53 protein-coding genes (1 of these 53 running past the window's edge) are annotated in these 56,423 nt (G+C 67.3%); 38 read left to right on the forward strand and 15 right to left on the reverse strand.

Features of this window, described 5'->3' with window-relative positions; genetic code table 11:
* Nucleotides 1–263: 263 nt before the first annotated feature.
* Nucleotides 264–557, forward strand: coding sequence for a hypothetical protein (locus SNE35_RS25020; RefSeq protein WP_320425762.1), 294 nt, complete (start codon nt 264–266; stop codon nt 555–557).
* A 202-nt stretch (nt 558–759) separates the two neighbouring features.
* A complete protein-coding gene (locus tag SNE35_RS25025) occupies nt 760–1,236 on the forward strand; it encodes a hypothetical protein (protein ID WP_320425763.1) in 477 nt (158 codons plus the stop codon).
* An 859-nt stretch (nt 1,237–2,095) separates the two neighbouring features.
* Here SNE35_RS25025 and SNE35_RS25030 read toward each other — a convergent pair.
* Both SNE35_RS25030 and SNE35_RS25035 read right to left on the reverse strand, forming a co-directional pair.
* Nucleotides 2,096–2,656, reverse strand: a complete 561-nt coding sequence (locus SNE35_RS25030; protein ID WP_320425764.1) for a hypothetical protein — start codon at nt 2,654–2,656, stop codon at nt 2,096–2,098.
* A gap of 34 nt (nt 2,657–2,690) precedes the next feature.
* Nucleotides 2,691–3,554, reverse strand: a complete 864-nt coding sequence (locus SNE35_RS25035) for an HDOD domain-containing protein (RefSeq protein WP_320425765.1) — start codon at nt 3,552–3,554, stop codon at nt 2,691–2,693.
* Between the two features lie 139 nt (nt 3,555–3,693).
* On the opposite strand from SNE35_RS25035, the gene SNE35_RS25040 reads away from it, so the two are divergent.
* On the forward strand, nt 3,694–4,356 hold the full coding sequence (locus SNE35_RS25040) for a transglutaminase-like cysteine peptidase (RefSeq protein ID WP_320425766.1): 663 nt from the start codon (nt 3,694–3,696) through the stop codon (nt 4,354–4,356).
* Nucleotides 4,357–4,398: 42 nt separating this feature from the next.
* Nucleotides 4,399–6,324: an EAL domain-containing protein gene (locus SNE35_RS25045; RefSeq protein WP_320425767.1), complete on the forward strand. Its 1,926-nt coding sequence runs from the start codon at nt 4,399–4,401 to the stop codon at nt 6,322–6,324.
* Between the two features lie 3 nt (nt 6,325–6,327).
* Here SNE35_RS25045 and SNE35_RS25050 read toward each other — a convergent pair whose 3' ends face one another.
* Both SNE35_RS25050 and SNE35_RS25055 read right to left on the reverse strand, forming a co-directional pair.
* Complete coding sequence (locus tag SNE35_RS25050) at nt 6,328–7,122, reverse strand: TspO/MBR family protein (RefSeq protein WP_320425768.1); 795 nt, start codon at nt 7,120–7,122, stop codon at nt 6,328–6,330.
* Between the two features lie 69 nt (nt 7,123–7,191).
* On the reverse strand, nt 7,192–7,767 hold the full coding sequence (locus SNE35_RS25055; protein ID WP_320425769.1) for an NUDIX hydrolase: 576 nt from the start codon (nt 7,765–7,767) through the stop codon (nt 7,192–7,194).
* 79 nt (nt 7,768–7,846) lie between these two features.
* On the opposite strand from SNE35_RS25055, the gene SNE35_RS25060 reads away from it, so the two are divergent.
* The 3 genes from SNE35_RS25060 to pgeF are packed head-to-tail and all read left to right on the forward strand — an operon-like array spanning nt 7,847 to nt 10,141.
* On the forward strand, nt 7,847–8,695 hold the full coding sequence (locus tag SNE35_RS25060) for an intradiol ring-cleavage dioxygenase (RefSeq protein ID WP_320425770.1): 849 nt from the start codon (nt 7,847–7,849) through the stop codon (nt 8,693–8,695).
* A gap of 41 nt (nt 8,696–8,736) precedes the next feature.
* Nucleotides 8,737–9,372, forward strand: a complete 636-nt coding sequence (maiA, locus tag SNE35_RS25065; RefSeq protein WP_320425771.1) for a maleylacetoacetate isomerase — start codon at nt 8,737–8,739, stop codon at nt 9,370–9,372.
* A complete protein-coding gene (gene pgeF / locus SNE35_RS25070) occupies nt 9,362–10,141 on the forward strand; it encodes a peptidoglycan editing factor PgeF (protein ID WP_320425772.1) in 780 nt (259 codons plus the stop codon). The genes maiA and pgeF overlap by 11 nt, the downstream gene beginning before the upstream one ends.
* Here pgeF and SNE35_RS25075 read toward each other — a convergent pair.
* Complete coding sequence (locus SNE35_RS25075; RefSeq protein ID WP_320425773.1) at nt 10,073–10,330, reverse strand: hypothetical protein; 258 nt, start codon at nt 10,328–10,330, stop codon at nt 10,073–10,075. The two genes, pgeF and SNE35_RS25075, sit on opposite strands and share 69 nt — an antisense overlap.
* Before the next feature lie 146 nt (nt 10,331–10,476).
* Between SNE35_RS25075 and phaC the strand changes: the two genes are divergently transcribed.
* The 16 genes from phaC (at nt 10,477) to SNE35_RS25155 (ending at nt 27,890) form a co-directional block, all read left to right on the forward strand.
* Complete coding sequence (gene phaC, locus SNE35_RS25080; protein WP_320425774.1) at nt 10,477–12,120, forward strand: class I poly(R)-hydroxyalkanoic acid synthase; 1,644 nt, start codon at nt 10,477–10,479, stop codon at nt 12,118–12,120.
* A gap of 191 nt (nt 12,121–12,311) precedes the next feature.
* Nucleotides 12,312–13,493, forward strand: coding sequence for an acetyl-CoA C-acetyltransferase (locus SNE35_RS25085; RefSeq protein WP_320425775.1), 1,182 nt, complete (start codon nt 12,312–12,314; stop codon nt 13,491–13,493).
* Nucleotides 13,494–13,661: 168 nt separating this feature from the next.
* Entirely contained in the window at nt 13,662–14,399 is a 738-nt protein-coding gene (gene phbB / locus SNE35_RS25090; RefSeq protein WP_320425776.1) for an acetoacetyl-CoA reductase, read from the forward strand.
* Between the two features lie 272 nt (nt 14,400–14,671).
* Nucleotides 14,672–15,388 carry a substrate-binding periplasmic protein gene (locus SNE35_RS25095; RefSeq protein WP_320425777.1) on the forward strand — a complete coding sequence of 239 codons (717 nt, stop codon included), beginning with the start codon at nt 14,672–14,674 and terminating at the stop codon, nt 15,386–15,388.
* 76 nt (nt 15,389–15,464) lie between these two features.
* Nucleotides 15,465–17,012, forward strand: a complete 1,548-nt coding sequence (locus tag SNE35_RS25100; protein ID WP_320425778.1) for a methyl-accepting chemotaxis protein — start codon at nt 15,465–15,467, stop codon at nt 17,010–17,012.
* Nucleotides 17,013–17,072: 60 nt separating this feature from the next.
* Nucleotides 17,073–17,885, forward strand: a complete 813-nt coding sequence (locus tag SNE35_RS25105; RefSeq protein WP_320425779.1) for a TIGR00266 family protein — start codon at nt 17,073–17,075, stop codon at nt 17,883–17,885.
* A 75-nt stretch (nt 17,886–17,960) separates the two neighbouring features.
* Nucleotides 17,961–18,953: a YncE family protein gene (locus SNE35_RS25110; protein WP_431312791.1), complete on the forward strand. Its 993-nt coding sequence runs from the start codon at nt 17,961–17,963 to the stop codon at nt 18,951–18,953.
* Nucleotides 18,953–19,816 carry a polysaccharide deacetylase family protein gene (locus tag SNE35_RS25115; RefSeq protein WP_320425780.1) on the forward strand — a complete coding sequence of 288 codons (864 nt, stop codon included), beginning with the start codon at nt 18,953–18,955 and terminating at the stop codon, nt 19,814–19,816. Before SNE35_RS25110 ends, SNE35_RS25115 begins: the two co-directional genes overlap by 1 nt.
* Complete coding sequence (locus SNE35_RS25120; RefSeq protein WP_320425781.1) at nt 19,813–20,781, forward strand: sterol desaturase family protein; 969 nt, start codon at nt 19,813–19,815, stop codon at nt 20,779–20,781. Before SNE35_RS25115 ends, SNE35_RS25120 begins: the two co-directional genes overlap by 4 nt.
* The gene (locus SNE35_RS25125; protein ID WP_320425782.1) at nt 20,781–21,698 is read left to right on the forward strand and encodes an EI24 domain-containing protein; all 918 of its coding nucleotides are present in this window, start codon (nt 20,781–20,783) and stop codon (nt 21,696–21,698) included. Before SNE35_RS25120 ends, SNE35_RS25125 begins: the two co-directional genes overlap by 1 nt.
* Complete coding sequence (locus SNE35_RS25130; protein ID WP_320425783.1) at nt 21,695–22,489, forward strand: competence/damage-inducible protein A; 795 nt, start codon at nt 21,695–21,697, stop codon at nt 22,487–22,489. The genes SNE35_RS25125 and SNE35_RS25130 overlap by 4 nt, the downstream gene beginning before the upstream one ends.
* Before the next feature lie 170 nt (nt 22,490–22,659).
* Nucleotides 22,660–24,075 (forward strand): type I glutamate--ammonia ligase, encoded by a 1,416-nt coding sequence (gene glnA, locus SNE35_RS25135; RefSeq protein ID WP_320425784.1) that lies wholly within the window; start codon nt 22,660–22,662, stop codon nt 24,073–24,075.
* Nucleotides 24,076–24,228: 153 nt separating this feature from the next.
* Entirely contained in the window at nt 24,229–24,732 is a 504-nt protein-coding gene (locus tag SNE35_RS25140) for a hypothetical protein (RefSeq protein WP_320425785.1), read from the forward strand.
* A gap of 39 nt (nt 24,733–24,771) precedes the next feature.
* Nucleotides 24,772–25,869: a nitrogen regulation protein NR(II) gene (gene glnL / locus SNE35_RS25145; RefSeq protein WP_320425786.1), complete on the forward strand. Its 1,098-nt coding sequence runs from the start codon at nt 24,772–24,774 to the stop codon at nt 25,867–25,869.
* Between the two features lie 52 nt (nt 25,870–25,921).
* On the forward strand, nt 25,922–27,412 hold the full coding sequence (gene ntrC, locus SNE35_RS25150) for a nitrogen regulation protein NR(I) (RefSeq protein WP_320425787.1): 1,491 nt from the start codon (nt 25,922–25,924) through the stop codon (nt 27,410–27,412).
* A 7-nt stretch (nt 27,413–27,419) separates the two neighbouring features.
* Nucleotides 27,420–27,890 carry a GNAT family N-acetyltransferase gene (locus SNE35_RS25155; protein ID WP_320425788.1) on the forward strand — a complete coding sequence of 157 codons (471 nt, stop codon included), beginning with the start codon at nt 27,420–27,422 and terminating at the stop codon, nt 27,888–27,890.
* On the opposite strand, the gene SNE35_RS25160 is transcribed toward SNE35_RS25155, so the two are convergent.
* Nucleotides 27,868–28,863 carry an MBL fold metallo-hydrolase gene (locus tag SNE35_RS25160; RefSeq protein WP_320425789.1) on the reverse strand — a complete coding sequence of 332 codons (996 nt, stop codon included), beginning with the start codon at nt 28,861–28,863 and terminating at the stop codon, nt 27,868–27,870. The genes SNE35_RS25155 and SNE35_RS25160 overlap by 23 nt on opposite strands.
* Here SNE35_RS25160 and def point away from each other — a divergent pair.
* The gene (gene def / locus SNE35_RS25165; protein WP_320425790.1) at nt 28,852–29,448 is read left to right on the forward strand and encodes a peptide deformylase; all 597 of its coding nucleotides are present in this window, start codon (nt 28,852–28,854) and stop codon (nt 29,446–29,448) included. The genes SNE35_RS25160 and def overlap by 12 nt on opposite strands.
* 92 nt (nt 29,449–29,540) lie before the next feature.
* Nucleotides 29,541–31,685, forward strand: coding sequence for a DUF6600 domain-containing protein (locus SNE35_RS25170; protein ID WP_320425791.1), 2,145 nt, complete (start codon nt 29,541–29,543; stop codon nt 31,683–31,685).
* Between the two features lie 3 nt (nt 31,686–31,688).
* Here SNE35_RS25170 and SNE35_RS25175 read toward each other — a convergent pair whose 3' ends face one another.
* A complete protein-coding gene (locus SNE35_RS25175; RefSeq protein WP_320425792.1) occupies nt 31,689–32,378 on the reverse strand; it encodes an arylesterase in 690 nt (229 codons plus the stop codon).
* A gap of 13 nt (nt 32,379–32,391) precedes the next feature.
* Between SNE35_RS25175 and SNE35_RS25180 the strand changes: the two genes are divergently transcribed.
* Nucleotides 32,392–33,081 (forward strand): ABC transporter ATP-binding protein, encoded by a 690-nt coding sequence (locus SNE35_RS25180; protein WP_320425793.1) that lies wholly within the window; start codon nt 32,392–32,394, stop codon nt 33,079–33,081.
* 81 nt (nt 33,082–33,162) lie between these two features.
* Complete coding sequence (locus tag SNE35_RS25185; RefSeq protein ID WP_320425794.1) at nt 33,163–34,440, forward strand: solute carrier family 23 protein; 1,278 nt, start codon at nt 33,163–33,165, stop codon at nt 34,438–34,440.
* An 81-nt stretch (nt 34,441–34,521) separates the two neighbouring features.
* Here the strand turns inward: SNE35_RS25185 and SNE35_RS25190 are convergent, their stop codons facing one another.
* The 5 genes from SNE35_RS25190 to SNE35_RS25210 form a co-directional block, all read right to left on the reverse strand.
* Nucleotides 34,522–35,310 (reverse strand): peptidylprolyl isomerase, encoded by a 789-nt coding sequence (locus SNE35_RS25190; RefSeq protein ID WP_320425795.1) that lies wholly within the window; start codon nt 35,308–35,310, stop codon nt 34,522–34,524.
* A gap of 83 nt (nt 35,311–35,393) precedes the next feature.
* The gene (locus SNE35_RS25195; RefSeq protein WP_320425796.1) at nt 35,394–35,657 is read right to left on the reverse strand and encodes a BolA family protein; all 264 of its coding nucleotides are present in this window, start codon (nt 35,655–35,657) and stop codon (nt 35,394–35,396) included.
* A complete protein-coding gene (locus SNE35_RS25200; protein ID WP_320425797.1) occupies nt 35,654–36,292 on the reverse strand; it encodes a septation protein A in 639 nt (212 codons plus the stop codon). Before SNE35_RS25200 ends, SNE35_RS25195 begins: the two co-directional genes overlap by 4 nt.
* Before the next feature lie 73 nt (nt 36,293–36,365).
* Complete coding sequence (locus SNE35_RS25205; RefSeq protein ID WP_320425798.1) at nt 36,366–37,832, reverse strand: protein adenylyltransferase SelO; 1,467 nt, start codon at nt 37,830–37,832, stop codon at nt 36,366–36,368.
* 49 nt (nt 37,833–37,881) lie between these two features.
* A complete protein-coding gene (locus SNE35_RS25210) occupies nt 37,882–39,423 on the reverse strand; it encodes a methyl-accepting chemotaxis protein (protein WP_320425799.1) in 1,542 nt (513 codons plus the stop codon).
* A 190-nt stretch (nt 39,424–39,613) separates the two neighbouring features.
* On the opposite strand from SNE35_RS25210, the gene SNE35_RS25215 reads away from it, so the two are divergent.
* From SNE35_RS25215 to SNE35_RS25240, 6 genes are all read left to right on the forward strand, one after another.
* Nucleotides 39,614–41,266, forward strand: a complete 1,653-nt coding sequence (locus SNE35_RS25215) for a 3-(methylthio)propionyl-CoA ligase (protein ID WP_320425800.1) — start codon at nt 39,614–39,616, stop codon at nt 41,264–41,266.
* 143 nt (nt 41,267–41,409) lie between these two features.
* Nucleotides 41,410–42,627, forward strand: coding sequence for a branched-chain amino acid ABC transporter substrate-binding protein (locus SNE35_RS25220; protein WP_320426165.1), 1,218 nt, complete (start codon nt 41,410–41,412; stop codon nt 42,625–42,627).
* 169 nt (nt 42,628–42,796) lie between these two features.
* Entirely contained in the window at nt 42,797–43,741 is a 945-nt protein-coding gene (locus SNE35_RS25225; protein WP_431312795.1) for a branched-chain amino acid ABC transporter permease, read from the forward strand.
* Between the two features lies 1 nt (nt 43,742).
* Nucleotides 43,743–45,035, forward strand: coding sequence for a branched-chain amino acid ABC transporter permease (locus tag SNE35_RS25230; protein ID WP_320425801.1), 1,293 nt, complete (start codon nt 43,743–43,745; stop codon nt 45,033–45,035).
* Entirely contained in the window at nt 45,035–45,796 is a 762-nt protein-coding gene (locus SNE35_RS25235) for an ABC transporter ATP-binding protein (RefSeq protein ID WP_320425802.1), read from the forward strand. The genes SNE35_RS25230 and SNE35_RS25235 overlap by 1 nt, the downstream gene beginning before the upstream one ends.
* Nucleotides 45,796–46,512, forward strand: a complete 717-nt coding sequence (locus SNE35_RS25240; RefSeq protein WP_320425803.1) for an ABC transporter ATP-binding protein — start codon at nt 45,796–45,798, stop codon at nt 46,510–46,512. The genes SNE35_RS25235 and SNE35_RS25240 overlap by 1 nt, the downstream gene beginning before the upstream one ends.
* A gap of 3 nt (nt 46,513–46,515) precedes the next feature.
* On the opposite strand, the gene SNE35_RS25245 is transcribed toward SNE35_RS25240, so the two are convergent.
* Entirely contained in the window at nt 46,516–47,004 is a 489-nt protein-coding gene (locus SNE35_RS25245) for a PEP-CTERM sorting domain-containing protein (protein WP_320425804.1), read from the reverse strand.
* 17 nt (nt 47,005–47,021) lie between these two features.
* Nucleotides 47,022–50,102 carry an ExeM/NucH family extracellular endonuclease gene (locus tag SNE35_RS25250; RefSeq protein ID WP_320425805.1) on the reverse strand — a complete coding sequence of 1,027 codons (3,081 nt, stop codon included), beginning with the start codon at nt 50,100–50,102 and terminating at the stop codon, nt 47,022–47,024.
* A 125-nt stretch (nt 50,103–50,227) separates the two neighbouring features.
* Here SNE35_RS25250 and SNE35_RS25255 point away from each other — a divergent pair, with 125 nt between their 5' ends.
* Nucleotides 50,228–50,872, forward strand: coding sequence for an SRPBCC family protein (locus SNE35_RS25255; RefSeq protein ID WP_320425806.1), 645 nt, complete (start codon nt 50,228–50,230; stop codon nt 50,870–50,872).
* A 19-nt stretch (nt 50,873–50,891) separates the two neighbouring features.
* Here SNE35_RS25255 and SNE35_RS25260 read toward each other — a convergent pair whose 3' ends face one another.
* Nucleotides 50,892–51,581, reverse strand: a complete 690-nt coding sequence (locus SNE35_RS25260; protein ID WP_320425807.1) for a PEP-CTERM sorting domain-containing protein — start codon at nt 51,579–51,581, stop codon at nt 50,892–50,894.
* A 242-nt stretch (nt 51,582–51,823) separates the two neighbouring features.
* On the opposite strand from SNE35_RS25260, the gene SNE35_RS25265 reads away from it, so the two are divergent.
* The 4 genes from SNE35_RS25265 to SNE35_RS25280 form a co-directional block, all read left to right on the forward strand.
* A complete protein-coding gene (locus SNE35_RS25265) occupies nt 51,824–52,600 on the forward strand; it encodes a substrate-binding periplasmic protein (RefSeq protein WP_320425808.1) in 777 nt (258 codons plus the stop codon).
* A 106-nt stretch (nt 52,601–52,706) separates the two neighbouring features.
* Nucleotides 52,707–54,800 (forward strand): 3-hydroxyacyl-CoA dehydrogenase NAD-binding domain-containing protein, encoded by a 2,094-nt coding sequence (locus SNE35_RS25270; protein ID WP_320425809.1) that lies wholly within the window; start codon nt 52,707–52,709, stop codon nt 54,798–54,800.
* Nucleotides 54,801–54,825: 25 nt separating this feature from the next.
* Entirely contained in the window at nt 54,826–56,001 is a 1,176-nt protein-coding gene (locus SNE35_RS25275; protein ID WP_320425810.1) for an acetyl-CoA C-acyltransferase, read from the forward strand.
* A gap of 79 nt (nt 56,002–56,080) precedes the next feature.
* Nucleotides 56,081–56,423: the 5' end (the start) of an acyl-CoA dehydrogenase family protein gene (locus SNE35_RS25280; RefSeq protein ID WP_320425811.1), read on the forward strand. 1,445 nt of this gene lie beyond the right edge of the window; the window shows 343 of its 1,788 coding nt (coding positions 1–343); the start codon lies at nt 56,081–56,083; its stop codon lies beyond the right edge, outside the window.

Genomic DNA, 56,423 nt, shown 5'->3' on the forward strand with positions numbered 1-56,423 from the left:
GTGAGAATGCTCATGGACTTCCCCTTCCGGATGCGTTGATGAGATATCGCACTTCCCATCGTGGCATTCAGTTGCCGTTCGCCGCAACGCGGCCCATTCGGGACGGGGAAGTCCCTTTCATTCGTTAAGGCTGCACAAGGATTGGCAGGCTGTCGCGCGTCGTCGATCTTCCCAAAGACTGCAATGCTTTGTATCCTTTGCTGTCCAGACTCGCACTAAGCGAGCGGCAGACAGCGATTCAAGATCGCATAAGGGGAGATCTCATGGACCAGCTTCTCAAGACGGCCATTGCAAACAAGCAACTTGTCGAGTTCTCATACAGCGGGCATCAGCGCATAGCCGAGCCCCACGTGTTGGGAATCAATGGTGGGGCGTTGCAGTTCCTCGGCTACCAGGTCGGCGGATCAAGCAGTTCCGGTGGCATTCCTGAGTGGCGCAGGTTCGACTTAAACAAGATGTCGAACCTCTCGCTTCTTCAGCAGACCTTTCCTGGCAAGCGCCCATTCCCCTCCGGTAAGCACAGTTCTTGGGATCAGCAACTGGCCATCGTGGCGTAGCGCTGCCTGACCTGCAGTTACAGCGGACGCCCAACGACGCCGCTGAATTTTGACGTTAGCTGACTCAGGTCTACATATGTCGTGCTACCAGTGCTCAAACCGTGCGATGTACAGAGTTGGTCAGCAAGGCGTACCGCTTTGCCTAGATTGCTACTTTAAGTACTCGCAGATACAGCAGCAAGAGGTCGAGAACAACGAGCGGATGCTGAACTATCTCAGTGATCAGATTTCCGCCTCTGTGGGGTTGCCACCTATGGGTCCACGATTCCAGTCGCGGCCCAGGCCAGTCGTTGTCGCGGGGGCAAAGTTGAACAACATTAATGTCAGCAACAGCGTAGTAGGCACGATTAACACGGGATCTATTGGTACTGTCGATCAGTCGATCAGCGCGCTTGTTCAAATCGGCGAGCCTGTGCTAGCGGATGCATTGACGACACTGTCAGAGGCCGTTCTACAGAGCGGCGATCTCACGAGAAATCAGAGAAACGAGATCGTTGAATCGCTGAGCGTCATCGCGAAGGAAGCGGCGACCCCGAAAGAGTCGAGGCAGAACACCGTAGCGCTGTCCCTGATCGAGAAATCTATGCGCGTAACAGCGCTCGCCAATGACATCACAGACATCTGTCAAAAATGGTGGCCGGTTCTTCTCGCCGCATTCAGCGTGGGCGGTGCGAACTAGCCATTTATTCCAATGGACGCCTAACGGTGTCTATTTAGGTCAGACGTTGGTTTTTCCATGGACCAATTGATAGAAATACTTAAGCAAGTCGTCCTCGCTCTCGGCGTCATCGCCCCGGCGGCAAAAATTCTTCTAGGCTGGGCGCTCCCACCGAAGAACCTCGAGGAGCGATATACAAGAATCGATCGCTTCTTCAAAAACGCGCCCTTTGAGCTTCCTCCATTGCTCTTGGAGGCATCCTTTGGGGCCGCCATGGGGCATCTCAAGATGAGCGCACCGGAGATTCATCTGCTACTTCGACAAGCTGAGCCAACTCGCTTTTTCGAGCGCTACCTTCATGTCCAGCAATACGTTGCCCCAAACGTCGATAGCACCCGGTTTGTTCTGCGATCTGTTGCTGCTAGTCGTTTTTGGCGTAACGCTGTACGGTGGCTCCTTTTTGTTCTGTACTGTGTTTTTGCCAGCGCTTCGGGGTGGCTCGGTCTTTTCGGCATTCCTCCGCTCGTCACAAAGGCTAATTGGTCGGCAGTAGCCGGGGCGGGGGGGGCTATGCCTAATCTTTGGTTGGGCTGCTTGGTTCTTCCTTGTCGAGGGGCGGCGTATCTCGTGGGCAATTCAGCTAGAGGCCTCCCAGAATGCAATTTGAAGTCAACTTTGAAGTGACCTGCAACACTGCTAGGACCGAGCTGAGGGCTCACTCGGAGTTTTGAAGCTCAGTCGGCGCCGCTGAATCTAGTCGTTGAGCCTCATCAGAGCTGGATCAATGAGCGGCTGATTCCCCCAAATTTCGAAGAGGCTCCAACTTCGCCATCCGGCGAATCGCTTGCTGGGCGAGCGTGCCTCCTCACTAGCAACCACCTCACCTTACCGGCACACTCGCGCAATTCGCCGTGCTGAACCTGTCCACCATCAGCCGAAAGCTCTCGCCCTCCTGGAAGCGCTGCCACTGCTCCAGCGGCAGTTGGCAGTTCCAGTCCACACCGTTGCGCTCTGAGCGCAGCTGCAGCAGATAGCGCTGCGTGCGCTTGCCGGCGCGTTCGGCACCGATCTCCTCGGGTGGGAGGTCGGCGAGCTGTGGCGTCGGCCAGCGCGGCGGTTCGGTGGCCGGTCCACTGGCCTGGGCGACCCAGCGTTTGCGCCATTCCGCCACCGTGTATCGACAGTGTTCGGCAAGGCCGGATCGGACACCGCTCGGATCCGCAATCATTCGCCGCTCGACGCCGCCGGCGCCGGGCGGCAGTTCGTCGCACCAGCCGGAGCCGGTTTCCAGCACGCGCTTCTCGACTTCGATCTCGTACAGCCAGGTCTTGGCTTCGACCTTGACGCTGAAGCCGCGCGGGCCGAACAGGCGCCAGCTCAGGGCAAGCACCGGGATCAAAAGCAGGGCGAGGAAGGCGAGGCGGCGCGGCCGGGGTCTCATCCGCGCATTGTCGATCGACGGCGCGGGCGTCGGCTCAGGCTTCGTCCAGCAAGGGACGCAGCATTTCGTCCCAGGTCGCGAGGTCGTCGAAGCTGATGTGCAGCCAGTCCATCGCAATGCCGTGGTTGGTGGCCCAGTCGGCATCTTCGGGCAGGCTTTCGTGGCGGCGCATCAGGTGTTCGGCCACCAGGCCCATCGCGATCAGCGTGTGCACCTCGGCCTCGATGCCGGCGTCGCCGAGCGAGCTGAAGTCGTGGTGCAGCCGGATCGCGGCCATCAGCTCGGTGGGCATGTTCCAGGCGCGCGCGGTCAGCGCGCCGACGACGGCGTGGTCGGTCTTGTGGTTGACGTTTTCGGTAGCGATGAAGGGGCGGTCGATACGCGCATTGGCTTCGATGATCGTGCCGCCGTAGCCGCGCACGCTTTGCAGCAGCACCGGCATGCCCACGTGCAGGAACAGGCCGAAGGAATGGGCGAGCCCGGTGGAGACGCCGGGCAACTGCTCAGCGATGAAGGCGCAGGCGATCGCGCGCTTGGTGGAGCGCTCCCAGAAGCGCGCCAGGTGCGGGCTGTTGACGGGAATGGCGTTGCGCGCGAGGAAGCCGGTCATCACCGCGGCCGTCTCCTTCAGGCCGATGCGGTTCATCGCCTGGCCGACGGTGGTGCAGGGCAGGCCTTGCGGCCGGTGCAGCGGGCCGTTGGCGATGCGCAGCAGGGTGGCGGACATGGCCACGTCGGCGGCGGCGATGCGGGCCACGGCGTTCAGGTCAGGTTCGGCCTCGCGCATGGCTTCGCGCAGTTGGAGCAGCAGCTCCGGGCAGGGCGGGATGAGGATCTGCTTGAGCGCACCCTGCGCACGGGATCTGTCAATTTCTTGGCGGATTTGCTGGCTATTCATGGACTGCTGGTGTTGCGGCCCGGCGGCGGGCGGTGGGCACGGCCGGAGCACCGCTACGATAGCTGCGACCCGGCACGGCCTGCCGCAACTTCTCCACGGTTGGGCGCTTTTGTTGCGCATGCTTTTCACAGTCCGCCACTTGCTCCGCATCCGGCGCGCCCTTGCGCGCCGCGCCGGGGCCATGGTGCTGGGCGCGCTGCTGGCCACGGCGATGCCGGCCCAGGGGCTGGACAACGACAAGCTGACCGAGGCCGCGGCCAAGCTGGGCCCGCGCGCGGTGGCCGAGGTGCAGCCGCTGCTGCAGATGATCGGCCGCGCGGCGGCGCTGGATGAGGAAGCGCGCATCACGCTGGTCAACAACTACATGAACCAGCGCATCGCCTTCCGCGAGGACATCGATGTCTGGGGCGTGATCGACTACTGGGCCACGCCGCTGGAGGCCTTGAACAAGGGCGCCGGCGACTGCGAGGACTACGCGATCGCCAAGTATTTCAGCCTGCTGTCGGCCGGCATGCCGATCGCCAAGCTGCGCATGGTTTACGTCCGTGCCTCGCTGCGCGGGCAGTCGCTGGCCCACATGGTGCTGGCCTACTATGCGCAGCCGGGCGCCGATCCGCTGATCCTGGACAACCTGATCCCGGACGTGCGGCCCGCCTCGCAGCGGCCCGACCTGCGCCCCGTCTTCAGCTTCAACAGCGAAGGCCTGTGGCAAGGCACCGGCACCGTGACGCAGGGCGACCCGGTGGCCCGGCTCTCCTTGTGGCGCAACCTGTTGCAGAAGGCCAAGGCCGAAGGATTCTGAGATGGACGACCGAATGAAGACGATGAGAACAAAGGGAATGCCATGTCGCTGATGCGTCAAGTCTGGTTGCTGGTGCTGGGCGTGGTGCTGGCCTCGCTGGTGGGCAGCGTGACCGTGTCCACCGGCTCGGTGCGGCAGGTGCTGCAGACCCAGCTGCAGATCAAGAATGCCGACAACGCCGCGGCGCTGGCGCTGGCCCTGTCGCAGCAGGGCGGCGATGCGCAGCTGATGGAGCTGCTGATCTCCGCGCAGTTCGACACCGGCGCCTACCAGAGCGTGTTGTGGCGCCAGGCGGACGGCAAGCTGGCCTTCGAGCGCCACGCCGAGCCGCGGCCCAGCGGCGCGCCGGCCTGGTTCATCGGCCTGATGCCGATCGAGGTGCAGCCGGGCGTGGCCCAGGTGTCCAACGGCTGGAACGCGATCGGCTCGGTCGAGGTGCGCAGCCAGTCCTCCTACGCCTACGACGAGCTGTGGCGCAGCACCCTGCGCAGCGCGGCATTGCTGGCGGTGGTGGGCCTGATCGCCGGCGTGCTGGCGCTGTTCGTGCTGCGGCGCATCCGCCGTCCGCTGGACAGCGCGGTGAAGCAGGCGCAGTCCGTCGTGGATGGCAGTTATGCGATGGTCGAAGTCTCGCGCGTGCCGGAGCTGCAGCGCCTGACCGAGGCGATGAATGCGATGGTGCAGCGCGTGCGCGGCATGTTCGAGGCGCAGTCCGAGCAACTGCAGGTGCTGCGCCTGCAGGCGCATGCCGATCCGCTCACCGGCATGAGCACGCGCAAGCACTTCCTGGCCGAGCTCGATTCGGCGCTGACGCGCGACGAAGGCCCGGCTGAGGCCGGCCTGGTGCTGGTGCGCCTGCGCGACCTGGCGGGCCTCAACCAGCGCCTGGGCCGGGTGGCGGTGGACCAGGTGCTAGTGACGATCGCGCATGCGGTGAAGGTCTATCCGGAGCGCGTCAACGGCTGCCTCGGCGGCCGGCTGAACGGCGCCGACTTCGCGCTCTGGCTGCCTGCGCCCGATGTGGCGCGCGAGACCGCGCAGGCGCTGGCCGAGGCGCTGCGCTCCAGCCTGCCGGCTTTCGGCAGTGGCATCCAGGTGGCGCTGGGCGCGGTGGACCTGCCGCGCGAGCGGCCGCTGGGCGCCTGGCTCGGCATGGCCGACACGGCGCTGGCCCGCGCCGAGACGCAGCCGGGCTTCACCGTCGAGGCCATTGCCACCCGCGCCAATGTCGACCTGGAGAACCAGGGCGAGCGCGCCTGGCGCGTGCAGATCGTCGAGGCGATCAAGGAACGGCGCGGCCGCCTGGTCCCGTACCCGGTGCTGGACCGCGAGGGCCAGGTCTTGCATCTCGAATGCCCGCTGCAGCTGCAGCTTCAGCCACAAGGGCCCTACGAGCCCGCCGCGCGCTGGCTGCCGCTGGCGATCCGCAGCCGGCTGACGGCCGAGGTCGACGCACTGGCCGTTGGGCTGGCGCTGGAGGCGATCACCAAGGACGGCCAGGCACGCTGCATCAATATCGCGCCGGGTTCGCTGCTGGACGGTGGCTTCGTCGCTCGGCTGCGCGAGCTGGTCTTCCAGTCGCCGCCGGCGGCGCGCAAGCTGGGCCTGGAGCTGGCCGAAGGCGCGGCCGTCGAGCACTTCGAGCTGCTGCAGGAGATGGGTCGCCAACTGCGGCCGCTGGGCGTCAAGCTGGGCCTGGAGCATGCCGGCGCGGGCCTGGCGCAGGTCGAGCGCCTGTACCAGGCGGGGCTGGACTACGTGAAGCTGGACGCCTCGGTTGTCACCGGCATTTCCGGCGATGCTGCGCGCGCCGCCTTCGTGCGCGGCATGCTGATCATGCTGCGCAGCCTGGCGCTGAAGGTCTATGCGGAGGGCCTGTCCGACGCGATGGACGTGCAGGCCGTCTGGGATTGCGAGCTGGATGGCGTCACCGGCCCCTGGGCGACCGCACGCCGCCGGCCTCAGTAATCCTCAGTAGGGATCTGCGACCAGCGCGTGGTTCTCACCACGGATGCGGCGCTGCTCCTGCTGATGGGCCCGCCACAGCAGGAACACCGTCTGGGCCAGCAGCAGGCCGGCCAGCCCCAGCGCCACCGCGGCGGACACGTCCGCGCCGGCCAGCCGGCTGCGCGACTGCTCGACGTAGACGCCCACCAGGCCCCATAGCACGCCCATGCCGTAGGCTGGGTGGCCGTGCAGCTTCGCATTGGCCCAGAACAGCAGCAGCGCGGCCGCGGCCCACAGGATCAGGCTCCAGGGCAGCATGTCGCCGACCGGCAGCAGCTTGTAGGCCACCGCGACCTGCGCCGTGTTCAGGAACACCGCCAGCGACAGCCAGCCCGCGTGCAACCCCAGCGGCAGCAGCCCCAGCCACAGATGCCCGCGCGGATCCTCGGCGCGGGCCATCAGCAGGCAGCCGTACAGCACGCAGCCGAGCGCGGCCCAGATGATGATCAGCGCCAGCCAGAACAGCTGGGCCGAGAACACGATCATCCAGCTCGCCGTGAGCCCGAAGCCGACGATGGTGAGGATGCGCAGCGCCTTCTGCTCGCGCAGCGCGGGGCGGCGGCGCAGCGCCTGCCAGACCGAGAAGCCCAGGTCCAGCACGAAGATCACCGACCAGATCGCGAAGGCGTAGCCCGCGGCGACCAGCAGGGTCGGGTAGCGGTCCGACAGCGTCGCGCTATCGGGCCCGAACCATCCCAGCTGCGTGAACAGGGCGACCATCGGCATGGCCAGGGCGGCCAGCAGCAAGAGCACTTTCATCTCGACTCCCAAGCGGCGGTGTTGTAGCCGCCGACATGGCAATCGGTGTGCCGTGCGTCCTTTGGGCCCTCAGCCCACGGTGACGATGTCTCCGCCGTGCAGCGCGAAGGGCCGGCCCAGCCGCCGGTCCTCGAAGAAGTTCTGCAAGGTCTGCCGCACGGTGCGGAAAGCGATCTCGTCCCAGGGCACCTCATGCTCGTGGAACAGCCGCGCCTCCAGCGTCTCCGGGCCCGGATTGAACTCGGGCGACAGCAGCCGCGCGCGGTAGAACATGTGGATCTGCCCGACCGACACGACATTCAGCAAGGTGTACAGCGGCAGCAGCTCGATCTGCGCGCCGGCTTCCTCGTCGGTCTCGCGCTTCGCGCCCTCGGCGGCGGTCTCGCCCAGTTCGAGAAAGCCCGCCGGCAGGGTCCACAAGCCGTAGCGCGGCTCGATCGCGCGTTTGCACAGCAGCACCTGGCCGTCCGGCCCGTCGCCCCACACCGGCAATGTGCCGACGACGTTGATCGGGTTCTCGTAGTGGATCGTGCCGCAGGCCGTGCAGGTGGCCCGCTCGCGGTTGTCGTCCGGCGGGATCTGGTAGATGCACGGCGCGCCGCAGGCGGAACAGAACTTGAGGCGGTGGGCTTGGAGGAGCGGCATGGAGAGAGTTTACGGGGCCGCGCGTTACGATCCTGCGGCCATCGGCGGATGAGGGGCGGGGCGAAGCTGGACTGAAGCGATGAGAAACATCACCGAACACAACATCACCGAGGCCGTCATCGCACGCTTCGCCGGCTGCGACGACTCGCGCCTGAAGGAGATCATGAGCTCGCTCGTGACGCACCTGCACGCCTTTGTCCGCGAGACCCGGATCACCGAGGCCGAATGGGCGAAGGGCATCGAGTTCCTGACCGCCACGGGCCACATCACCGACGACAAGCGGCAGGAGTTCATCCTGCTGTCGGACACCCTGGGCGTGTCGATGCTGACGGTGGCGATGAACCATACGAAGCCGCCCGCGGCCACCGAGGCGACGGTGTTCGGCCCCTTCCACGTGGAAGGGGCGCCGGTGTTCGAGAACGGCGCCGACATCTCCGGCGGCGCGCCGGGCGAGCCGCTGTTCGTCAACTGCACGGTGCGCGGCCTGGACGGCGAGCCGATCGCCGGCGCGATCGTCGACACCTGGCAGGCCGACGACGACGGCTTCTACGACGTGCAGGTCGCCGGCCTGGAGCAGCACCGTGCGCGCGGCACCCTGCGCACGGACGAGGCGGGCCGCTTCTGGTTCCAGTCCGTGCTGCCAGTGGCCTATCCGATCCCGACGGACGGGCCGGTTGGCGCGATGCTGGTCGCCACCGGCAGGCACCCGTGGCGGCCGGCGCACGTGCACTTCCTGATCCGCGCGCCCGGCTACGAGACGCTGACGACGCATGTGTTCCGCGCCGGCGATCCCTACCTGGACTCCGACACCGTGTTCGGCGTGCGCGCCTCCTTGCTGGCCGAGTTCGTGCCGCACGCCGCCGAGGCGGGGCGGGGGCGCCATCACACGCTCGATTTCGGCTTCGTGCTGGCGCCGCAGAAGGGGTGAGAGCACCCTGAGGCCGTGGTGCCGCATGGCATCATGGCCTGATGGAACTGTTCAACTACTTTCGCTCGTCGGCCTCCTGGCGCGTGCGCATCGCGCTGGCGCTGAAGGGCCTGGACTACGACTACACGGCCATCCACCTGGTCAAGAAGGAGCAGCTCGCCGAGGACTTCGCGGCGATGCAGGCTTCCCGGCTGGTGCCGCTGCTGCGCGACGGCGATGAGCTGCTCGGCCAGTCGATGGCGATCATCGAATACCTGGACGAAACCCACCCCGAGCCGCCGCTGCTGCCGGCCGACGCGCTGGGCCGTGCCCGCGTGCGCGCGCTGGCGCAGGACATCGCCTGCGAGATCCATCCGCTGAACAACCTGCGCGTGCTGCGTTACCTGGTGCACGACATGGGCCTCTCCGACGACCAGAAAAACCGCTGGATCCGCCACTGGATCGAGGAGGGGCTCGCGGTCGTCGAGCGCAAGCTGGAGGCCGGCCCGGCGGGCCGCTTCTGCCATGGCGACGCGCCAGGCCTGGCGGACTGTGTGCTGGTGCCGCAGATCTTCAATGCACAGCGTTTCGAGGCGCGGCTGGACCACGTGCCGCGCGTGCTGCGCGTGCACGAGGCCTGCATGACGCTCCCGGCCTTCGACCAGACCCAACCTTCGAAGTGCCCCGATGCCGAGTGACGACTTGATCCACGAAGACTGGCTGCTCCCCGACTGGGACCTGCCGCATGTGCGCGCCTTCATGACGACGCGGGCCGGCGGCGTCAGCACCGGCATCCACACGAGCATGAACATCGGGCGCTCGGTCGAGGACGATCCGCAGGCGGTGGCCGCGAACCGCGCGCACGTCGACGCGGCGCTGGGCGCGCCGGCACTGTTCCTGTGGCAGGTGCACCGCCCGGACGTGCTGCATCTGCAAGCCGAGCACCTGCAGTTGGACGAAGCGCCCAAGTTCGATGCGGCGGTGAGCACCTCGCCCGGCCTCGGCGTGGCGATCCAGGCGGCGGATTGCCTGCCGGTGCTGTTCGCCGCGCCGCGCGGCGTGGCCGGCGCGCATGCGGGCTGGCGAGGCCTGGCCGGCGGCGTGCTGGAGAACACCGTGCGCGCGCTGTGCGAGGCGGCCAACTGTCGGCCGCAGGACATCCATGCGTGGATGGGCGCCTGCATCGGCCCGACGGTCTTCGAGGTCGGCGCCGACGTGCTGGAGGCCTTCGGCCATCCGCAGCCTTCGGCGGACGACAAGCGCTTCTTCGCCTACCGGCCCAATGCAGCCGGCGAGCCGCGCTGGCGGGCCGACCTGCCGGGCCTGGCGCGCGAGCGTCTGGAGGCCCTGGGCCTGGCCGCCGTCAGCGGCGGGCGCTGGTGCACCTACAGCGAAGACTCAAGGTTCTTCTCGTACCGGCGGGAGCGGCTGGGCGGGCGGATGGTCGCCGCCATCGCGCTGCGCTGAGGCAGGCGTGCGGCGGCTGCGGCCGCCGCGGTAGCGCGCACCCATCACGTAGAGCACGATGCTGATCGGCAGCAGGCCGTACAGGACGAAGGTGATGCAGGCGCCGAGCAGGCTGCCCTGGGTGCTGGTCGCCTCCGCCGCCGCCATCAGCAGCGCGACGTAAAACCAAGCGATCGCTACCAGGTACATGGGCTGGATTCCGCCACGGAAAGAGGGCTCAAAACGGGCAAGCGTACACCAGCGGCGCGCCGCCAAAAGTACGCACGACTGTGGCAAGCTTCTCGCCTCCGTCGCCATGCAGCGACGCAGCCGATCCCGGAAGTCCAAGGAAACCTATGTCGAGCAAGAAAGCGGCGGGCCTGCCGCAATTCCCGTCGCAATTCCCGTCGATTTCGCCGAGCGCCCTGTCCGCGCTGCAGTCCGACTACCTGGCCCAGGCCACCGCGCTGTGGAACGAGTCGCTGAAGGCCGGTGCCGCCGAAACCAAGCCGCTGCCCGATCGCCGCTTTGCCAACGCCGCCTGGAGCGGCAACCCGGCCAGCAGCTTCGTCGCCCAGATGTACCTGCTGAACTCGAAGATGCTGCAGCGCATGGCCGAGCAGGTGGAGGGCGACGACAAGCTGAAGCAGCGGGTGAAGTTCGGCGTGCAGCAGTGGATCGACGCGGCCTCGCCGAGCAACTACCTCGCGCTCAACCCCGAGGCGCAGGCGCTGGCGGTGAGCACGCAGGGCGAGAGCCTCAGCAAGGGCCTGCAGCAGCTGTGGGGCGACGTCCAGCGCGGCCATGTTTCGCAGACGGACGAGAGCGCTTTCGAGGTCGGCCGCAACGTCGCCACGACCGAAGGCAGCATCGTGTTCGAGAACGAGCTGTTCCAGCTGATCGAATACAAGCCGCTTACCAAGGAGGTCTACGAGCGGCCGCTCTTGATGATCCCGCCGTGCATCAACAAGTTCTACATCCTCGACCTGCAGCCGGATAATTCACTGATCCGTTACTCGGTCGAGCAGGGCCACCGCACCTTCGTCGTGAGCTGGCGCAACCCGGATGCGAGCTGCAAGGCCTGGACCTGGGACGACTACATCGAAAAGGCAGCGATCCGCGCGATCGAGGTCGTGCGCGAGATCGGCGGCACGAAGACGATCGACACCCTGGGCTTCTGCGTCGGCGGGACGATCCTCGCCACCGCGCTGGGCGTGCTGGCCTCGCGCGGTGAGCATCCGGCCGAGAGCGTCACCCTGCTGACGACCTTGCTGGACTTCTCCAGCAACGGCATCCTGGACATCTTCATCGACGAGCCCGCCGTGCAGCTGCGCGAGGTCACGCTGGGCGACAAGGCGCCCGGCGGCCCGGAGCTGCTGAAGGGCCAGGAGCTGGCCACCACCTTCAGCTTCCTGCGGCCCAACGACCTGGTGTGGAACTACGTCGTCGGCAACTACCTGAAGGGCGAGGCCCCGCCGCCCTTCGACCTGCTGTACTGGAACGGCGACGCGACCAACCTGCCCGGCCCGATGTACTGCTGGTACCTGCGCCACACCTACCTGCAGAACGAGTTGCGCGAGCCGGGCAAGCTGATTGTCTGCGGCGAGCAGCTCGACCTGTCGAAGATCAAGGCGCCGGTCTACATCTACGGCTCGCGCGAGGACCACATCGTGCCCTGGGACAGCGCCTACCGCTCCACGCAAGTGCTCAGCGGCAAGAAGCGCTTCGTGCTGGGCGCCTCGGGCCACATCGCCGGCGTGATCAACCCGCCGGCCAAGAAGAAGCGCAGTCACTGGATTGGCAAGGCGGCGGCGCTGCCGGCCGATCACCAGCAGTGGTTTGACGGCGCCGTGGAGCATCCGGGCAGTTGGTGGACCGACTGGTCCGCCTGGCTGGCCTCGCATGCCGGGGCGAAGAAGCCGGCACCGAAGTCACCGGGCAACCGGACGCACAAGGCCATCGAGCCCGCGCCCGGCCGCTACGTGAAGCAGAAAGCCTGAGCGATGAGCCCCTCGCCTGCGAGTACGCAGTCGGTCCCCCGAGGGGACGGCGATGCTTGCCGGATCGACCGGCAAGCACATCGCCAGGCGGGCCGGCTTGGGAGCGGCCCGGCGCGCGGCCCGTGAATACCCGGCGCCAAGAACCTAATGTTGTGTGTGAGCAATAGTTACCTGAACGGAGAGTGAAGACCATGAGTACAGACATCGTCATCGTTGCAGCGGCCCGCACTGCCATCGGCAAGTTCGGCGGTACCCTCGCCAAGACCCCGGCCGTGGACCTGGGCGCGGCCGTCGTGCAGGACCTGCTGCGCCGCTCGGGCCTGGAAGGCGGCCAGATCGGCGAGCTGATCTTCGGCCAGGTGCTGCAGGCCGGCTGCGGGCAGAACCCGGCGCGCCAGACGGTCATCAAGGCCGGCCTGCCGAACACGGTGCCGGCCATGACGATCAACAAGGTCTGCGGCTCGGGCCTGAAGGCCGTGATGCTGGCGGCGCAGGCCATCCGCGACGGCGACAGCGAGATCATCATCGCCGGCGGCCAGGAGAGCATGAGCATGAGCCCGCACGTCGTGCCCAACTCGCGCGAAGGCATGCGCATGGGCGACTGGAAGATGATCGACACGATGATCAACGACGGCCTGTGGGACGCCTACAACCACTACCACATGGGCATCACGGCCGAGAACGTGGCCAAGGAATACAGCGTCACCCGCGAGCAGCAGGACGCGCTCGCGCTGGCCTCGCAGCAGAAGGCCGCCGCGGCCCAGGAATCCGGCCGCTTCAAGGACGAGATCGTGCCGTTCTCGATCCCGCAGAAGAAGGGCGATCCGATTGTTTTCTCCGCCGACGAATTCATCAACCGCAAGACCAGCGCCGAGGGCCTTGCCGGCCTGCGTCCGGCTTTCGACAAGACCGGCAGCGTGACGGCGGGCAATGCCTCGGGCCTCAACGACGGCGCCGCCGGCCTGGTGCTGATGAGCGCGGCCAAGGCCGCCGCGCTGGGCCTGACGCCGCTGGGCCGCATCGCGTCCTACGCCAGCGCCGGCCTGGATCCGAAGATCATGGGCATGGGCCCGGTGCCCGCCGCCCGCAAGGCGCTGGAGCGCGCCGGCTGGAAGCCGCAGGACCTGGACCTGCTGGAGATCAACGAAGCCTTCGCCGCCCAGGCCTGCGCCGTCCACAAGGAGATGGGCTGGGATCTGTCCAAGGTCAACGTCAACGGCGGCGCCATCGCGCTGGGCCACCCGATCGGCGCTTCCGGCGCGCGCATCCTGGTGACCCTGCTGCACGAGATGCAGAAGCGCGACGCCAAGAAGGGCATCGCCTCGCTGTGCATCGGCGGCGGCATGGGCGTGGCGCTGACGGTGGAGCGTTGACACCACATTCGGCTGCAACCCCGGAGCAACCCGCTTGACCCTGCCTGTCACATGCGAGACTCTTACGTTCGACAGGCGAACGACGCGTCTTCTTCAAACGAGAGACAGATGAGCCGTCGGGGCGCGTAGGACGCGGCGCCCGGCGATGGCTCCAGGAAGGAGACTCAAATGAGCAAGAAAGTTGCATACGTCACCGGCGGCATGGGCGGCATCGGCACCGCGATGTGCCAGCGCCTGCACAAGGAAGGCTTCACGGTGATCGCCGGCTGCGGCCCGAGCCGCGACTACGACAAGTGGCTGACCGAGCAGGCCGCGCTGGGCTACCAGTTCCATGCCTCGGTCGGCAACGTCGGCGACTGGGATTCCACCGTGCAGGCCTTCGACAAGGTCAAGGCCGAACACGGCACGGTCGACGTGCTGGTAAACAACGCCGGCATCACGCGCGACGGCATGTTCCGCAAGATGAGCAAGTCCGACTGGGATGCGGTGATGAACACCAATCTCGACAGCATGTTCAACGTCACCAAGCAGGTGATCGAGGGCATGCTCGACAAGGGCTGGGGCCGCATCATCAACATCTCCTCGGTCAACGGCGAGAAGGGGCAGTTCGGCCAGACCAACTACTCCGCCGCCAAGGCCGGCATGCACGGCTTCACGATGGCGCTGGCGCAGGAAGTGGCGGCCAAGGGCGTGACGGTCAACACCGTGAGCCCCGGCTACATCGGCACCGACATGGTCCGCGCGATCAAGCCCGAGGTGCTGGAAAAGATCGTCGCCACGATCCCCATCAAGCGCCTGGGTACGCCGGAGGAAATCGCCTCCGTCGTGGCCTGGCTGGCGAGCGAGGATTCGGGCTTCACGACCGGCGCGGACTTCAGCTGCAACGGCGGCCTGCACATGGGCTGAGCTGAATTCAGCTCGCGGATGAAGCGGCCTGCGGGCCGCTTTTTTCTTGCCGTCCGCAGGGCGTGAATAGTCACTGCGGCGCGCAGACATAACGTGCAATTCGCACGGAGTCAAAAGCGCTTTGGAACATAGACTGCCGGGCTGCTTCCTCTTCGATCCATGCTGTGCCAATTGCTATCAGGACACTCGTCCTCGCCTTCGTCCTGTTGCTGAACCTGGGCTCCCCCGTTATTGCGAGGGCTACACCGTCTGTCGCCGCACCGCCGCCGCTGGTGTTCGCCTTCAGCGAGCTGGCGCCGTGGAAGCTCAGGGGAGAGGCGGGCACCGAGGAACACGGCGGCGTGTACACCGAGATCGTGCGAGAACTCGCGCGGCGCGTCGGCCGGCGCCTGGAGATCGTCGACTGCCCGTACAAGCGCTGTTTGCGCTTGATGGAAACGGGCCAGGCGGACCTGGCCATCGGCGTGATCGAAACGCGCGAGCGGGACGTCTACATGAAGTTCCTTCGCACGCCGCATCGCAGCCATAGCGCCGACCGGGTGTTCTACGTGCGCGCCGGCGATGCGTCGCGGATCCGGAGCTATTCGGACCTCTACGGTCTGACCATCGGTGTCGCGAATGGCGGCGTGTACTTCGAGCGCTTCGACAGCGATGCGCGGCTGACCAAAGAGGTGGCGGCCGACAACGCCACCAATTTCCAGAAGCTGATGCTGCATCGCGTGGACGCCGTCGCCATCGCCGAGGACCAGGCCGCGGCGCTGAGAAGCGAGATGCATCTGGAATCGCAACTGGAACCGGCGCAACTGCACATCCCTGACCTCTCCACCCGCTCCGTCGCGGTGTCGAAGCGATCGAAGGCCATGGCCATGCTGCCGGCGCTGGAGAAGGCGATGCACGACATGCGCAGCGACGGCACGCTCGCCGCGCTCTACGACCGGCATTACTACACGCGATATGGACTTAACAGACGGCAGGTCAAGGTCGACTGACGGCTTGTCATCCAGGCTGCGTATCCTGCGCCGCCATCAGAACCGGACAGATAGATAGACAACAACGAGGACTGCGATGACTTTGAACAAGCTGCGAGTCGGCACCCGCCTGGGTGCCGGTTTTGCTTTGATTCTTCTGCTGCTGGCATTGATGCTGCTGATCAGCGTGCTGCGGCTCAACAGCACGCTGGCGTCCGTGCAGCACATGATGGCCCTGCCGCTGGCCAAGGAGCGGCTGGTCGAGGAGCAGCTGCGCAATGTGTCCGTCGGTGTCACCCGTGGCAAGGCGATCGCGAAGAACGCCGACGGCAGCCTGGAAGCACTGTTCCGCGACGAAGCGAGCGCGGCGACGACGCGCGGCAACGAGATCGTCAAGGCACTGGCCGAGATGCCGCTGGCCGAAGACGAGAAGGCGCTGTTCGACAAGTTCGGTTCGTCGCGCGCGGCTTTCCTGGACAGCCGCAACCGCATCATGGCCGCCAAGCGCGCGGGCAATGCCGACGAGGCCAACCGCATCTATGACGCCGAATTCAGCCCGGTCTCCGCGGCCTACGTCGCCTCGCTGGCCGCCATCGTCGACTACGAGCACAAGGTCATCGACGACCTGAACGCCCAGATCGCGGCCGACGCCGCGCGCGGCAAGATGCAGCTGGTGCTGCTCGGCACCGTGGCGATCGCGCTGGGCGTGGTGCTGGCAGTGCTGCTGACGCGCTCGATCACGCGGCCGATGGCGAACGCGGTGCGGCTCGTCGATGCCGTCGCGCGGGGCGATCTGACGCAGCACCTCGAAGCCGATGGCCGCGACGAGATCTCGTCCCTCGTCGCTTCGCTCGGCCAGATGAACGCGGGCCTGACCCGGCTCGTGCGCCAGGTGCGGCAGTCGTCGGAAAGCATCCAGACGGCCAGCCAGGAGATGGAGCTGGGCAACAACGACCTCAGCGCCCGCACCGAGCAGCAGGCCAGCGCGCTGGAGGAGACGGCCTCGTCGATGGAGCAGCTCAATGCCGCCGTGCGGCAGAACGCCGACAGCGCGCAGCAGGCGAACCAGCTGGCCAAGAGCGCGTCCGAGGTGGCGATCGAGGGCGGCAAGGTCGTCGATTCCGCCGTGGAAATGATGAAGGGCATCAACGACGCCTCGCGCAAGATCGCCGACATCATCGGCGTCATCGACGGCATCGCGTTCCAGACCAACATCCTGGCGCTGAACGCCGCCGTGGAGGCCGCGCGTGCCGGCGAGCAGGGGCGTGGCTTCGCCGTCGTGGCCGCGGAAGTGCGCTCGCTGGCCGGCCGCTCGGCCGAGGCGGCCAAGGAAATCAAGCAACTGATCGGCGCCAGCGTCGAGCGCGTGGAGCAGGGCACGGCGATGGTCGACAAGGCCGGGGCGACGATGACCGAGGTGGTCGGCAGCATCCGCCGCGTCACCGACATCATTGGCGAGATCAGCGCGGCCAGTGGCGAGCAGTCCTCAGGCGTGTCGCAGGTCGGTGAGGCCGTGACGCACATCGATCAGGCCACGCAGCAGAACGCCGCACTGGTCGAGCAGATGGCCGCTGCGGCCAGCGGGCTGAAGTCGCAATCGGAGCAACTGGTGCAGGTGGTCTCGACCTTCAAACTGACGGCCTGACGGCGCCGATTCTTGTTTACCATGCGCCCGTTTTCCTTTCTGTAAACGGAGCAGCTGATCATGGCCATGGACGTCGTCGACTACGAGATCAAGGGTTCGGAAATGCAGTTCGTCGAGGTCGAGCTCGACCCCGGCGAGGCGGCGATCGGCGAGGCCGGCTCGATGATGTTCATGGAGTCGGGCATCGAGATGGACACGGTGTTCGGCGACGGCTCGGCCAACCAGGGCGGCCTGTTCGGCAAGCTGCTGGGCGCGGGCAAGCGGCTGATCACCGGCGAGTCGCTGTTCACGACGATCTACACGAATCAGGGCCAGGGCAAGCGGCGCGTGGCCTTTGCCGCGCCCTATGCCGGCAAGATCATCCCGATGGACCTGCGCCAGCTCGGCGGCACGCTGATCTGCCAGAAGGACGCCTTCCTGTGCGCGGCGCGCGGCGTGTCGCTGGGCATCGCCTTCCAGAAGCGCCTGGGCGCCGGCTTTTTCGGCGGTGAGGGTTTCATCATGGAGAAGCTGGACGGCGACGGACTGGCCTTCGTGCACGCGGGCGGCACGATCGAACGCCGCACCTTGGCGGCCGGCGAAACCCTCTACGTCGACACCGGCTGCGTCGTGGCCTACACGCCGGGCATCGATTTCGACATCCAGTACGTCGGCAAGATCAAGACGGCGCTGTTCGGCGGCGAGGGCCTGTTCCTGGCGCGCCTGAGCGGCCCCGGCGAGATCTGGCTGCAGAGCCTGCCGCTGTCGCGCCTGGCCTCGCGCATCTTCGCCGCCGCCCCGCAGCGTGGCGGCCACAAGGAAGAGGGCTCGGTGCTCGGCGGTTTCGCCGCGGGCGGCCTGCTCGGTGGCCTCATTGGAGGGGACGACGAATAAGCCTTGTCTCAGGGAACGGCCGGGCGGGCCGCCTACACTCCCGCCTTGCCTTTTTCCGATCCGAGGATTGCTTCGATGTTCCCCAAATCCTGGCTCGGCGCCGCGCTGGCGCTGATGCTGGCGGGCGCCGCCCACGCGGCCCCGCCGATCTTCGTGCTGAACTCGCTGGATGCCGACATAAGCATCGTCGACCCGGTCAGCTTCACCCAGGTCAGGCGCATCCCGACTGGCAAGGAGCCGCACCACCTGTACCTGACGCCGGACGAGAAGTCGCTGGTCGTCGCCAACGCGCTGGGCGATTCGCTGACTTTCCTCGATCCGAAGACGGCCGAGGTCCAGCATGTGCTGCGCGGCATCTCCGACCCGTACCACCTGCGCTTCTCGCCCGACATGAAGTGGTTCGTCACCGCGGCGAACCGGCTCGACTTCGTGGCGATCTACCGCTGGCAGCCCAAGGACCCGGCCAACCCGCTGCAACTGGTCAAGCGCATCCCGGCGCCGAAGACGCCCAGCCACCTGTTCATCGACAGCAAGAGCACGACGCTCTACGCCAGCCTGCAGGACAGCGACGAGCTGATGGCCATCGACCTGGCGACGCAGACGCCGCGCTGGACGATCAAGGTCGGCAAGATGCCGGCCGACGTGTTCATCACGCCGGACGACAAGTACATCCTCGTCGGCCTGACCGGCGGCAGCGAGGTCGAGGTCTACGACATCTCCGCCGGCGGCAAGACGCCCGCCAAGCTGGTGAGGAAGATCGCGACCGGCAAGGGCGCGCACTCGTTCCGCGCCTGGGGCGACCAGCGGCATGTGCTGGTCAGCAACCGCGCGGGCAACTCGATCAGCAAGATCGACCTGCGGACGATGAGCGTCGTCGACCAGTTCCCGGGCCCCAGCGGCCCGGACGACATGGAGGTGATGGGCGACGGCAAGACCCTGCTCGTCACCTCGCGCTGGGCCGGCAAGCTGACGATGATCGACACGGTGACGCACAAGGTGATCAAGCAGGTGAAGGTCGGCAAGTCGCCGCACGGCGTCTGGACCTTGGACCACATGCCGCGCCAGTGATGCTGCTGCGCCGCTCCCTGCTGGCGCTCGGCGCCGCGCTGGCCTCGGCCTGCGTGCTCGCCCAGCCCTGTGACAAACCGGTCTACCTGACCTTCGACACCGGCCACATGGGCGTCGCGCCGCTGATCGCCGAGACGCTGAAGAAGTTCGACGCCAAGGCCACCTTCTTCCTCGCCAACGAGCCCACGCTGACCGGCGGCATGACCTTGGATTCGACCTGGGCGCCCTGGTGGAAGGAGCGCGCGGCCGAGGGCCACGACTTCGGCGCCCACACCTGGAACCACGACATCTGGCTGGAAGACATTCCCGATGCCGAAGGCAAGGTGACGCGCTTCAAGGTCCGCACCGTGGCCGGCATGAACGAGCCGGTGGTTCACGAGGTCACGGCCGAGGAGTACTGCGAGAGCCTGAAGAAGGTCGGCGCGCGCTTTCAGGAGATGACCGGCCGGCCGCTCGATCCGATCTTTCGCGCGCCGGCGGGCCGCGCCTCGAAGGCCCTGCTGGCGGTGGCGCAGCGCTGCGGCTTCCACCACGTGGGCTGGAGCGCGGCGGGCTTCCTGGGCGATGAGCTGCCCTCCGACAAGTACCCCAACTCGCAACTGCTCGAGAAAGCCCTGAAGAACATCAAGCCGGGCGACATCCTGCTGGCTCACCTGGGCATCTGGTCGCGCCAGGACGCCTGGGCGCCGGCGGTGCTGGAGCCGCTGATGCAGGGATTGAAGGAGCGCGGCATGTGCTTTGCGCCCTTGCATGAAAATCCGCGCTATGCGCCGCTGATGTCGCCGGCCAAGGCCGGTGGCGGCAATGGAGCCGGCAACGGCGGCAGCAGCAAGCCCGCAGCGAAGTCCGCACGACAACGATGATCGATTGGTTCAGCGATCTGTTTGCCACCTGCCAGGCCTGGATCTACGAGACCCTGGTCCAGCCGGTCGTGTTCGGCCTGGGTTACGGCAACCTGCTGGAAGACGCCTTCGACGCCACCGGCTGGCTGCTGGTGGGCCTGCTGCAGGTGGCGGTGATGCTGGTCTTCATCCGTGCGCTGGAGCGCTGGCGCCCGGCCGAGCCGGTGACCGATCGCCAGGCCATCCGCGTGGACGTGATCTACACGCTGATCCACCGCCTGGGCCTGTTCCGGCTGGGGCTGTTCTTCGCCATCGATCCGCTGTGGGACTGGCTGTCCGGCCAGATGCGCCTGGCCGGCGTGCCGAGCTTCCAGCTCGATGGCGTGCTGCCCGGCATCACCGACATCGGCTGGGTCAGCTTCCTGATCTATCTGGTGTTCTTCGACTTCGTCAACTACTGGCTGCACCGCGCGCAGCACGGCTTCGAGTGGTGGTGGCAGCTGCATGCGCTGCACCACAGCCAGCGTCAGATGACGATGTGGAGCGACAGCCGCAACCACCTGCTCGACGACCTGATCATCGACAGCGTCTTCGTGCTGCTGGCGCGCTTCTTCGGCGTGGCGCCGGGGCAGTTCGTCGCGCTGGTGGCGGTGTCGCAGCTGATGGAGAACCTGCAGCATGCGAACACGCGGATCTGGTTCGGGTCGCTGCTGGAGCGCGTCTTCGTCAGCCCGCGTTTCCACCGGCTGCACCACTCGATCGGCTTCGGCCATGAGACCGAAGGCCGCGGCACCTTGGGCGGCCACAACTTCGCGGTGCTGTTCCCGGTCTGGGACGTGATCTTCGGCACCGCCAGCTTCGAGGCGCGCTGGGATCCGACCGGCGTGCGCGACCAGTTGAGCGAAGAGGGCGGGCGGGATTACGGGCGTGGCTTCTGGGCGCAACAATGGCTCGGTGTGAAGCGTCTGATCTGGAGATCGAGCTGATGGTGAATCTTTTGGGCCGCGTGGCCGATGCCTTCTGGCGCGCGATCGTCTACTGCCTGCATCCGCGGGTGATCCTGCTGTCGCTGCTGCCGCTGCTCATCTCGGCGGGCCTGGCCTTCGGCCTGGGCTACTTCTTCTGGGAAGCGGCGGTGGACGGCGTGCGCGAGACGATGTCGTCCTGGCAGGTGATCAACACGATGCTGGGCTGGCTCGACTACGTGGGCGCGGGCGGCTTCCGCTCGGTGCTCTCGCCGCTGATCGTGCTGGCGCTGGCGCTGCCGGTGATCATCGTGTTCAGCCTGCTGCTGGTGGCGCTCTTGATGACGCCTTCGCTGGTGCAGCTGGTCGCGCGCCGGCGCTTCCCGGCGCTGGAGAAGAAGCGTGGCGCGCCGTTCTGGATGGGTGCGCTGTGGTCGGTGTGGAACGCGCTGATCGCGATCGTCGCGCTGGTCATCAGCGTGCCGTTCTGGCTGATCCCGCCGCTGGTCCTGATCGTGCCACCGCTGATCTGGGGCTGGCTGGGCTACCGCGTGTTCTCGTTCGACAGCCTGGCCGATCATGCGTCGAAGGAAGAACGGCGCCGGCTCATACGCGAGCACCGCATCCCGCTGCTGGCCATGGGCATCGTCACCGGCTATCTGAGCGCGCTGCCGGCGGCCATCTGGGCGATCGGCGTGATGGCGGTGGCGCTGGCGCCCTTCCTGATCGTCGCCTCGATCTGGCTGCACATGCTGGTGTTCGCGTTCTCCACGCTCTGGTTCACCCACTACACGCTCGGCGCGCTGCACGAGCTGCGGCTGCGCGAGGCGGCCGTGCCGAAGGCGACCGAGCTGGTCGTCGAACTCCCGCCGCGTGACGAGCACGAGCCGCTGCCGCCGAGCCCCTCGAACTACCTGCCACCTGCTGCCCACCCATGAACATCGGCCTGATCATCATTGGCGACGAGATCCTGTCCGGCAAGCGCCAGGACAAGCACCTGTCGAAATTCATCGAGCTGCTGGCCGAGCGCGGCCTGTCGCTGTCCTGGGCGCAGTACCTGGGCGACGACCGGGCGCTGATCGTCGAGCACCTGAAGCGCGCCTTCGCCAGCGGCGACCTCGTCATCAGCTGCGGCGGCATCGGCGCCACGCCGGACGACCACACCCGCCAGGCCGCGGCCGCTGCGCTGGGGCAAGATCTGGCCCTGCATCCCGAGGCCCGCGAGCTGATCTGGCAGCGCGTGCAGCAGATGGCGACGGAGCAGGGCACGACGGTGGCGGCTGACCACCCGGACACCCTGCGCCGCTTCGAGATGGGCGTGTTCCCGGCCGGTGCCTCGATCATCCCGAACCCGTACAACAAGATCCCCGGCTTCTACGTGGGCGACGTCCACTTCGTCCCCGGTTTCCCGGTGATGGCCCATCCGATGATGGCCTGGGTGCTGGACCAGCGTTACCCGCAGCTGCGCCGCGCGGTCGGCGTGCTGGAGAAATCGCTGATCGTCCAGGGCGCGATGGAAGCGACCTTGACGCCGCTGATGGAGGCCATCGAGCGCGACTTCCCCGGCATCAAGGTCTTCAGCCTGCCCAGCGTCGACCACCCGCAGTGGGGCCGGCACATCGAACTGGGCGTGAAGGGCGAAGCGGCGTTGCTCGACGCCGCGTACGCCGCGCTGAAGACCGGCCTGGCGCAATATGGTGCGCAGATAAGCACTGAACTGGTGCGTTGATTTGCCTGCTGATGCACCAACACGGTGATGCATTTCGCAGCCCCTTGGTGCAGCGGGACGCATAATCCGCAGCCGCAAGGGCGTGTCACTGAACTGCCTTCCTTGGCATACAAACTGCTTGTCAAGGAATCGAGAACTACCCAACCCAACAGCGCTATTAGGAGCATTTGATGGCCAAGACCGTCGCCGATGTGATGAGCATCGTCAAGGAAAACGAAGTCAAGTTCGTCGACTTCCGCTTCACCGATACCCGTGGCAAGGAACAGCACGTCACCGTGCCGGTCTCGCATTTCGACGAAGACAAGTTCTCCTCGGGCCACGCGTTCGACGGTTCCTCGATCGCCGGCTGGAAGGGCATCGAAGCCTCCGACATGCTGCTGATGCCGGACCCGAACACGGCCAACATCGACCCCTTCTTCGAAGAGCCGACGCTGATCCTGTCCTGCGACGTGGTCGACCCGGCCGACGGCAAGGCCTATGAGCGCGATCCGCGTTCGCTGGCCAAGCGCGCCGAGGCCTACCTGAAGAGCAGCGGCCTGGGCGACACCGCCTACTTCGGCCCGGAACCCGAATTCTTCGTGTTCGACTCGGTTCGCTGGGGCAACGAGATGTCCGGTTCCTTCTTCAAGATCGAATCCGAAGAAGGCGCCTGGAACTCGTCGAAGGAATACGAGCACGGCAACAGCGGCTACCGTCCGACGGTCAAGGGCGGCTACTTCCCCGTGCCCCCGGTCGACTCCTTCCAGGACATGCGCTCGGAAATGAGCCTGATCCTCGAGCAGTGCGGCATCCCCGTCGAAGTCCATCACCATGAAGTGGCCAACGCCGGCCAGATGGAAATCGGCACCAAGTTCAGCTCGCTGGTCCAGCGCGCCGACTGGCTGCAACTGCAGAAGTACATCATCACGAACGTCGCGCACGCCTACGGCAAGACCGCGACCTTCATGCCCAAGCCCCTGGTCGGCGACAACGGCTCCGGCATGCACGTTCACCAGTCGGTCTGGAAGGACGGCAAGAACCTGTTCGCCGGCGACGGCTATGCAGGCCTCTCCGAATTCGCCCTGTACTACATCGGCGGCATCATCAAGCACGCCCGCGCGCTGAACGCGATCACGAACCCCGGCACCAACAGCTACAAGCGCCTGGTCCCGGGCTTCGAAGCCCCGGTGAAGCTGGCCTACTCGGCCAAGAACCGCTCGGCCTCGATCCGCATTCCGTACGTGGCCAACCCGAAGGGCCGCCGCATCGAAGCGCGCTTCCCGGATCCTTCCGCCAACCCGTACCTGGCCTTCTCGGCCCTGCTGATGGCTGGCCTGGACGGCGTGGAAAACAAGATCCATCCGGGCGAAGCCGCCACGAAGGACCTGTACCACCTGCCGCCGGAAGAAGACGCGAAGATCCCGACCGTCTGCCACAGCCTGGACCAGGCGCTGGAGTACCTGGACAAGGGCCGTGCGTTCCTGACCAAGGGCGGCGTGTTCACCGATTCGTACATCGACGCCTACATCGAGCTGAAGATGCAGGAAGTGACCCGCTTCCGCATGGCCACGCACCCGGTCGAGTTCGACATGTACTACGCGCTGTAATCCGGGCGGACGGTATGCGTGTGCTGTTCCTGCCCCACGCATGCCGTCGAATCCCGGGTGCTGCGGCGCCTCGCAAAGGACGGCTTCGGCCGTCTTTTTTATTGGCCTTCCGAGCTGAACGAAAGCGCAACGTGCATGCGCCACAATGCGCCCATGGCCTTCGAACGATCCCTGCTGTTGACGAGCGTGCTGCTGCTCACCGGCCATGCCGCGCTCGCGCAGGCGCCCGTCTATCGCTGCCCCGGCCCGCCGGTGCTCTACACCGACGCGCTGTCGGCGCGCGAGGCGCAGGAGCGGGGTTGCCGCACGATCGAGGGCACGCCGATCACCGTGATCCAGGCGCAGAAGCCGCGTGCACCGGCGGCCAATACTTCCTCGGCCGCGGGAGCTGATGGTGGCGCCAAGGTCGACCCCGCCCAGCAGCGCGCCCGCGACAGCGAGCGCCGCCGCGTGCTGGAGGACGAACTGCGTGCCGCCGAAGGTCGCCTCGCGGCGGCCCAGGCGGAGTACCAGAACGGCAACGGCGAGAAGCGCGGCGACGAGGCGCGCAACTACCAGAAGTACCTCGACCGCATGGCCGAACTCAAGGCCAGCATCAACCGGCAGCAGAGCGACATCGAAGCGATCAAGCGCGAGATCGGCAAGCTGCCTTCCTGAACCTGCTCTTCGTGTTCCGCCTCCAGCGGGAGGCGCAGCATGAACGACGATTCCCTCTCCCGCGAGACGGCCGACTTCGGCGCCTTCGACACCCTGGCGACCATGGTTGCCGTGATCCAGCCCGGCGGCGAATGCCTGTTCGCCAACGCTGCCTTCGAGAACGTGCTGCGCCTGTCGCGCCGCGCGGTGCAGCGCGGCAACCTGTTCGACTGGTTCGCCGATGCGAGCCTGCTTCAGGATGCCGTCAGCGGCGTGGCCCGCAATGCCTATTCGAGCAGCCGGCTCGAGGCGCAACTGCGCTGCGGCGCGCGCCCGCACGAGGATCTGCTGCCGGTCCACGTGATCGTCTCCCAGATGGAAGGCACGCCGGGCCACGGCGCGACGGTGCTGGTCGAGCTGATCGAGAACGCCCAGCAGGCGCGGCAGGACCGCGAGGAGCGCGCGCTGGACCAGGTGCAGGCCACCAAGGAGCTGACGCGCAACCTGGCCCACGAGATCAAGAACCCGCTCGGCGGCATCCGCGGCGCCGCGCAGCTGCTCGCGATGGAGCTCGACGATCCCGAGATGAGCGAGTACACGCAGGTCATCATCCACGAGGTGGACCGCCTGCAATCGCTGGTCGACCGGCTGCTGGCGCCGCACCGGCATGCCCAGGTCGTAGGCGACGTCAACATCCACGAGATCTGCGAGCGCGTGCGCCTGATCATCCTGGCCGAATACCCGCGCGGGCTCACGGTGGAGCGCGACTACGACACCTCGCTGCCCGACTTCCGCGGCGATCGCGAGCAACTGATCCAGGCGGTGCTGAACATCGTGCAGAACGCCGCCCAGGCGCTGCATGCCCGCATCGCGGCCGGTGATGCGGTGATCATGTTGCGGACGCGCGTCGCGCGTCAGGTCACGCTCAGCAAGCAGCGCTGGCGCTTGGCACTGGAATTGCATGTAGAGGACAACGGCCCCGGCGTGCCGGCGGACATCCTCGATCGCATCTTCTATCCCCTGGTGTCGGGGCGCGAAGGTGGCACCGGTCTCGGATTGACGCTGGCCCAAACGATCGCCCAGCAACACCAGGGAATGATCGATTGCGAAAGCGAAGCGGGCCGGACCGATTTCCGCATGACCTTGCCGCTGCCCTGATCCACAAGATTGGCGGCGGCCGGGCCGATAGACACCAGCAGGCAGCACACGCATGAAATCTATCTGGGTTGTTGACGACGACCATTCCATCCGCTTCGTGCTGGAGAAGGCACTGGCCCGAGAAGGCCTGCCGGTACGCAGCTTCTCCAACGCGCGGGACATGCTGGCCGCGCTCGACGAGGGCGACAGCCCGCAGGTGCTGGTCTCCGACATCCGCATGCCTGGCGGCTCGGGCCTGGAACTGCTCGCCAAGGTGAAGGAGCGGCTGCCCGGCCTGCCGGTCATCATCATGACCGCCTACTCGGATCTGGACAGCGCCGTCTCGGCCTTCCAGGGCGGGGCCTTCGAATACCTGCCCAAGCCCTTCGACCTGCCGCGTGCGGTGGAGCTGATCCGTCGCGCGCAGGAAGAAAGCCAGCGCGAAGCGGTCTCCGAGGAAGCCGCCGCCCAGGTGCCCGAGATGCTGGGCCAGGCGCCGGCGATGCAGGACGTGTTCCGCGCGATCGGCCGGCTGAGCCAGAGCAACGTCACCGTGCTGATCACCGGCGAGTCCGGCTCCGGCAAGGAACTGGTCGCCCGTGCGCTGCACAAGCACAGCCCGCGCGCCGACGGGCCCTTCGTCGCGATCAACACCGCGGCGATCCCCAAGGACCTGCTGGAGAGCGAGCTGTTCGGCCACGAGCGCGGCGCCTTCACCGGCGCGCAGGCGACGCGGCGCGGCCGCTTCGAGCAGGCCGACGGCGGCACCTTGTTCCTCGACGAAATCGGCGACATGCCGCTGGACCTGCAGACGCGCCTGCTGCGCGTGCTGTCCGACGGCCAGTTCTACCGCGTCGGCGGTCACAGCCCGATGCGCAGCAACGTCCGCGTGATCGCGGCGACGCACCAGAATCTCGAGGAGCGCGTGCGCCAGGGCGCGTTCCGCGAAGACCTGTTCCACCGGCTCAACGTGATCCGCCTGCGCCTGCCGGCGCTGCGCGAGCGCAGCGAGGACATTGCCGTGCTGGCGCGCTACTTCCTGCAGCGCAGCGCCACCGAGCTAGGTGTCGAGGCCAAGCGTCTGTCGGAGGCCGCGCTGGCCCGGCTGGTGGCCTTCGAATTTCCCGGCAATGTGCGGCAGCTGGAGAACGTCTGCCACTGGCTGACCGTGATGGCGCCCAGCGTCACGATCGAGCCCAAGGACCTGCCGCAGGACCTGCTGGCCGCGCCGCCGGCGACCGCGATCGTCCATGCCGCGGCGCCGGCGCCGGTGGAGGCCGCGGCAGCCCTGCCGTCCGCGATCCCGCAGGCCGGCGGTGCTGCGCTGCCGAGCTTCGGTGCCGGGCCGGACGCCTGGGTCGCCGAGATGGCCCGCGAGGCGCGCCGCCTGCTGAACTCGGGCGAGCCCGATGTCTGGGATGCGCTGACCCGCCGCTTCGAGGCCAGCCTGATCCTGACCGCGCTGGACGTCACCCGCGGCCGCCGCATCGAGGCCGCGCAGAAGCTGGGTATCGGCCGCAACACGATCACCCGCAAGATTCAGGAATTGGGTTTGGAACCGTGACTTTGAGGTGACTTTGAGAATTGAACTTGACGACCTGAGCCGCCCCCAGATCCACGCGCTGCTGAACGAACACCTGCAAAGCATGTACGCGCTGTCGCCGCCGGAGAGCGTGCATGCGCTGGACCTGTCCAAGCTGCGCCAGCCGGACATCAGCTTCTGGAGCGTCTGGGACGGCGAGGAACTGCTCGGCTGCGGCGCGCTGAAGCAGCTCGACGAGCGCCACGGCGAGATCAAGTCGATGCGCACGCCCGAGCAGGCGCGCCGCCGCGGCGCGGGCCGGGCGGTGCTGCAGCACATCGTCGGCGTCGCCCGCGAGCGTGGCTACGCGCGGCTGAGCCTGGAGACCGGCCCGGCGGACAAGGGCTTCGCGGCCGCGCACCGGCTGTACGAGAGCTTCGGCTTCGAGACCTGCGGGCCCTTTGCCGACTATCGCGGCGACGACCCGTTCAGCGTCTTCATGACGCTGGAGTTGCGCTAGCCGCCGCTGCTGCTGCCGCGCGGGCCGCACGATCGAGCCAGATCGCCAGGCCCTGCGCGTTCAGCTCCACATCCAGCGCCAGCAGTTCTTCCACCTGCTCGTCAGGCAGCGTGCAGCCGTGCTCGCGCACGCGCCGCAGGTACATGCGGCGCAGGCCGTCCTGGAGCTTCTCGTGCCGCTGCTCGGCGGCGGCCAGGGGCTTGGCCAACGCCACCATCTCGTCGATCTCGTCCAGCAGCAGCGCCGCGAGGCGCGGCACCTCGCCGACCTTCGAGTAATGCGTCAGGTACATGCAGGCCGGTTCGAAGGCCATCATCCGGCCGATCGAGGCGCGCAGCGCCTCGGGCTCGAACTGCACCGGCGTGCTCGTCGGCAGGATCCACGGGCCATTCGCGGGCGTGTCGAACTCGCGGTAGGACAGGCCGAAGGTGTCGCCGGTGAACCAGCCGCGCGTGCGCGCGTCCCAGACGCAGTGGTGGTGGCGGGCATGGCCCGGCGTGTCCAGCAGTTGCAGCGGGCGTGTGCCGCCGAGCGTGACGACCATGCCGTCGTGGCTTGCCACCGCGCGCTCCGCGGGCACCGGCACCAGGCGGCCGTAGGAGCGCTCCATCTCCTCGTCGCCATAGACGGCGCGGGCGCCAGCCCACAGCACGCGCGGGTCCACCATGTGGCGCAGGCCGCGCGGGTGCACCAGCATCCGGGCCTGCGGCAGCGACTGCATCAGCAGCCCGACGCCGCCGGCGTGGTCCAGGTGGACGTGCGTGGGGATCACCCAGTCGACGCTGGCGGGCGTGAGGCCCAGCCGATCGAGCGCCGCCAGCAGGCGCGGTACCGCGTGGTTGGTGCCGGTGTCGACGAAGGCGGCGCGGCCGTTCTCGACGACCAGGTAGGCGGCATCGAAGCGGGGGCGCTGGAAGTCGGTGTCGATCGCGTAGACGCCGCCGCCCAGGTCTTCGATGAAATGGTCAGGCATGTCTCGTCCTTAGAATCCGTCGATTATCCAAGGGAGCAGAGAGTGGCCGTTCACGAGATCCTGAAGATGGGCGACCCGCGCCTGCTGCGCGTGGCCCAGCCGGTGCCGGCGGAGCAGATCGGCTCGCCCGAGCTGCAAGCGCTGATCGCCGGCATGTTCGAGACGATGAAGGCCGCCAACGGCGCCGGCCTCGCCGCGCCGCAGATCGGCGTGGACCTGCAGCTGGTGATCTTCGGCTACCAGAGCAACCCCCGTTACCCGGATGCACCGCCGGTGCCGCCGACGGTGCTGATCAACCCGGTCATCACGCCGCTGGACCAGACGATGACCGAGGGCTGGGAAGGCTGCCTGTCGGTGCCGGGCCTGCGCGGCGTGGTCGAGCGCTTCGAGCGCATCCGCTACACCGGCCTCGATGCCGAGGGCCAGCCGATCGACCGCATCGCCGACGGCTTCCATGCCCGCGTCGTCCAGCACGAATGCGACCACCTGATGGGCTTGCTCTACCCGATGCGGGTCAAGGACTTCAGCCGCTTCGGCTACACCTCGGTGCTGTTCCCGGAGCTGGATCCGGACGCTGACGACTGACTGACCGAAGGTGCAATTGTTTGTAAGCGGGTCGGCCGGGCTTGGCACTTGCCCGTTGTAAAGGCCTGCCCGCCGTCACTGGAGTCCTCTGCATGAAGGCCGCCACCCGTTCCCCCGCATTCCCCTTCCTGGCCGGCCTGTTCCTCGGCCTCGTCCTGCTGTGCCAGGCCATGCTGGCGCATGCCCAGCCCGATGATGTCGATCCGCCGGCGCGCGCCGCGCGGGTCGGCGAGGTCGTCGGCGACGCCTGGCTCTATGACGGCGAGAACCGCGAATGGATCCGCCTGCTGCGCAACCAGACCCTGGGGCAGGGCGACCGTGTGCGCACCGACGATCGCGCGCGCGTCAGCCTGCGCATCGGCTCCACCAGCCTGTGGCTCGACGAGCGCAGCGACATCGCCTTCAACCAGCTCGATGAAGGCCGCACGGTGCTGGAACTGGCGCACGGCGACATCGGCCTGCGCCTGCGCAGCAGCGAATCGGCCACCGACACGCGCATCCGCACCCGCGAGGGCGACATGGTTCCCGAGCGCGAGGGCCTCTACCGCGTCGAACAGCTTGACGACGACAGCGCCAGCCGCGCGTATGTCTGGCAGGGGCGCCTGCGCTTCGAGCCCGCCCGCGGCGAGGGCGACATCCCGCCGACCTGGCTGCAAGGCGGCGAGCAGGCCGAGTTCTGGTGGGCCGGCGGCCCGCGCGTCGAGCGTCAGCGCCTGGCCAGCGACGGCTTCGGCGACTGGATCGCCGCCCAGCGCGACGCGGATGCCGTCCTGGCACAGCGTTATGTCTCGCCCGAGATGACCGGCATCGAGGACCTCGACCGCAACGGCCGCTGGGAGCAGGCGCCGGACTACGGGGCGGTGTGGATCCCCACGGCCGTGGCGCCCGATTGGGCACCCTATCGCGACGGCCACTGGGTCTGGAGCCGCAACTGGGGCTGGACCTGGGTCGACGACGCGCCCTGGGGCTTTGCCCCGTTTCACTATGGCCGCTGGGTCAGCTACCGAGGCCGCTGGTGCTGGGCGCCGGGCACCTACGTCGCCCGCCCGGTCTACGCGCCGGCCTTGGTGGCCTGGGTCGGCGGCGGCTCGTTCAGCGTCAGCGTCAATGTCGGCGGGGGCCGCCCGCCGCCGCCGCGCTTCGGCTGGTATCCGCTGGCGCCGCGCGAGGTCTACCGGCCGCCGTACCGCCATTCGCCGATCTATGGCGACCGGATCAACGGCGGTGATCGCCGTGGCGACGGCCCGCGCGGCAACGGGCGCCCGCCGCAGAGCAATCTGAACGTGGCCGGTGCCGTCAGCTTCCTGCCGGGGCAGGGTGGGCCGGTGCGCGCGCTACCGCCGGGCGAAGTGCGCCAGCTGCGGCCGATGCCCGTACCCGTGGCAGCGCCGAGCCGCCAGGACTTCGCCCGGGTGCTGCCGCAGCGTCCGTCGACCGAGGTGCGCACACAGGCCGAGATGCCGGCCTGGCGCGGCCGTGGCGGTGACAACAACCGCGGCCCGGATCGTGGTGATCGCGGTGATCGCGGATTTGACCGCGACCGCGGCGACCCCCGCCAGGGCGGACAGGCCGGACAGCCCGGACGAGGCCGCGATTCCGAAACGCCGCGGCCGGCAATGCCGAATCCGCAGGCGCAGCAGCAGGACGCGCAGCGTGCCCAGCAGGAGCGCCAACAGCAGCAACAGCAGCGGCAGATGATGGAGCGCCAGCAGCGCGACCGGCAGCAGCAGGCGGACCGGGCGCAGCAAGAGCAACAGCGCCAGCAGCGCGAGCAGCAACAACAGCAGGCCGACCGCGCCCAGCGCGACCGTGCGCAGCAGCAACAACAGCCGCAGGAGCGCGCCCAGCAGGAGCAGCGCGGGCAACAGGAACGCCAGAACCAGATGGAGCGGCAGAACCAGGAACGCGCACGGGCGGCCGAGGCGCAGCAGCGCCAGCAGCAGGAGCGTGCCCAACAACAGCAACAAGAGCGCGCCCAGCAGGAACAGCAGCGTGCCCAGCAGGAGCAGCAGCGCCAGAACCAGATGGAGCGGCAGAACCAGGATCGCGCACGCGCCGCGGAAGCTCAGCAGCAGCAACAACGCCAGCAACAGCAGGCGCAGCAGCCTCAACAGCAACGGCCGCAACCGCAAGCCCAGCCGCAGCCGGCCCAGCAGCCGCGCCGCGACGAGGGTGACCGTGGTCGTCGTGACGACGGCGATCGCCGCGGCCGTCAGCCGCAGCAACAGGATAAATAAGGCCTAGCGCGGCTTCGCGTCCAACATCGGCCGAAGCTCGCGCCAGACGTTGTCCAGGATCAGCGGGTGGGCCTTGGCCACCGGGTGGATGCCGTCGGCCTGGAACCATCCGGCCTGCACGGCGTTCGGCTGGTCCGCCACGCCCTTCAGCAGGAAGGGCACCAGCGATATCTTCGCCGCCTGGGCGGCCTGCGCGAACATCGCCTCGAACTCGCGCCCGTAGGCGGCGCCGTAGTTCGGCGGCATCTGCATGCCGACCAGCAGCACCCGCGCGCCGGCCGCCTGCGAGGCCTTGATCATCGCCGCGAGGTTGTCCTTCGAGGCCGCCAGCGAGAGGCCGCGCAGCGCATCGTTGGCGCCCAGTTCGATGATGACGATGGCCGGCTTGTGCTGCGCCAGCGCCGCCGCGATACGGCTGCGCCCGCCGGAGGTCGTGTCGCCGCTGATGCTGGCGTTCTGCACGCGCCAGGCGCCGGCCAGCTTCTTGTCCGCCTGCAGCCGCTCGCCCAGAAGCGCCACCCAGCCCTGGCCGCGCTGCAGCCCGTACTCGGCCGAGAGGCTGTCGCCGACGACCAGGATCGTCTGCGAGGCCTGTTGCGCGGCCTGCGCAAGACCTGTCCCGGCAAGACCGGTCGCGGCCAGCGCCCACGCGCTACAGTGCAAGCCGAACCGGCGCCTGCTGATCATCCTCATTCTTCGGACATCCATGTCTTCCGTTCCACTGATCGAAGTCGACAACGTCAGCAAGCGCGTGCGCGACGCCACCGGCGAACTGACGATTCTGCATGACATCCGTTTCTCGCTGCGCGAGCGGGAATCCGTCGCCATCGTCGGCGCCTCGGGCTCCGGTAAGAGCACCTTGCTGGGCATCCTGGCCGGGCTGGACACGCCCAGCAGCGGCACCGTGCGCCTGCGCGGGCAGGACCTGTTCGCGCTCGATGAAGATGCGCGCGCGGCCGTGCGCGGCGCCGAGCTGGGCTTCGTGTTCCAGAGCTTCCAGCTGCTGCCCAACCTGAGCGCGCTGGAGAACGTGATGCTGCCGCTGGAACTGCGCGGCGAGCGCGATGCCAAGGCGCTGGCCACGCAGATGCTCGGCCGCGTGGGCCTCGGCGAGCGCCTGGGCCACTACCCGCGCGTGCTGTCCGGCGGCGAGCAGCAGCGCGTGGCGCTGGCGCGCGCTTTCGTGCTGCGGCCTGCGCTGCTGCTGGCCGACGAGCCGACCGGCAGCCTGGATTTCGCCACCGGCGCGCAGGTGATGGCGCTGATGTTCGAGCTGAACCGCGAGGCCGGCACGACCCTCGTGCTGGTCACGCACGACACCTCGATCGCCGCGCGCTGCGAGCGCCAGCTGCGCATCGAGGCCGGCGCGCTCGCGAGCGGCTCGCACGCAGACTGACACGCGGTTTCCCTGCCCCTTCTGCGATGGTGGCCGACGGACAATCCGAGGTCACCAACAAGAAGAGGAAGGACAACCACGATGAGTTCACTGTTCAGCTGGCGCGAGGTGCGCCCGGCACCCGGCGCTGTCGTCGCGCCCGATGAGCGCCTGCCCTGGCCGCAGACGGCGGCGATGGGCATCCAGCACGTCGTCGCGATGTTCGGCTCCACCGTGCTGGCGCCGATCCTGATGGGCTTCGACCCGAACGTCGCCGTGCTGATGAGCGGCATCGGCACGCTGATCTTCTTCCTGCTCGTCGGCGGCCGGGTGCCGAGCTACCTGGGCTCCAGCTTCGCCTTCATCGGCGTCGTCATCGCAGCCAAGGCCGCCTCCGGCGGCGCGATCGGTCCGGCCCTGGGCGGCATCATCGTCTGCGGTGTGGTCTACGTGCTGATGGGCTTCCTGGTGATGGCGATCGGCACGCGCTGGATCGAGTCACTGATGCCGCCGGTCGTCACCGGTGCCGTTGTCGCCGTGATCGGCCTGAACCTGGCCGGCATTCCGATCAAGAACATGGCCCCGACGCCGTTCGACGCCTGGATGCAGGCGGTGACCTTCGTCAGCGTTGCCTGCGTCGCCGTGTTCACGCGCGGCATGGTGCAGCGCCTGCTGATTCTGGTCGGCCTGATCGTCGCGGCCATCGTCTATGCCGTGCTGACCAACGGCCTGGGCCTGGGCAAGCCGCTGGACCTGTCCGGCATCGCCAACGCCGCCTGGTTCGGTGCGCCGCACTTCGCCGCGCCGGTGTTCGAGCAGAACGCCATGCTGCTGATCGTGCCGGTGGTCATCATCCTGATGGCCGAGAACCTCGGCCACATCAAGGCGGTGGGCGCGATGACGGGCCGCAACCTCGACGGCATGGTCGGCCGCGCCTTCGTCGGCGATGGCATCGCTACCGTCGTCGCTGCCAGCGTCGGCGGCACGGGCGTGACCACCTATGCCGAGAACATCGGCGTGATGGCCGCGACGAAGATCTACTCGACGGCCACCTTCATCATCGCCGCGCTGATCGCGATCCTGCTGGGCTTCAGCCCGAAGTTCGGCGCGCTGATCCAGGCGATCCCGCTGGCGGTGATGGGCGGCGTGTCCATCGTCGTGTTCGGCCTGATCGCGATCGCCGGCGCCAAGATCTGGGTCGACAACAAGGTCGACTTCTCCGACAACCGCAACCTGATGGTGGCCGCGATCACGCTGGTGCTCGGCACCGGCGAGTACACGCTGCGCTTCGCCGGCCTGACCTTGGGCGGCATCGGCACCGCGACCTTCGGCGCGATCCTGCTGTGGGCGCTGCTGGGCCGGGCCAAGCCAGCCAAATGAGCAGTCAAGTAAGCCAACCGCACGCACAATGAAAAAACCCCGCGGCATGCCGCGGGGTTTTTGCTTTTGGGTCAGACCCGATCAGTTCGAGAACTTGTAGTCCGTCTTGGCCTTGGCCTTCAGGTCCGCTTGATAGGCGGCCAGCTTCTGCTGTTGCAGGCGCTGCATGATCTGCGGCTTGACGTCGTCGAAGGCCGGGAAGGTCGCGTCGCGGGTGTCGTCCAGTCGGATAATGTGATAGCCGAACTGCGACTTGACCGGCTCCTGGGTCATCTCGCCCTTCTTCAGTGCTTCCAGTGCCGCGGTGAACTCGGGCACGTAGTTCTTGCCGTTGGCCCAGTCGAGGTCGCCACCGTTGGCGGCCGAGCCCGGATCCTTCGAGTTTTCCTTGGCCAGGTCTTCGAACTTGGCGCCGGCCTTGATCTTGGCGATCAGTGCCTTGGCGTCTTCTTCCTTCTCGACCAGGATGTGGCGGGCGTGGTATTCGGTGCCGCTGTTGGAAGCCTTGATCTTGTCGTACTCGGCCTTGGCTTCGGCGTCGGTGACCGGGTTCTTCTTCGCGTAATCGGCGAACAGTTCCTGGATCAGGATCGACTGGCGGGCCAGTTCCATCTTGGCCTTGTAGTCGCCCTGCTGCGGGACGCCGGCCTTCTCGGCGGCTTGCATGAAGATCTCGCGCAGCACGACTTCGTCCTTGACCTGCGACTGCAGTTCCGGCGAATCCTTCTGCTGGCCACCCTTGAGCACCTGGCTCACGAGCAGGTCGACGCGAGCCTTGGGCACGGGCTTGCCGTTGACGGTGGCGATGTTCTGCGCCAGCGCCGCCGACGACAGGGCCGCAACGATGGCGGCAAGCACAAACTTCTTCATGGGGTGGGGATGTTCAGATAAAAAAACAGCGCCGGATCGGCGCAAGCGGGACGGATGCTAACGGTGTCGCTCAGCGGATAGCCTCAGGGTTCACCCGGGGCGCGGGCATCGATCGCCAGCGCATGGATGCCATGTTGCATCAACTCTGCCAGGGAATGATATATGAGGCGATGACGTGCCACTCGTTGCAGGCCGGTAAAGCGCTCACTGACGATCTTTACCGTGTAGTGGCCGCCTTCGCGGGCGCCGGCGTGGCCGGCATGCAGGTGGCTGTCGTCGATGACTTCGAGGCTCAGCGGTTCCAGCGTCTGCTGCAGCCGGGATTCGATCGCGCCGATCGTGCTCATGGCTTGTCGTCCTTCTTCTCGGCTGGCGGCAGGTACTTGCCGAGGTACAGACCCTGGGCCAAGGTGAACACGACGATCAGCGCGGTAACGCCGAAGGCCTTGAAGTCCACCCAGGTGGACATCGTGAAGTTGTAGGCCACGTAGAGATTCAGAACGCCCAGTGCGCCGAAGAACAGCACCCAGGCGAGGTTGAGCTTCTGCCAGACGAAGCCCGGCAGTTCCAGGTCCTTGCCCAGCATCGCGGCCAGCAGGTTCTTGCCGAAGAAGGCGTTGCTGACCCAGAAGACCAGCGCCATCGCCCAGTAGAGGCCGCTGGGCTTCCACTTGATGAAGTTCTCGTTGTGGAAGTAGATGGTGGCGCCGCCCAGCACGACGACCAACACCAGACTGATCCATAGCATCAGGTCGACCTTCTGCCGGCGCGCCTTCAGGATCAGCACCTGCAGCAGGGTCGCGACGATGACGACCAGGGTGGACAGCAGCACCGGCGCTTCTTCCGGTCCGACCTTGCCGCCAGCGACGAGGAAACCGAAGTGCTCGGTCGCGAACACCGCCGCCCAGTCCTTGTGCAGGTCCGCGTACTTGAAGGAGCCGAAGAACAGCAGTAGCGGCAGGAAATCGAGGACCAGCTTCATCAATCTCGGGAATCGTGGTGGGTGCTTAAGGCGCTGGATAGGCGCAGGGTGCGAAGTCTAGCGTGGCACCGTGTCAGGACGAGCACGAGACTTCCAGCCCTTGCGCCCATTCGGGGGGGAGGGCGGCATCGGCGGCCACGGCCGGCTCGTCGTACGGCGACTGCAGCACCTTCAGCAGCCGGGTGGTCTCGCTGAAGTCGCCCTCGCTCGCCGCGCGGATCGCGTTCTCGGCCAGGTGGTTGCGCAGCACGACGGCGGGGTTGGTCCGCTTCATGCGCGCGGCGCGCTCGGCGGCATCGCTACCCTCGGCGGCCAGCCGCTCGGTGTAGCGCTGCGCCCAGGCGTCGAAGGCGGTACGGTCGAGGAAGTGGTCGCGCACGGCATCCGGCGCGGTGGCGAAGTCGGCCAGGCGGCGGAACGTGATCGTGAAGTCGGCGCGGGCCGCAGCCATCAGCTTCAGCCAGTCGTCGACGAGCGCCTGGTCATCGGCCCGCTCGGTCAGCAGGCCCAGCTTGGCGCGCATGCGGCGCATCAGCTCGGTCGGGAAGGCGGTCTTGTAGGTCTCCAGCGTCGCCAGCAGGCGCTCGCCGGCTTCGTCGTGCGACATGCCGTCGTCGCCACTCAACAGCGGCAGCATCGCCTGGGCCAGCGCGTGCAGGTTCCAGAAGCCGACGTTGCCCTGGCGGCCGTAGGCATAACGGCCACGGTCATCGGAGTGGTTGCAGATGTGGCCGGGGTCGAAGGCGTCCATGAAGCCGAAGGGGCCGTAGTCGATCGTCAGGCCCAGCAGCGACATGTTGTCGGTGTTCATCACGCCGTGCATGAAGCCGACCGCGTGCCAGTCGGCCATCAGGCTGGCGGTCTGGCGGGTGACCTTGTCCAGCAGCGCGACGTAAGGGTTCTCGGCCTCGCGGCACTCCGGCGCATGGTGTTCGATGAAGAAGTCGGCCAGGCGCTTCAGCGCCGCATGCTGGCCGGTGTGCGCGAAATGCTCGAAGTGGCCGAAGCGGATGAAGCTCGGCGCGACGCGGGTGACGACCGCGGCCGTCTCGATCGTCTCGCGCCGTACCGGCAGCGCGGAGCCGGTGATGCACAGCGCGCGCGTCGTCGGGATGCCCAGCGCGGCCATCGCCTCGGAGCAGAGGAACTCGCGGATCGACGAGCGCAGCACCGCGCGGCCATCGCCCATGCGCGAGTAGGGCGTGAGGCCGGCGCCCTTGAGCTGCAGTTCCATCGGGCCGTTGGGCGTCTCGATCTCCCCCAGCATCAGCGCGCGACCGTCGCCGAGCTGGCCGGCCCAGACGCCGAACTGGTGGCCGCTGTAGACGGTGGCCAGCGGGCGCATGCCGGGCAAGGTGGTGTTGCCGCTGAAGATGTTCAGCGCGTCGCCTTGCTCGGTCCAGTCGGCCGGAAAGCCGAGCAACTCGGCGCAGGCGGGGCTTTGCGCCACCCAGTGGGGCGAGGGCAGGCCCGTGGCCGGCAGCTCGGTGAAGAACTCGGGGCCGAGCGAGGCATAACGGTTGATCCAGACGGCATTCATCGGGTCAGTGTAGTGACCCGTCTGCCGCCGCGCCTTCCTGGGGTTTTGGTCAGAGGCGGAAGACGGACACCACGTTGATCATCGTCGCGGCCTGGTGCTTCAGGCTCTCCGCCGCGGCGGCGCTCTGCTCGACCAGCGCGGCATTCTGCTGCGTCACCTGGTCGAGCTGGTGGATCGCATCGCCGACCTGGGCGATGCCCTGGCTCTGTTCGCCGCTGGCGGCGCTGATCTCGGCGATCAGGTCGGCCACGCGCTTCACCTGGTTGACGATGTCGGCCATCGTGCCGCCGGCCTCGGCCGCGAGCGCGCTGCCCGCCTCGACCTTCTCGACGCTGTCGCCGATCAGGCCCTTGATTTCCTTGGCGGCCTGGGCGCTGCGCTGCGCGAGCGTCCGCACCTCGCCGGCCACGACGGCGAAGCCGCGGCCCTGCTCGCCGGCGCGTGCCGCCTCCACCGCGGCATTCAAGGCGAGGATGTTGGTCTGGAAGGCGATGCCGTCGATCGTGCCGATGATGTCGGCGATCTTGCGCGAGGCGGCGGTGATCTGCTCCATCGTCGCGACCACCTGGCCGACGACCTGCCCGCCCTTGGCCGCCACACCGGAGGCGCTGGTGGCGAGCTGGTTGGCGGTGCGCGCGGTCTCGGCGTTCTGCTTGACCGTGGCGGTGAGCTGCTCCATCGAGGCGGCCGTCTGCTCCAGGTTGGCGGCCTGCTCCTCGGTGCGCTGGCTCAGGTCGGCATTGCCGCTGGCGATTTCGCTGGAGCCGGTGGCGATCGAGTCGGAGCTGTTGCGCACCTGGCTGACGATCTTCACCAGGCTGTCGTTCATCGTCTGCAGCGCGACCGTCAACTGGCCGACCTCGTTGCGGCCCAGCGGCTGGATCCGCGAGCGCAGGTCGCCGGCCGACACCGCCTCGGCGACTCTCACCGCATCGCTGAGCGGCCGCACGATCGAGCGCACCAGCGACCAGGCGATCAGCAGGCCGGCCGCGACGATCAGCACCGCGCCGACGGCGGCCGTCCAGCGCAGGCCCGTGCGTGCGGCATCGGCGTCCGCCTCGGCCTGGTCCATCTTCTTTTCCTGCAGCTTGACGAAGTCGTCGATGTCGGCGAGGTAGGCCGCGACCGAAGGCGCGTATTCCTTGTCGATGATCTGGCGGCTGAGATCCTTGTTGCCGGCCGTCATCGCCTCCTTGGCCTTGGCGCTGGCCGCCAGCAGCTGGACGCCGTGGCCCATGATGACCTTCATCTGCTCCTTGTCCTGCGGCGCCTGCGCTTCCTCGGCCACCTGCTTGCGCAGCGCCTGCACCTTGGGCGTGTCGGTGGCCAGCGCCTCCTTGAACAGCTCGCCCACGGCGGGATCGGAGCTGACGGTGGCGGCCATGCTGCGCGCCACGGCCGTCTGCGTCATGCCCTGCCACTGCACCGACTTGCGGATCAGCGACTGCGCCTGCTTCGTCGCCGCGCTGGCCTCGTCGGCGATGACATTGGCGCGGTGCATCGTGTAGCCGCCGATCAGCAGCATCGCCACCAGCAGGATCGCAATCGCGGTGGTGACCCGCCGCGCCAGGGGAATGTCGTTGAGATTCATGGAAACCCGCCGAGTTGGATGACGGCGAGATTCTGCGCATGCGGCCCGGCTCTGCCAACCGCTGCGGCCTCGCGCAGCGTGACTTCTTCCAGTGAATACCCTAGGCAGCTGCTGTAACGCGTGCGACTCGGCGCCGCCCGAACGCTGGATTAGACTGATTCGATAACGACGACGACAGGAGACAGCGGCCATGGCAGCACCCCTGATGGGTCAGATGATGACGGACCCCTTGCTGGTCTCGTCGCTGATCACGCACGCGGCCCGGCATTCCGGCAGTACCGAGATCGTCAGCAAGCGGGTCGAGGGCGACCTGCATCGCTACGGCTGGCGCGATGCCGAGCTGCGCTCGCGCAAGCTCGCGCAGGCGCTGGCGCGGCTGGGCCTGCAGGAGGGCGAGCGCGTTGCCACCCTGGCCTGGAACGGCTACCGGCACCTGGAGATCTACTACGGCGTGGCCGGCTCGGGCCTGGTCACGCACACGATCAACCCGCGCCTGTTCCCCGAGCAGATCGCCTGGATCGCCAATGACGCGCAGGACGCCGCGCTGTTCTTCGAGGCCACCTTCCTGCCGCTGGTCGAGAAGCTGCTGCCGGCGCTGAAGAGCGTGCGCCATTTCGTGCTGATGACGGACCGTGCGCACATGCCCGCGCAGTCCGCGATTCCCAATCTGCTCTGCTACGACGAGCTGGTGGAGGCCGAGGACGGCCGCTACGCCTGGCCCACCTTCGACGAGAACCGCGCCGCCTGCATCTGCTACACCTCGGGCACCACTGGCAATCCGAAGGGCGCCGTCTACAGCCACCGCTCCAGCGTGCTGCACTCGATGGGCGCGGCGATGCCCGACGCGATGGACTGCTCCTCGCGCGACGTGGTGCTGCCGGTCGTGCCCATGTTCCACGTCAACGCCTGGGGCATCCCGTACACGGCCGCGCTGGTCGGCTTCAAGCTGGTGATGCCGGGGCCGCACCTGGACGGCAAGTCGCTGTACGAGCTGTTCGAGAACGAGAAGGTCACCTTCAGCGCCGGCGTGCCCACCGTCTGGCTGGGCCTGCTGAACTACGTGAAGGCCAACGGCCTGAAGTTTTCCACCTTCAAGCGCACGGTCATCGGCGGCTCGGCCTGTCCGCCGGCGATGATGAAGACGCTGCAGGAGGACTACGGCGTCGAGGTGATCCACGCCTGGGGCATGACCGAGATGTCGCCGCTGGGCACGCTGTCTAAGCTGACGGCCCGCCAGCTCGAACGCTCGCCCGAGGAACAGCGGCACGCGCTGGAGAAGCAGGGCAAGGTGATCTACGGCGTGGACATGGCCGTCGTCGACGACGAGGGCCGCGAGCTGCCTTGGGACGGCGACAGCGCCGGCAACCTGCTGGTGCGCGGCCACTGGGTCATCGACCGGTACTACAACCTTGAGGACTCGCCGCTGACGACGGTCGACGGCCGGCCCGGCTGGTTCCCCACCGGCGACGTCGGCACCATCGACGCCGACGGCTTCCTGCAGATCACCGACCGCAGCAAGGACGTGATCAAGTCCGGCGGCGAGTGGATCAGCTCGATCGAGCTGGAGAACATCGCGATGGCCCACCCGGACGTGTTCGAGGCCGCGGTGATCGCCGCCAGGCATCCGAAGTGGGACGAACGCCCGCTGCTGGTGGTGGTGAAGAAGCCCGACGCGGCGCTGACGCGCGAGCAGATGCTGGCCTTCTTCGAGGGCCGCATCGCCAAGTGGCAGATCCCCGACGACGTCGTGTTCACCGGCGAGATCCCGCATACCGCCACCGGCAAGATGATGAAGCTGAAGCTGCGCGAGCAGTTCAAGGATCACAAGCTGCCGGGAATCTGACAAGGCGCTGACAGTGGCGGCTGGGGAAGTCCCCAGCGGCTGCCACGAGCCTTGTCCAGTACCGTTCCTGCGCCTTTCAAGAGAACGCAAAGTTCCGCCCTACCTTCACCCACAAGGAGACAACGATGTCGAGCAGCAAGTTCATGAAGACGGCCCTGGCCGCAGCCGTGCTGGTGGCCGGAGCCGCCGCCCATGCGCAGAAGGGCGAGACGGTCAAGATCGCCTGGATCGACCCGCTGTCGGGCCTGATGGGCCCGGTGGGCCAGAACCAGGTCAAGAGCTTCCAGTTCTTCGCCGAGAAGTACAACAAGACCAACCCGGCGGGCGTGAAGTTCGAGCTGGTGCCGATCGACAACAAGCTGAGCCCGGCCGAATCGCTGAACGCGCTGAAGTCCGCCACCGACCAGGGCATCCGCTACGTGATCCAGGGCAACGGCTCCAGCGTCGCGCTGGCGCTGATCGACGCGATCAACAAGTACAACGAGCGCAACCCCGGCAAGGAAATCATCTACCTGAACGACGCCGCGGTGGACCCGGACCTGACCAACAGCAAATGCAGCTACTGGCACTTCCGCTTCGACGCCGACACCTCGATGAAGATGGAGGCCATCACCACCTTCCTGAAGGACCAGCCGGACGTCAAGAAGGTCTTCCTGCTGAACCAGAACTACTCGCACGGCCACCAGGTCGCCAAGTACGCCAAGGAACTGCTGGCCCGCAAGCGCCCGGACATCCAGATCGTCGGCGAAGACCTGCACCCGATCGCCCAGGTGCGCGACTTCGCGCCCTACGTGGCCAAGATCAAGGCCAGCGGCGCCGACATGGTGATCACCGGCAACTGGGGCTCGGACCTGGCCCTGCTGGTGAAGGCCGCCAACGAGGCCGGCTACAACGGCAAGTTCTTCACCTACTACGCCGGTGTCACCGGCACGCCCACCGCGATGGGCGCCGCCGGCGAGAACCGCGTCTACCAGGTTGCCTACAACTACAACAACATGGGCGGCAACATGGACAAGCTGGCCGACGAGTTCAAGGCCAAGTTCAACGACGACTTCTACACGGGCTCGATCATCCACATCTTCGAGGCGCTCGGTAACGGCATGGCCAAGGCCAAGAGCACCGACCCGGTGAAGGTCGCCAAGGCGATGGAAGGCCTGAGCTTCAAGAGCTTCAACGGCGACGTCACGATCCGCCCGCAGGACCACCAGCTGCAGCAGCCGCTCTACATCTCGATGTGGGCCAAGGCCGATGCGAAACACCCGTACAGCGTCGAGAACACCGGCTACAACTTCAAGCTGGTGAAGGCCTTCGAGTCCTATGTCTCGAGCACGCCGACCTCCTGCCAGATGAAGCGTCCGTAACGGCCCACCCCCGTTGCCGCTGCGCGGCTCCCCCTCAAGGGGGCGCAGCCAGCGGCCTGGCGGAGCCAGTTCCGCGGCTGCCGCTCGATGTGTTGTACCTGACGGAATCGCTGTGGACCAAATCCTGATCAACCTGCTGAACGGCCTGTCCTCCGGACTGCTGCTGTTCATGCTCAGCTCGGGCCTGACGCTGATCTTCAGCATGATGGGCGTGCTGAACTTCGCGCACGCCAGCTTCTACATGCTGGGTGCCTACGTGGCCTACAGCCTGGCCGGCGTGCTGGGCTTCTGGCCCGCGCTGATCGCCGCGCCGCTGCTGGTGGGCCTGGCCGGCGCGCTGTTCGAGCGCACCGCGCTGCGCCGCGTGCACAAGTACGGCCACGTGCCGGAACTGCTGATCACCTTCGGCCTCAGCTACGTGCTGCTGGAGGTGGTACAGCTGGTGTTCGGCCAGACGGCGGTGCCGTTCTCGCCGCCGCCTGCGCTGCAGGGCTCGGCCTTTACGATCATCCAGAGCCCGCAGACCGGGCTGTCGTTCGCGCTTGGCGCCGCGCCGGCCGCGGTCTGCGCCGGTGCCTCGTGCTCCACCTTCCCGCTGACCCGCGTGTTCATGATGGCCGTGGCGCTCTTGATGCTGCTGGCCCTGTGGCTGCTGCTGACGCGCACCCGCATCGGCCTCGTGATCCAGGCGGCGCTAACGCACCCGGAGATGGTCGAGGCGCTGGGCCACAACGTGCCGATGGTGTTCATGCTGGTGTTCGGCAGCGGCTGCGCGCTGGCGGGCCTGGCCGGCGTCATCGGCGGCATGACCTTCGTGACCGATCCGACGATGGCTGCACTGGTCGGCACGATCATCTTCGTGGTCGTCGTGGTGGGCGGCATCGGCTCGCTGGCGGGGGCCTTCGTCGGCTCGCTGCTGATCGGCCTGCTGCAGACCTTGCCGCTGACGGTGGACGGCTCGCTGGCCACGCTGTTCAAGCTGGGCCCCGACACCTTCGGCTACCCGATCCTGAAACTCTCGCTGGCCCAGGTGGCGCCGATCCTGCCCTACCTGCTGATGGTGCTGATCCTGATCTTCCGGCCCAAGGGCCTCCTCGGTACGCGGGAGGACTGACGTGGCCACGAATCAATTCCACTTCAAGCCCTACAACGTCGGCCGCTGGATCGTCTGGGGCGCCTATGCGCTCGCGCTGATCGTCGCGCCGCTGATCTGGACCAGCAGCCTCGCGCAGTCGATGCTCACGCAGATCGGCATCGGCATCATCGCCTGCCTGGCCTACAACATGCTGCTGGGCCAGGGCGGCATGCTGAGCTTCGGCCACGCGGTCTACAGCGGCTTCGGCGCCTACCTGGCGATCCACACGCTCAACGCCGCCGGCGCCGGGCACTGGAACATCCCGGTGAGCCTGATCCCGCTGGTGGGCGGCGTGGCGGGCCTCTTCTTCGCGGGGCTGCTCGGCTACGTGTCGACGAAGAAGGCCGGCACCACCTTCGCGATGATCACGATGGGCATCGGCGAGCTGATCTGGTCGATGTCGCTGATGCTGCCGGAGTTCTTCGGCGGCGAGGGCGGCGTCTCCAGCAACCGGGTGGTGGGCAAGCCGGTGCTGGGCATCAGCTTCGGCCCGCAGATCCAGCTCTACTACCTGATCGCCGTCTACTGCTTCGTCTGCACCGGCGCGATGTACGCGCTGACCCGTACGCCGCTGGGCCGCATGCTCAATGCCGTGCGCGACAACCCGGAGCGCGTCGAGTTCATCGGCTACGACACCCGCTGGGTGCGTTTCCTGGCCTTCATGATCTCGGGCTTCTTCGCCGGTGTCTCGGGCGGCCTGGGCGCGCTCAACACCGAGATCGTCACGGCCGAGGTCGTCGGCGCGGCCCGCTCCGGCGCGCTGCTGCTGTTCACCTTCCTCGGCGGCGCCACCTTCTTCTTCGGGCCCATCATCGGTGCCGTGCTGATGGTCGTGGCGCTGGTGCTGCTGTCGGAGCTGACCAAGGCCTGGCTGCTGTACCTGGGCCTGGTCTTCCTCTTCATGGTGATGTACGCGCCGGGCGGCATCGCCAGCCTGATCATGATGAACCTGCGCGTGGCGGCCTTCGGCAAGCTGCGCCGGCTCTGGGCCTCCTACATCGCGCTGGCGGCCAGCGTGCTGACGGTGCTGGCCGGCGGCGGCGCGATGGTCGAGATGCTCTACCACCTGAAGCTCAACGAGGCGCTGGGCCCGCAGATGAGCTACATGGGCGCGTCCCTCAATGCCAAGGGCTTTGACGCCTGGTTCGGCGCGGCCTTCGTCCTCGTCGTCGGCGCGGCGCTGTTCGAGCTGGCGCGGCGCCAGTACTCGCGCGAGTGGGGCGAGATCCAGGAAGAGATCGAGAAGGAAATCAAGCGCAGGGAGGCACTGTGATGAGTGAGTTCGCTTTGGAACTGCTCGGCGTCCACAAGAGCTTCGGCAAGAGCGCGATCATCCGCGGCGCGCAGTTGCAGGTGAAGGCGGGCGAGCGGGTCGCGATCATCGGTCCCAACGGCGCGGGCAAGTCCACGCTGTTCAACCTGATCAGCGGGCGCTTCGGCATCACCAGCGGCGAGATCAAGCTGCATGGCAATCGCATCGACGGCATGAAGCCCTACGAGATCAACCGCCGCGGCCTGTCGCGCAGCTTCCAGGTCTCGAACCTGTTCACGCGGCTCTCGGTGTTCGAGAACATCCGCTGCGCGGTGCTGTGGAGCATGGGCCACCGCTACGCGTTCTGGAAGTTCCTCGCCGACCTGACGGACGCCAACGAGCGCGCCGAGCAGGTGATGGAGATGATCAAGCTCGACAAGAAGCGCGACGTGCTGGCGATGAACCTCACCTACGCCGAGGCCCGCGCGCTGGAGATCGGCATCACGATCGCCGGCGGCTCCAGCGTGATCCTGCTGGACGAGCCCACGGCCGGCATGAGCAAGAGCGAGACCTCGCGCTTCATCAGCTTGATCCGCGAGGTGACGACCGGCAAGACCCTGCTGACCGTGGAGCACGACATGGGCGTGGTCTTCGGCCTCGCCGACAAGATCGCCGTGCTGGTCTACGGCGAGGTGATCGCCTTCGACACGCCCGACGCGGTGCGCGCGAATGCGCGCGTGCAAGAGGCCTATCTCGGCTCGGTCTTGGCGGAGGCCCACTGATGGCAAACGGACGCACCCTCAAGCTGGACAACGTCCACGCCTTCTACGGCAAGAGCCATGTGTTGCACGGCGTGTCGATGGAGGTCCGCCCCGGCGAGATCGTCAGCCTGCTGGGCCGCAACGGCTCGGGCCGTTCGACCACGGCCAAGACCATCATGGGCCAGGTCGATGCGCAGGGCACGATCGAGTTCGGCGGCAAGCCGCTGCTGGGCATGAAGGCCTACGAGATCGCCCACTGCGGCATCGGCTACGTGCCCGAGAACCGCGACATCTTCCCCAAGCTCACCGTGCACCAGAACCTGATGCTGGGCGAGAAGCGCGGCGCTGCGAAGAACAAGCGCCGCTGGGGTTTCGACGACATGTACGCGATGTTCCCGCGCCTGAAGGAGCGCCAGCACACCGAGGCCGGCGTGCTCTCCGGCGGCGAGCAGCAGATGCTGACCCTGTGCCGCACCCTGATGGGCGACCCCGACCTGATCATGATCGACGAGCCCACCGAAGGTCTCGCGCCCAAGATCGTCGAGCTGGTGGCCGAGTACCTGAAGGAACTGCGCAAGCGCGGCGTCAGCGTGCTGCTGGTCGAGCAGAAGCTGGCCATCGCGCTGGAGATCTCCGAGCGCTGCTATGTGATGGGCCATGGCCGCATCGTGTTCGAAGGCACGCCCGCAGAACTGCGGGCGAATGCCTACGTGCGCAAGGAGTGGCTGGAGGTGTGAGCCTCAGCCGGCGCGGCGGCGGCTCATCAGCAGGCCGATCGCGGCCAGGCCGGCCAGGCCCAGGGCCCAACTGGCCGGTTCCGGCACCGGGCTGGCGCTGATCGTCACGCTGCCGAAGTTGCCGGCCGTGTCGGCCAGGTAGGGGCTGCCGAAGCCGCTGCTCAGCAGGAGGCCGTTGGCATCGGTGCCCCAGACAGCGTCGATGCCGACCGGCTTGCCGACGTCGAAGGAGATGCCGGTGGAGCCGTCGAGCGCCGTCGCCAGTGTGTAGACCGTGCCCTGGAAGCTCAGCGTCAGCGTGCTGGGCATCAGGTAGTCCGGCGATGCAGCGAGCAGGGTCTCGTCGAAGCTGAACTGGCCGGAGAAGGACTGGCCTGCCAGCACGCCGTCCTCGATGACGCCGCCGAAGTTGTAGGTCGTGTTCGCCTGTGCGGCGCCGGCGAAGAGGGTGCAGGCGGCCAGCGCCAGCAGCGAGTGCTTGATGTTGTTCATGGGTGAGTGCTCCTGGATCAGAACTTGTAGTTGGCTGCCGTCAGCGCGGTGCAGGCCACGCCGCGCAGCTGCACGATGGCGCGGCTCTTGGCCGGGCCGGCGCTGCCGTCCACGTCGAGGCCGATGACGGCGCTGCCGGCCTGCGTCGCGCAGGTCACGTGGCCGCTGGCCAGCGGGTCGGCGCTCGCGACGCCCTGGCTTTGCAGCAGGCCCGAGAGATCCAGCCGGTCGTCCGCGGGGTTGAAGTCGGTGATGGTGTCGCCGACGTCGAGGATGCTGCGGTAGACGAACACGTCGTGGCCGCCGTTGCCGGTGATCGTGTTGGCACCGGGGCCGCCCTCGATTACGTCGTCGCCCGGCGTGCCGACGATGGTCTTGCCGCCGCCGCTGATCTCGTTGACCAAGTTCAGGCCCAACACCATCGGGTCATGGTCCGACGAGCGGTACGGCGTGGCCGTGTAGTAGTCCGGGTTGCCCGTGGTGGACGTGCCGAAGACCTTGAACTCCGTGTTGTAGTCGATGAAGCTGGGCTCGTCGGCGTTGATGTGCCAGGAGGTGGCGTAGACCACCTTCGGCGCGAGGCTGGCGGTGGCGAAGCCGTGGTCCAGGCGGCCGGAGGCGCCGTCGAACACGTAGGAGTAGTCCGGCGCGTTCGGGTCGGTGTCGAAGGCGGCGACCATGTCGACGATGGCGCCGCCGCTGGTCAGCGCGTCGACCGGGTCTTCCTTGGCGTAGGAGTTGAAGTCGCCCAGCAGCACGACGTCGCTCGTGCCCGCTGCGGTCTTTACCGTTTCCACGAAAGTCTTCAGGCGGTTGGCCTGCTTGACGCGGGTGAGGTTGCAGACGCCTTGCAGGCCGTCGTCCCCGTCGCTCGTGTCTTCGCAGGAGCTCTTGCTCTTCAGGTGGTTGACGACCACCGCGAACTTCTCGCCGTTGGGCAGCACGAAGCCCTGCGCCAGCGGCGGGCGGTTGTTGACCGCATCGGCGTCGGACAGCGTGACGCCGTTCAGCGCGACCTTGCCCGGCTTGTAGATCATCGCGACGCGGATGGCGTCCGTGCCCGTGCCTTGCGACGGGACCGGCACCGTGGCGTAGGTGCCTGCGCCCAGCTTGGCGTTGAGCTGGTCGACGAGGTACTGCACCGTCGTCTGGCCGCTGTTCTGGATTTCCATCAGGCCCAGCACGTCGGCGTTCAGCGCGCTCAGCTCGGCCACGGTCTTGGCGAGCTGGCGGTTGAACTCGGTGATGTTGTCCGCGCCGCGGCAGTTGCCGTTGGACGTGGCACCACCCAGCGAGCAGCCGGCCGTGCCCGTGGCGAAGCCGCCGTTGGTGAAGCTGGTGAAGAAGTTCAGTACGTTGGCGCTGGCGATGCGCACATTGCCGCCGCTGACCTGCGGCGTGGCCTGGCGCGGGTTGGTGCGCGCGAAGCTCACGGCCGCGTTGTCCAGCGGGTGGATCTTGTACATGCCGAACTCGGTGTTCGTGCTGGTGGCGAGGCCGTAGTCGATGACGCCGGTGATGTCGCCCGTGGTGTCACCCGCGCGCACCGTGTTGTCCGGGCCGATGAAGGGCACGGGGTTCACGTTCTGCAGGCTGCTGCCGTCGTCCAGCAGGATGCTGCGGGCCAGGTTGGCGGCCAGCAGGTCGCGCGCGGCGGCGCCGGGGCGCAGCACGTTGGTGGGCGTCTGGACGCGGCCGCCGGCGGCGATGGTGAGCTGGCCGTAGCGGCCGTAGAAGTAGTTCTGCTGGGCCATCAGCGGGCCGCGCAAGGTGACAACCATGCCTTCGTAGGCTTCCAGCGCGTCGGTGGGCAAGGTGAGCAGGTCCAGCTCCACCGGCATGACGGCGTTGGTCGCGCCCAGGTCGGTGATGCCGCTGGGGCTGACCAGCTCGGTCACGGTGTGGGCCAGCGTGTCGGCATTGCTGGCCGCGCCGGTGTTGAATTCGCTGACCGTGCCGGACAGGCGCACGGCGTGGCCCACGGTCACCGTCGGCGCTGTGCTGGTGTAGACGTAGATGCCGCTGGACGCGCCGGTGACGGCGGGGTTGTTGCCGCTGTCCACGTCCTGCAGGAAGAAGCCCGCGTTCGTCAGCTTGGTGACGACGCCGCTGGTCGTGACCGTCTGGCCGACCATCGGGCTCGTCGCGCCCGTGCCCTGGATCTGCGGGATCGTGATCGCGCCCTGCACGTTCAGCGCGATCGTGCAGGAGGCGGTCTGCGCGTCGTCGTTGGCCCAACCGAGATTCAGGCTGTAGCTGCCGGCCGGAACATTGGCGCCCACCGAGATCTGCTGCGTGGCGACGCCACCGTCCGCTGCCGCCGGGCTGAAGCTGCCCAGCGTGACACCGGCCGGCCAGGTGCCGGTGACGGAGGCGGCGTTGACGCGGCTGTCGGCATCGGTGGCCGTGACCGAGAAGCTGGAGGCCGTGCCGAGCACGGCGCTGGCGGCCGGGCAGCTCGGGATGATCACGGCGTTGACGGGCGCGCCGCACAGGTGCGTGGCGCTGGACGTGTTGCGCGGCGTGGGCGTGCCGCCGGTGAAGTCGGTGGCGTTGTTGTTGGTGTCGGTGCAGCCGCCGCCGTTGCGCAGGGCGCCGAGCGTGACGCTCAGCGTGGTGGCGAGCGAGCCTTCGGTCGAAGCGCTGCCGCCGTAGCCGACCACGTCCTCGGCATTGGTCGGCGCGGTGCCGGTCAATGCGGTGGCGCTCTTCGCCAGCGCGACCTTGCCGGCGCCTGCGGCCATGGCGATGGTGCCGGTGATGTCACCGTTGACCGCTGCGGCACCGGCGTACGAGCCGCTGGCGCTTTCCGCGACGAGGTAGTACTGGCCCGGTTGCAAGGTCACGCCGGCCGGGATGGTCGTCACCTGCCAGCTCGTGCCGGTGGACGAGGCGTACTGCACCGACCAGCCGCCGATGGCGACCGGCGCGCTGCCCGCATTGAACAGTTCGACGAAGTCGTTCTTGTAGAGCAGGCTGGTGTTGGCGCTGCCGCCGCCGCCAAAGACCTGGCTGATCACGACGCCGGTCGGCGAAGCCGAGGCTGCCATGGACGCGAGGGCCGCGGACAGCAGGATGGCAAGAGGCTTGAGTTTCATGGGCGCGGGTCTCCGAGGGTCATCGATCAATGCTGGGCCGCGATGCTAGGCAGCTTGTGTGACAGCACGGAGATGGTTCGGTTATCGTCCGGACTACGACTGCACCCAGGAGAGGGGCCTGCGCGATGGAAGTGAAGCTCGACAAACGCTACGCGATCGCGGCCTCCGCGGCGCAGGCCTGGGCGGTGCTGTCCGATGTGCATGCCACCGCGGCCTGCATGCCCGGCGCGCAGATCACCGAACAGATCGACGCGACACACTACAAGGGCATGGTCAAGAGCAAGATCGGCCCGGCCATGATGAGCTTCAATGGCGACATCGAGGTGCAGGCGCTGGACGCCGCGACGCAGACCTTGCGCATGCTCGGCAAGGGCGCGGACAAGGCCGGCTCCTCGGCCTCGATGGAACTGACGGCGACGGTCGAGCCCGACGGCGATGCCGCCTCGGTGCTGGTCGGCACGGCCGTGGTGACGGTGAGCGGCAAGCTCGCGCAGTTCGGCAGCCGGCTGCTGGTGCCGGTGTCGGACGCGATGCTGGCGCAGTTCGCGCAGAACTTCGGCGCGGCTGCGGCTGCGGCGGCGGTTCCCGTTGCTGCGTCGGCAGCTGCTGCTGCACCGGCGGTGGTGTCCGATGCGCCGGCGCCGGCGTCAGTGCCCGCACCGGCGCCGGTGGTGGTTCAGGCCCCACCCGTCAAGGAGCTGAACGCGCTGGCCCTGATGTGGACCGTGTTCAAGGGCTGGCTTGCGGGCCTGTTCGGCCGTAAGACCTGAGGGCCTCTAGTCGGACCTTTCAGCGGGCCTGACGGCGGCGCGCGATTGCGCCCAGGCCGGCGATGCCCGCCAGCATCAGTGCCCAGCTGCCGGGTTCCGGCACGGCGCTGACGGTCACGTTGCCGGCGAATTCCGCGACGAAGCCGGCGTGGAAATAGCGATGATTCACCGCGTCGTAGTCGCCGAGATCGTCCGAGGTGTCGTCCCATTGGCCGTTGTCGACGAAGCGGGAGACGTACTGGTTCGCGAAGGGCGAAAAGTTGTCCGGCTGTCCCGGCGCCCAGTTCGAATAGCCCATCAATTCGTTGGCGTTGCCGTTCCAGTACCAGGGGCCGCTGTAGTCGGGGATGACCGCGCCGTTGGCGTCGCGCGTGTCGCCGCGGACAGCGCCGATCCGGTAGCCCCAGAGGTCGAGGCCACGGCTGGCGAAGCCGTCGACGATCGCGCTGTTCTCTTGCGCCGAGTAGATCGTCACCATCCAGCCTTGCGGACCGCCAGCCGATGCAATCGCGTTGATCGTGTTCCAGGCATCGGCCTCCGTCGCCGGGCCGGAGCTCGGCGCGATGGCGACGTAGCTGGTATCCGTCGCCGCGTTGTAGACCGCGCCATAGGCAGCGGTGTAGCCGGTCGGCAGCGTGATCGAGGTGGCGGCGTCGGCGCCGGTGGCGGCGAGCGCCAGGAGGGCCGTAATGGCGAGCTTGGTGGTCATTCTTGTCCCTGAGCTTTTGGTTTGACTGCGGCAGCGATTGTGTCAGCGCAGTTTCAAAGTAGCGCTGCCGTTTACCCCCGTAGTCTTGGGGTCAGGGCTTGCCAAATCGGCACATTCCGAGGGCGTTATGCGAACGCATAAACTCGGCGCAGCGGGGCGGCAGCATCCTCCGCATGGGGAGTTCCATGGTGATCGGTCGTCGTCGTCCTTGGCTTCTGTTCGGCCTTCCACGGGCCCTGTCATTGGCCCTGTGTCTGGCCGCGGTGGCGGCGCTTGCGCAGCCGCCGCGTACCGTCGTCGTGGCAGTGGACGACGCGCATCCACCCTATGCCTATGCGCAGAACAACCAGGCCGCCGGCGCCTACGTGGAGGTGCTGGGAGCGGCGATGCGCGAATTGCCCGGCTGGCGCCTGAAGCTGGTGCTGCGCCCCTGGGCCCGCGCGCTGCAGGAGGCGCAGCAGGGCCGCGTGGACGCTTTCCTGCCGCCCTATCGGGAAGTGAACCGTGATTGGGTGACGGTCTTCGCCGGGCCGCTGCATACCGAGGAGGTGGTGCTGAGCTGCGCGGCGCGCGTGCGCATCGGGCCGGCGAGCCACTGGCCCGAGGACTTCGCCGGTCTGCGCATCGGCACGACGCGCGCCTACCTGCTGAGCCACGAGCTGAGCGCGGCCATCGGCAGCGCCCACGTCAAGCACCGCGAGTACCGCCAGGGCCGCGATGCGCTGGCCGCGCTGGCCCATGACGAGATCGACTGCTACGGCAACGATGCGCTCGACATCGAGCACAGCTACAGCGCGGCACTGGCCGATCAGCACTGGGCCGCGCGCATGCCCGGCCGGCTGGAGGCGCCGTTCCTGCTGAGCAGCCAGAAGGCCTACCTGGGCATCTCCACGCAGTCGCTGGCGCAGCGGCCGGAGCTGGCGGATTTCGTCGAGGCGCTCAACGCCCGGCTGGCGCAGATGCGCGCCAGCGGCGAGATCAAGCGGCTGATGGCCGAAGCGCTCGCCTCACGCAAATGAGCACAAGCAGCCTGTCGCTGCTGAGACATCGGGCAGCTTGTTTTGCTGCCTAGAATCGAACGATCGTTCTATTCCATCTAGCACGGGTTTCCACCGAGAGGTCAGCATGACAGCCATCTACGAAGTCCGCGGCAACGTCGCCGTGATCACGCTCAGCAACCCGCCGGTCAATGGCCTGGGCTACGAGACGCGCAAGGCCGCGGCCGCCGGCATCGAGTCGGCCGAAAACGATCCGGCCGTCAAGGCCATCGTCATCACCGGCGCCGGCAAGGCCTTCTCCGGCGGCGCCGACATCAAGGAGTTCAACTCCCCGAAGGCGCTGGCCGAGCCCAACCTGGGCAGCCTGATCCTGGTGGTCGAGAACAGCACGAAGCCGGTCGTCGCGGCGATCCACACGGTCTGCATGGGCGGTGGGCTGGAGCTGGCGCTGGGCTGCCACTACCGCGTCGTGCAGAAGGGCGCCAAGATCGCGCTGCCCGAGGTGAAGCTTGGCCTGTTGCCCGGTGCCGGCGGCACGCAGCGCCTGCCGCGTGCGCTGGGCGTGGAGCCCGCGATGAACATGATCGTCAGCGGCGAGCCGGTGCCGGCCGAGATGCTGGCGATGGTGCCGGGCCAGAAGCTGTTCGACCAGGTCGTCGACGACAACGTGCTCGATGCCGCGATCGCCTTCGCCAAGGACGTGGCCGACAAGCGCCCGCTGCCCAAGGTGCGTGACCTGAAGGCCCGCGTCGCCAATGCCGATGCCTTCTTCGGCTTCGCGAAGAACATGGTGACCGGCATGTCGAAGAACTTCCCGGCGCCGCTGAAGTGCCTGGAGACCGTGCAGAACTCGGTGACGATGAAGTTCGACGATGGCATCAAGGCCGAGCGCGAAGGCTTCGTCGCGCTGATGCAGACGCCGGAATCGAAGGCGCTGCGCCATGCCTTCTTCGCCGAGCGCGCTGCCAGCAAGATCGCCGACGTGCCCGAGGACACGCCGCAGCGCACCATCGCCAAGGTCGCCGTCATCGGCGCCGGCACGATGGGCGGCGGCATCAGCATGAACTTCCTGAACGCCGGCATCTCGGTGACCATCCTGGAGACCAAGCAGGAAGCGCTGGACCGCGGCATCGCCACGATCAAGAAGAACTACGAAGCCCAGGTCGCCAAGGGCAAGCTCAAGGCCGACAAGTACGAGCAGCGCATGGCCCTGCTGACGCCGACCCTGGACTACGCGGCCATCGGCGACGCCGACCTGGTGATCGAGGCCGTGTTCGAGGAACTGGGCGTCAAGGAAACGGTGTTCAAGAAGCTCGACGAAGTGATGAAGCCCGGTGCGATCCTGGCCTCCAACACCTCGACCCTGGACGTCAACAAGATCGCCAGCTTCACCAAGCGTCCGCAGGACGTCGTCGGCCTGCACTTCTTCAGCCCGGCCAATGTGATGCGCCTCTTGGAAGTGGTGCGCGGCGAGAAGACCGCCAAGGACGTGCTGGCCACCGTGATGCAGCTGGCCAAGAAGATCAAGAAGACGGCTGTGGTCTCGGGCGTCTGCGATGGCTTCATCGGCAACCGCATGATCGAGCAGTACAGCCGCCAGGCCGGCTTCCTGCTGGACGAGGGCTGCACGCCGGCGCAGGTGGACAAGGCGGCCGAGAAGTTCGGCTTCGCGATGGGCCCGTTCCGCATGGGCGACCTGGCCGGCAACGACATCGGCTGGGCGATCCGCAAGCGCCGCGCCGCCGAGCGGCCGAACATGAACTACTCGAAGACCGCGGACCTGCTGTGCGAGCTGGGCCGCTTCGGCCAGAAGACGCAGGCCGGCTGGTACGACTACAAGCCGGGCAAGCGCGATGCGATCCCGTCCAAGGTCGTTACCGACATGCTGGAGAAGTACCGCGCCGACAAGGGCATCGTGCCGCGCCAGGTCAGCGACGAGGAGATCGTCCAGCGCCTGGTGTTCGCGCTGGTCAACGAGGCCGCGCACCTGCTGGAGGAGGGCATCGCCCAGCGCGCCTCGGACGTGGACATGGTCTACCTGACCGGCTACGGCTTCCCGGTGTTCCGCGGCGGCCCGATGTGCTACGCCGACACCGTGGGCCTCTTCAACGTCGTGCAGGCGATGAAGCGCTTCGCGAAGAACCCGATGGACGATGCGAAGTTCTGGGAGCCGGCGCCGCTGATCAAGCGTCTCGTGGCCGAAGGCAAGAGCTTCACCTAACACCAAGATCGAGCGAGTACACACCATGAGCAAAGCAGTCATCGTCTCCACCGCCCGCACGCCCCTGGCCAAGAGCTGGAAGGGCGCTTTCAACATGACCCATGGCGCGACGCTGGGCGGCGAGGCCGTCAAGGCGGCCGTGGCGCGCGCCGGCGTCGAGCCCGGCGCCATCGAGGACGTGCTGATGGGCTGCGCCACGCCCGAGGGTGCGACCGGCGGCAATATCGCCCGCCAGATCGTGCTGCGCGCCGGCCTGCCGATCACCGTCAGCGGCGTCACCGTCAACCGCTTCTGCTCCAGCGGCCTGCAGACCATCGCAATGGCCGCGCAGCGTGTGATCGCGGGCGAAGGCGACGTCTACGTGGCCGGCGGCGTCGAGAGCATCTCCTGCGTGCAGAACGAGGCCAACCGCCACATGTACACCGATCCCTGGCTGCTGAAGAACAAGCCGGAGATCTACTGGAGCATGCTGCAGACGGCCGAGCAGGTGGCCAAGCGTTACAACATCGGCCGCGAGCGCATGGACCAGTACGGCGCCGCCAGCCAGCAGAAGGCCTGCGCCGCGCAGGCCGCGGGCAAGTTCAACGACGAGATGATCAGCGTCACCACGACGATGGGCGTGGTCGACAAGGTGATGGGCATCACGACCAAGGAAGTGACGATCAGCGCCGACGAAGGCCTGCGCGAAGGCACGACCTACGAAGGCATCAAGGACCTGCGCTCGGCCCTGCCAGGCGGCCTGATCTCGGCCGGCAACGCCAGCCAGTTCAGCGACGGTGCCGGCGCCTGCGTGGTCGTCAGCGAGCAGTACGCCGAGAGCCACGGCCTGAAGCCGCTGGGCCGCTTCCTCGGCTTCGCCGTGGCCGGCTGCGAGCCCGACGAGATGGGCATCGGCCCGGTCTTCGCCGTGCCCAAGGTGCTGAAGAAGCTGGGCCTGACGGTCGCCGACATCGACCTGTGGGAACTGAACGAAGCCTTCGCCGTCCAGGTGCTGTACTGCGCCGACACGCTGGGCATCCCGATGGACCGCCTGAACGTCAACGGCGGCGCCATCGCCGTCGGCCACCCGTATGGTGTGTCGGGCCAGCGCCTGACCGGCCACGCGCTGATCGAAGGCAAGCGCCGCGGCGCGAAGAAGGTCTGCGTGACGATGTGCATCGGCGGCGGCATGGGTGCGGCCGGGGTCTTCGAAGTCTTGTGATGTGAGCGGGTCGGCGTTTTCGAACGTCCGTTCGGGCTGAGGTATCGAAGCCCCCAGCCGATCTTTCCAAGGACAAGCCATGCGCCAGACCCTCGACTTCCTCCTCAACGACTGGCTCAAGATCAGTCAAGACCTGACCCCACGCGAACGCTTCGCCGAGCACAGCGACGAGACCTACGCCGCCGTGCTCGACACCTGCGAGCGCATCGCCCGCGAGAAGTACGCGCCGGCCAACCGGCTGAGCGACACGCAGGAGCCGCACTTTGATGGCGAGCGCGTCACCCTGCCGCGGGCCACGCACGAAGCGGTCGCGGCCTATGTCGAATCGGGCATGCTGGCTGCATCCTGCGACTACGAGCTCGGCGGCATGCAGCTGCCCTGCGTGATCGAGATGGCGGCCAACAGCTTCTTCGCCAAGGCCT

Source organism: Roseateles agri, assembly GCF_034043675.1.
Lineage (GTDB): Bacteria > Pseudomonadota > Gammaproteobacteria > Burkholderiales > Burkholderiaceae_C > KK5.

Bases quoted from the DNA above. Each gene is read 5' to 3' on its own strand.
- glnL (WP_320425786.1), top strand. From the start codon at position 24,772: ATGAACGACGATTCCCTCTCCCGCGAGACGGCCGACTTCGGCGCCTTC.
- SNE35_RS25200 (WP_320425797.1), bottom strand. From the start codon at position 36,292: ATGAAGCTGGTCCTCGATTTCCTGCCGCTACTGCTGTTCTTCGGCTCC.
- SNE35_RS25270 (WP_320425809.1), top strand. From the start codon at position 52,707: ATGACAGCCATCTACGAAGTCCGCGGCAACGTCGCCGTGATCACGCTC.
- SNE35_RS25110 (WP_431312791.1), top strand. From the start codon at position 17,961: ATGTTCCCCAAATCCTGGCTCGGCGCCGCGCTGGCGCTGATGCTGGCG.
- SNE35_RS25225 (WP_431312795.1), top strand. From the start codon at position 42,797: ATGCTCAGCTCGGGCCTGACGCTGATCTTCAGCATGATGGGCGTGCTG.
- SNE35_RS25035 (WP_320425765.1), bottom strand. From the start codon at position 3,554: ATGAATAGCCAGCAAATCCGCCAAGAAATTGACAGATCCCGTGCGCAG.
- SNE35_RS25190 (WP_320425795.1), bottom strand. From the start codon at position 35,310: ATGAAGAAGTTTGTGCTTGCCGCCATCGTTGCGGCCCTGTCGTCGGCG.
- maiA (WP_320425771.1), top strand. From the start codon at position 8,737: ATGGAACTGTTCAACTACTTTCGCTCGTCGGCCTCCTGGCGCGTGCGC.
- ntrC (WP_320425787.1), top strand. From the start codon at position 25,922: ATGAAATCTATCTGGGTTGTTGACGACGACCATTCCATCCGCTTCGTG.
- SNE35_RS25205 (WP_320425798.1), bottom strand. From the start codon at position 37,832: ATGAATGCCGTCTGGATCAACCGTTATGCCTCGCTCGGCCCCGAGTTC.
- SNE35_RS25075 (WP_320425773.1), bottom strand. From the start codon at position 10,330: ATGTACCTGGTAGCGATCGCTTGGTTTTACGTCGCGCTGCTGATGGCG.
- SNE35_RS25100 (WP_320425778.1), top strand. From the start codon at position 15,465: ATGACTTTGAACAAGCTGCGAGTCGGCACCCGCCTGGGTGCCGGTTTT.
- SNE35_RS25245 (WP_320425804.1), bottom strand. From the start codon at position 47,004: ATGAACAACATCAAGCACTCGCTGCTGGCGCTGGCCGCCTGCACCCTC.
- SNE35_RS25130 (WP_320425783.1), top strand. From the start codon at position 21,695: ATGAACATCGGCCTGATCATCATTGGCGACGAGATCCTGTCCGGCAAG.
- SNE35_RS25220 (WP_320426165.1), top strand. From the start codon at position 41,410: ATGAAGACGGCCCTGGCCGCAGCCGTGCTGGTGGCCGGAGCCGCCGCC.
- SNE35_RS25255 (WP_320425806.1), top strand. From the start codon at position 50,228: ATGGAAGTGAAGCTCGACAAACGCTACGCGATCGCGGCCTCCGCGGCG.
- SNE35_RS25125 (WP_320425782.1), top strand. From the start codon at position 20,781: ATGGTGAATCTTTTGGGCCGCGTGGCCGATGCCTTCTGGCGCGCGATC.
- SNE35_RS25115 (WP_320425780.1), top strand. From the start codon at position 18,953: ATGCTGCTGCGCCGCTCCCTGCTGGCGCTCGGCGCCGCGCTGGCCTCG.
- SNE35_RS25105 (WP_320425779.1), top strand. From the start codon at position 17,073: ATGGCCATGGACGTCGTCGACTACGAGATCAAGGGTTCGGAAATGCAG.
- SNE35_RS25045 (WP_320425767.1), top strand. From the start codon at position 4,399: ATGTCGCTGATGCGTCAAGTCTGGTTGCTGGTGCTGGGCGTGGTGCTG.
- SNE35_RS25025 (WP_320425763.1), top strand. From the start codon at position 760: ATGCTGAACTATCTCAGTGATCAGATTTCCGCCTCTGTGGGGTTGCCA.
- glnA (WP_320425784.1), top strand. From the start codon at position 22,660: ATGGCCAAGACCGTCGCCGATGTGATGAGCATCGTCAAGGAAAACGAA.
- SNE35_RS25175 (WP_320425792.1), bottom strand. From the start codon at position 32,378: ATGAGGATGATCAGCAGGCGCCGGTTCGGCTTGCACTGTAGCGCGTGG.
- SNE35_RS25275 (WP_320425810.1), top strand. From the start codon at position 54,826: ATGAGCAAAGCAGTCATCGTCTCCACCGCCCGCACGCCCCTGGCCAAG.
- SNE35_RS25055 (WP_320425769.1), bottom strand. From the start codon at position 7,767: ATGCCGCTCCTCCAAGCCCACCGCCTCAAGTTCTGTTCCGCCTGCGGC.
- phbB (WP_320425776.1), top strand. From the start codon at position 13,662: ATGAGCAAGAAAGTTGCATACGTCACCGGCGGCATGGGCGGCATCGGC.
- SNE35_RS25215 (WP_320425800.1), top strand. From the start codon at position 39,614: ATGGCAGCACCCCTGATGGGTCAGATGATGACGGACCCCTTGCTGGTC.
- SNE35_RS25140 (WP_320425785.1), top strand. From the start codon at position 24,229: ATGGCCTTCGAACGATCCCTGCTGTTGACGAGCGTGCTGCTGCTCACC.
- def (WP_320425790.1), top strand. From the start codon at position 28,852: ATGGTCAGGCATGTCTCGTCCTTAGAATCCGTCGATTATCCAAGGGAG.
- SNE35_RS25240 (WP_320425803.1), top strand. From the start codon at position 45,796: ATGGCAAACGGACGCACCCTCAAGCTGGACAACGTCCACGCCTTCTAC.
- SNE35_RS25160 (WP_320425789.1), bottom strand. From the start codon at position 28,863: ATGCCTGACCATTTCATCGAAGACCTGGGCGGCGGCGTCTACGCGATC.
- SNE35_RS25195 (WP_320425796.1), bottom strand. From the start codon at position 35,657: ATGAGCACGATCGGCGCGATCGAATCCCGGCTGCAGCAGACGCTGGAA.
- SNE35_RS25185 (WP_320425794.1), top strand. From the start codon at position 33,163: ATGAGTTCACTGTTCAGCTGGCGCGAGGTGCGCCCGGCACCCGGCGCT.
- SNE35_RS25085 (WP_320425775.1), top strand. From the start codon at position 12,312: ATGAGTACAGACATCGTCATCGTTGCAGCGGCCCGCACTGCCATCGGC.
- pgeF (WP_320425772.1), top strand. From the start codon at position 9,362: ATGCCGAGTGACGACTTGATCCACGAAGACTGGCTGCTCCCCGACTGG.
- SNE35_RS25180 (WP_320425793.1), top strand. From the start codon at position 32,392: ATGTCTTCCGTTCCACTGATCGAAGTCGACAACGTCAGCAAGCGCGTG.
- SNE35_RS25250 (WP_320425805.1), bottom strand. From the start codon at position 50,102: ATGAAACTCAAGCCTCTTGCCATCCTGCTGTCCGCGGCCCTCGCGTCC.
- SNE35_RS25120 (WP_320425781.1), top strand. From the start codon at position 19,813: ATGATCGATTGGTTCAGCGATCTGTTTGCCACCTGCCAGGCCTGGATC.
- SNE35_RS25260 (WP_320425807.1), bottom strand. From the start codon at position 51,581: ATGACCACCAAGCTCGCCATTACGGCCCTCCTGGCGCTCGCCGCCACC.
- SNE35_RS25210 (WP_320425799.1), bottom strand. From the start codon at position 39,423: ATGAATCTCAACGACATTCCCCTGGCGCGGCGGGTCACCACCGCGATT.
- SNE35_RS25030 (WP_320425764.1), bottom strand. From the start codon at position 2,656: ATGAGACCCCGGCCGCGCCGCCTCGCCTTCCTCGCCCTGCTTTTGATC.
- SNE35_RS25020 (WP_320425762.1), top strand. From the start codon at position 264: ATGGACCAGCTTCTCAAGACGGCCATTGCAAACAAGCAACTTGTCGAG.
- SNE35_RS25060 (WP_320425770.1), top strand. From the start codon at position 7,847: ATGAGAAACATCACCGAACACAACATCACCGAGGCCGTCATCGCACGC.
- SNE35_RS25050 (WP_320425768.1), bottom strand. From the start codon at position 7,122: ATGAAAGTGCTCTTGCTGCTGGCCGCCCTGGCCATGCCGATGGTCGCC.
- SNE35_RS25170 (WP_320425791.1), top strand. From the start codon at position 29,541: ATGAAGGCCGCCACCCGTTCCCCCGCATTCCCCTTCCTGGCCGGCCTG.
- phaC (WP_320425774.1), top strand. From the start codon at position 10,477: ATGTCGAGCAAGAAAGCGGCGGGCCTGCCGCAATTCCCGTCGCAATTC.
- SNE35_RS25235 (WP_320425802.1), top strand. From the start codon at position 45,035: ATGAGTGAGTTCGCTTTGGAACTGCTCGGCGTCCACAAGAGCTTCGGC.